General features: G+C 56.5%; 62 protein-coding genes and 1 tRNA gene (1 of these 63 running past the window's edge). 19 read left to right on the forward strand and 44 right to left on the reverse strand.

Going from position 1 to position 56153, the window contains the following annotated elements:
- Both RMS95_RS06630 and RMS95_RS06635 read left to right on the forward strand, forming a co-directional pair.
- A partial coding sequence (locus tag RMS95_RS06630; RefSeq protein ID WP_310644697.1) for a methylmalonyl-CoA mutase family protein occupies positions 1-559 on the forward strand: 559 nt, incomplete at its 5' end.
- A gap of 55 nt (positions 560-614) precedes the next feature.
- On the forward strand, positions 615-2108 hold the full coding sequence (locus RMS95_RS06635) for an AMP nucleosidase (protein ID WP_310644699.1): 1494 nt from the start codon (positions 615-617) through the stop codon (positions 2106-2108).
- 3 nt (positions 2109-2111) lie between these two features.
- Here the strand turns inward: RMS95_RS06635 and asd are convergent, their stop codons facing one another.
- On the reverse strand, positions 2112-2975 hold the full coding sequence (asd, locus tag RMS95_RS06640; RefSeq protein ID WP_310644700.1) for an archaetidylserine decarboxylase: 864 nt from the start codon (positions 2973-2975) through the stop codon (positions 2112-2114).
- A 31-nt stretch (positions 2976-3006) separates the two neighbouring features.
- Between asd and RMS95_RS06645 the strand changes: the two genes are divergently transcribed.
- The 5 genes from RMS95_RS06645 (at position 3007) to RMS95_RS06665 (ending at position 7902) form a co-directional block, all read left to right on the forward strand.
- Entirely contained in the window at positions 3007-3930 is a 924-nt protein-coding gene (locus RMS95_RS06645) for an ATP-binding cassette domain-containing protein (protein ID WP_310644702.1), read from the forward strand.
- A 5-nt stretch (positions 3931-3935) separates the two neighbouring features.
- Entirely contained in the window at positions 3936-4709 is a 774-nt protein-coding gene (locus RMS95_RS06650; protein WP_310644704.1) for an ABC transporter permease, read from the forward strand.
- A 120-nt stretch (positions 4710-4829) separates the two neighbouring features.
- Complete coding sequence (locus RMS95_RS06655; protein WP_310644706.1) at positions 4830-5678, forward strand: 3-hydroxybutyryl-CoA dehydrogenase; 849 nt, start codon at positions 4830-4832, stop codon at positions 5676-5678.
- 35 nt (positions 5679-5713) lie between these two features.
- Positions 5714-6478, forward strand: coding sequence for a metallophosphoesterase family protein (locus tag RMS95_RS06660; RefSeq protein WP_310644707.1), 765 nt, complete (start codon positions 5714-5716; stop codon positions 6476-6478).
- A complete protein-coding gene (locus tag RMS95_RS06665) occupies positions 6475-7902 on the forward strand; it encodes a bifunctional serine/threonine-protein kinase/universal stress protein (protein ID WP_310644708.1) in 1428 nt (475 codons plus the stop codon). Before RMS95_RS06660 ends, RMS95_RS06665 begins: the two co-directional genes overlap by 4 nt.
- Before the next feature lie 20 nt (positions 7903-7922).
- Here the strand turns inward: RMS95_RS06665 and RMS95_RS06670 are convergent, their stop codons facing one another.
- The 9 genes from RMS95_RS06670 to RMS95_RS06710 form a co-directional block, all read right to left on the reverse strand.
- Positions 7923-8933: a tripartite tricarboxylate transporter substrate binding protein gene (locus RMS95_RS06670; protein WP_310644710.1), complete on the reverse strand. Its 1011-nt coding sequence runs from the start codon at positions 8931-8933 to the stop codon at positions 7923-7925.
- Positions 8934-9058: 125 nt separating this feature from the next.
- On the reverse strand, positions 9059-10039 hold the full coding sequence (locus RMS95_RS06675; RefSeq protein WP_310644713.1) for a tripartite tricarboxylate transporter substrate-binding protein: 981 nt from the start codon (positions 10037-10039) through the stop codon (positions 9059-9061).
- A gap of 113 nt (positions 10040-10152) precedes the next feature.
- The gene (locus RMS95_RS06680) at positions 10153-11403 is read right to left on the reverse strand and encodes an AMP-binding protein (RefSeq protein WP_310644715.1); all 1251 of its coding nucleotides are present in this window, start codon (positions 11401-11403) and stop codon (positions 10153-10155) included.
- A 36-nt stretch (positions 11404-11439) separates the two neighbouring features.
- On the reverse strand, positions 11440-12249 hold the full coding sequence (locus RMS95_RS06685; RefSeq protein WP_104799685.1) for an ABC transporter ATP-binding protein: 810 nt from the start codon (positions 12247-12249) through the stop codon (positions 11440-11442).
- Positions 12250-12378: 129 nt separating this feature from the next.
- The gene (locus tag RMS95_RS06690; RefSeq protein ID WP_310644719.1) at positions 12379-13701 is read right to left on the reverse strand and encodes an ABC transporter substrate-binding protein; all 1323 of its coding nucleotides are present in this window, start codon (positions 13699-13701) and stop codon (positions 12379-12381) included.
- A 46-nt stretch (positions 13702-13747) separates the two neighbouring features.
- On the reverse strand, positions 13748-14824 hold the full coding sequence (locus tag RMS95_RS06695) for a branched-chain amino acid ABC transporter permease (protein WP_310644720.1): 1077 nt from the start codon (positions 14822-14824) through the stop codon (positions 13748-13750).
- Between the two features lie 11 nt (positions 14825-14835).
- Entirely contained in the window at positions 14836-15765 is a 930-nt protein-coding gene (locus tag RMS95_RS06700; RefSeq protein ID WP_104799688.1) for a branched-chain amino acid ABC transporter permease, read from the reverse strand.
- A 10-nt stretch (positions 15766-15775) separates the two neighbouring features.
- On the reverse strand, positions 15776-16558 hold the full coding sequence (locus RMS95_RS06705; RefSeq protein WP_310644722.1) for an ABC transporter ATP-binding protein: 783 nt from the start codon (positions 16556-16558) through the stop codon (positions 15776-15778).
- Entirely contained in the window at positions 16555-18501 is a 1947-nt protein-coding gene (locus RMS95_RS06710) for an AMP-binding protein (RefSeq protein ID WP_310644723.1), read from the reverse strand. The genes RMS95_RS06705 and RMS95_RS06710 overlap by 4 nt, the downstream gene beginning before the upstream one ends.
- Positions 18502-18694: 193 nt before the next feature.
- On the opposite strand from RMS95_RS06710, the gene RMS95_RS06715 reads away from it, so the two are divergent.
- The 4 genes from RMS95_RS06715 to RMS95_RS06730 all read left to right on the forward strand — a co-directional run bounded on the left by RMS95_RS06715 (position 18695) and on the right by RMS95_RS06730 (position 23040).
- Positions 18695-19408: a Crp/Fnr family transcriptional regulator gene (locus tag RMS95_RS06715; RefSeq protein WP_310644724.1), complete on the forward strand. Its 714-nt coding sequence runs from the start codon at positions 18695-18697 to the stop codon at positions 19406-19408.
- A gap of 54 nt (positions 19409-19462) precedes the next feature.
- A complete protein-coding gene (locus RMS95_RS06720) occupies positions 19463-20233 on the forward strand; it encodes a pseudouridine synthase (RefSeq protein WP_310644725.1) in 771 nt (256 codons plus the stop codon).
- A 94-nt stretch (positions 20234-20327) separates the two neighbouring features.
- A complete protein-coding gene (gene htpG, locus RMS95_RS06725; RefSeq protein ID WP_310644727.1) occupies positions 20328-22289 on the forward strand; it encodes a molecular chaperone HtpG in 1962 nt (653 codons plus the stop codon).
- A gap of 19 nt (positions 22290-22308) precedes the next feature.
- Positions 22309-23040, forward strand: a complete 732-nt coding sequence (locus RMS95_RS06730; protein ID WP_310644729.1) for a haloacid dehalogenase type II — start codon at positions 22309-22311, stop codon at positions 23038-23040.
- Here the strand turns inward: RMS95_RS06730 and RMS95_RS06735 are convergent.
- From RMS95_RS06735 to rplN, 21 genes are all read right to left on the reverse strand, one after another.
- The gene (locus tag RMS95_RS06735) at positions 23037-24023 is read right to left on the reverse strand and encodes a serine/threonine protein kinase (protein ID WP_310644730.1); all 987 of its coding nucleotides are present in this window, start codon (positions 24021-24023) and stop codon (positions 23037-23039) included. The genes RMS95_RS06730 and RMS95_RS06735 overlap by 4 nt on opposite strands.
- A 10-nt stretch (positions 24024-24033) precedes the next feature.
- Positions 24034-24387, reverse strand: a complete 354-nt coding sequence (locus RMS95_RS06740; protein ID WP_310644731.1) for a DUF1840 domain-containing protein — start codon at positions 24385-24387, stop codon at positions 24034-24036.
- 30 nt (positions 24388-24417) lie between these two features.
- Positions 24418-25236, reverse strand: a complete 819-nt coding sequence (locus tag RMS95_RS06745; RefSeq protein WP_310644733.1) for an alpha/beta hydrolase — start codon at positions 25234-25236, stop codon at positions 24418-24420.
- 47 nt (positions 25237-25283) lie between these two features.
- Positions 25284-25360: transfer RNA gene (locus RMS95_RS06750), tRNA-Met, on the reverse strand.
- A 22-nt stretch (positions 25361-25382) separates the two neighbouring features.
- On the reverse strand, positions 25383-25778 hold the full coding sequence (gene rplQ, locus RMS95_RS06755) for a 50S ribosomal protein L17 (protein WP_104799697.1): 396 nt from the start codon (positions 25776-25778) through the stop codon (positions 25383-25385).
- Between the two features lie 78 nt (positions 25779-25856).
- Positions 25857-26849: a DNA-directed RNA polymerase subunit alpha gene (locus tag RMS95_RS06760; RefSeq protein ID WP_100133807.1), complete on the reverse strand. Its 993-nt coding sequence runs from the start codon at positions 26847-26849 to the stop codon at positions 25857-25859.
- Positions 26850-26961: 112 nt separating this feature from the next.
- Positions 26962-27585, reverse strand: coding sequence for a 30S ribosomal protein S4 (gene rpsD, locus RMS95_RS06765; RefSeq protein WP_310644735.1), 624 nt, complete (start codon positions 27583-27585; stop codon positions 26962-26964).
- Between the two features lie 100 nt (positions 27586-27685).
- A complete protein-coding gene (rpsK, locus tag RMS95_RS06770) occupies positions 27686-28087 on the reverse strand; it encodes a 30S ribosomal protein S11 (RefSeq protein ID WP_310644737.1) in 402 nt (133 codons plus the stop codon).
- A gap of 18 nt (positions 28088-28105) precedes the next feature.
- The gene (gene rpsM / locus RMS95_RS06775) at positions 28106-28471 is read right to left on the reverse strand and encodes a 30S ribosomal protein S13 (protein WP_100133810.1); all 366 of its coding nucleotides are present in this window, start codon (positions 28469-28471) and stop codon (positions 28106-28108) included.
- A 25-nt stretch (positions 28472-28496) separates the two neighbouring features.
- The gene (rpmJ, locus tag RMS95_RS06780) at positions 28497-28610 is read right to left on the reverse strand and encodes a 50S ribosomal protein L36 (RefSeq protein WP_011481465.1); all 114 of its coding nucleotides are present in this window, start codon (positions 28608-28610) and stop codon (positions 28497-28499) included.
- Positions 28611-28678: 68 nt separating this feature from the next.
- Positions 28679-29995 (reverse strand): preprotein translocase subunit SecY, encoded by a 1317-nt coding sequence (gene secY, locus RMS95_RS06785; RefSeq protein ID WP_310644739.1) that lies wholly within the window; start codon positions 29993-29995, stop codon positions 28679-28681.
- A 25-nt stretch (positions 29996-30020) separates the two neighbouring features.
- On the reverse strand, positions 30021-30452 hold the full coding sequence (gene rplO / locus RMS95_RS06790) for a 50S ribosomal protein L15 (protein WP_310644741.1): 432 nt from the start codon (positions 30450-30452) through the stop codon (positions 30021-30023).
- Positions 30453-30461: 9 nt separating this feature from the next.
- Entirely contained in the window at positions 30462-30644 is a 183-nt protein-coding gene (rpmD, locus tag RMS95_RS06795) for a 50S ribosomal protein L30 (RefSeq protein ID WP_104799701.1), read from the reverse strand.
- 14 nt (positions 30645-30658) lie between these two features.
- The gene (gene rpsE / locus RMS95_RS06800) at positions 30659-31177 is read right to left on the reverse strand and encodes a 30S ribosomal protein S5 (protein ID WP_100133814.1); all 519 of its coding nucleotides are present in this window, start codon (positions 31175-31177) and stop codon (positions 30659-30661) included.
- Positions 31178-31195: 18 nt separating this feature from the next.
- Positions 31196-31561 (reverse strand): 50S ribosomal protein L18, encoded by a 366-nt coding sequence (rplR, locus tag RMS95_RS06805; RefSeq protein WP_310644743.1) that lies wholly within the window; start codon positions 31559-31561, stop codon positions 31196-31198.
- An 11-nt stretch (positions 31562-31572) separates the two neighbouring features.
- Positions 31573-32106, reverse strand: a complete 534-nt coding sequence (rplF, locus tag RMS95_RS06810; RefSeq protein ID WP_310644745.1) for a 50S ribosomal protein L6 — start codon at positions 32104-32106, stop codon at positions 31573-31575.
- Positions 32107-32130: 24 nt separating this feature from the next.
- Positions 32131-32526 (reverse strand): 30S ribosomal protein S8, encoded by a 396-nt coding sequence (rpsH, locus tag RMS95_RS06815; RefSeq protein WP_100133817.1) that lies wholly within the window; start codon positions 32524-32526, stop codon positions 32131-32133.
- Between the two features lie 17 nt (positions 32527-32543).
- Complete coding sequence (gene rpsN, locus RMS95_RS06820; protein WP_100133818.1) at positions 32544-32849, reverse strand: 30S ribosomal protein S14; 306 nt, start codon at positions 32847-32849, stop codon at positions 32544-32546.
- 8 nt (positions 32850-32857) lie between these two features.
- Positions 32858-33397: a 50S ribosomal protein L5 gene (rplE, locus tag RMS95_RS06825; RefSeq protein ID WP_104799704.1), complete on the reverse strand. Its 540-nt coding sequence runs from the start codon at positions 33395-33397 to the stop codon at positions 32858-32860.
- Positions 33398-33399: 2 nt separating this feature from the next.
- Entirely contained in the window at positions 33400-33720 is a 321-nt protein-coding gene (gene rplX / locus RMS95_RS06830) for a 50S ribosomal protein L24 (RefSeq protein WP_104799705.1), read from the reverse strand.
- A gap of 9 nt (positions 33721-33729) precedes the next feature.
- On the reverse strand, positions 33730-34098 hold the full coding sequence (gene rplN / locus RMS95_RS06835) for a 50S ribosomal protein L14 (RefSeq protein ID WP_025596343.1): 369 nt from the start codon (positions 34096-34098) through the stop codon (positions 33730-33732).
- Between the two features lie 229 nt (positions 34099-34327).
- On the opposite strand from rplN, the gene proC reads away from it, so the two are divergent.
- The gene (gene proC / locus RMS95_RS06840) at positions 34328-35158 is read left to right on the forward strand and encodes a pyrroline-5-carboxylate reductase (RefSeq protein WP_310644748.1); all 831 of its coding nucleotides are present in this window, start codon (positions 34328-34330) and stop codon (positions 35156-35158) included.
- Between the two features lie 52 nt (positions 35159-35210).
- The gene (locus RMS95_RS06845) at positions 35211-35465 is read left to right on the forward strand and encodes a hypothetical protein (protein ID WP_310644749.1); all 255 of its coding nucleotides are present in this window, start codon (positions 35211-35213) and stop codon (positions 35463-35465) included.
- 67 nt (positions 35466-35532) lie between these two features.
- On the opposite strand, the gene RMS95_RS06850 is transcribed toward RMS95_RS06845, so the two are convergent.
- From RMS95_RS06850 to RMS95_RS06865, 4 genes are read right to left on the reverse strand one after another with little or no spacing between them, the layout of a single operon-like run.
- Positions 35533-36438: a UbiA family prenyltransferase gene (locus RMS95_RS06850; RefSeq protein ID WP_310644751.1), complete on the reverse strand. Its 906-nt coding sequence runs from the start codon at positions 36436-36438 to the stop codon at positions 35533-35535.
- 10 nt (positions 36439-36448) lie between these two features.
- Positions 36449-37411, reverse strand: coding sequence for a LysR substrate-binding domain-containing protein (locus tag RMS95_RS06855; protein WP_310644753.1), 963 nt, complete (start codon positions 37409-37411; stop codon positions 36449-36451).
- Positions 37412-37415: 4 nt separating this feature from the next.
- The gene (recG, locus tag RMS95_RS06860; protein WP_310644755.1) at positions 37416-39620 is read right to left on the reverse strand and encodes an ATP-dependent DNA helicase RecG; all 2205 of its coding nucleotides are present in this window, start codon (positions 39618-39620) and stop codon (positions 37416-37418) included.
- A 30-nt stretch (positions 39621-39650) separates the two neighbouring features.
- Positions 39651-40829: a hypothetical protein gene (locus RMS95_RS06865; RefSeq protein WP_310644757.1), complete on the reverse strand. Its 1179-nt coding sequence runs from the start codon at positions 40827-40829 to the stop codon at positions 39651-39653.
- A 171-nt stretch (positions 40830-41000) separates the two neighbouring features.
- Between RMS95_RS06865 and RMS95_RS06870 the strand changes: the two genes are divergently transcribed.
- A complete protein-coding gene (locus RMS95_RS06870; RefSeq protein WP_310644759.1) occupies positions 41001-41741 on the forward strand; it encodes a hypothetical protein in 741 nt (246 codons plus the stop codon).
- Positions 41742-41748: 7 nt separating this feature from the next.
- Here the strand turns inward: RMS95_RS06870 and RMS95_RS06875 are convergent, their stop codons facing one another.
- The gene (locus tag RMS95_RS06875) at positions 41749-41997 is read right to left on the reverse strand and encodes a helix-turn-helix transcriptional regulator (RefSeq protein ID WP_310644761.1); all 249 of its coding nucleotides are present in this window, start codon (positions 41995-41997) and stop codon (positions 41749-41751) included.
- A 98-nt stretch (positions 41998-42095) separates the two neighbouring features.
- Here RMS95_RS06875 and RMS95_RS06880 point away from each other — a divergent pair, with 98 nt between their 5' ends.
- The 4 genes from RMS95_RS06880 to RMS95_RS06895 all read left to right on the forward strand — a co-directional run bounded on the left by RMS95_RS06880 (position 42096) and on the right by RMS95_RS06895 (position 46591).
- Entirely contained in the window at positions 42096-42866 is a 771-nt protein-coding gene (locus RMS95_RS06880; RefSeq protein ID WP_310644762.1) for a hypothetical protein, read from the forward strand.
- Between the two features lie 87 nt (positions 42867-42953).
- Positions 42954-44036: a tRNA preQ1(34) S-adenosylmethionine ribosyltransferase-isomerase QueA gene (gene queA, locus RMS95_RS06885; RefSeq protein WP_310644763.1), complete on the forward strand. Its 1083-nt coding sequence runs from the start codon at positions 42954-42956 to the stop codon at positions 44034-44036.
- 10 nt (positions 44037-44046) lie between these two features.
- Positions 44047-45237 carry a tRNA guanosine(34) transglycosylase Tgt gene (tgt, locus tag RMS95_RS06890; protein ID WP_310644765.1) on the forward strand — a complete coding sequence of 397 codons (1191 nt, stop codon included), beginning with the start codon at positions 44047-44049 and terminating at the stop codon, positions 45235-45237.
- Between the two features lie 82 nt (positions 45238-45319).
- A complete protein-coding gene (locus tag RMS95_RS06895; RefSeq protein ID WP_310644767.1) occupies positions 45320-46591 on the forward strand; it encodes a dicarboxylate/amino acid:cation symporter in 1272 nt (423 codons plus the stop codon).
- Positions 46592-46657: 66 nt separating this feature from the next.
- On the opposite strand, the gene RMS95_RS06900 is transcribed toward RMS95_RS06895, so the two are convergent.
- The 8 genes from RMS95_RS06900 to RMS95_RS06935 all read right to left on the reverse strand — a co-directional run bounded on the left by RMS95_RS06900 (position 46658) and on the right by RMS95_RS06935 (position 54684).
- The gene (locus RMS95_RS06900; protein WP_310644769.1) at positions 46658-47950 is read right to left on the reverse strand and encodes an FIST N-terminal domain-containing protein; all 1293 of its coding nucleotides are present in this window, start codon (positions 47948-47950) and stop codon (positions 46658-46660) included.
- A complete protein-coding gene (locus tag RMS95_RS06905) occupies positions 47947-48588 on the reverse strand; it encodes a PhaM family polyhydroxyalkanoate granule multifunctional regulatory protein (RefSeq protein WP_310644771.1) in 642 nt (213 codons plus the stop codon). Before RMS95_RS06905 ends, RMS95_RS06900 begins: the two co-directional genes overlap by 4 nt.
- A gap of 49 nt (positions 48589-48637) precedes the next feature.
- Positions 48638-49147 carry a copper chaperone PCu(A)C gene (locus tag RMS95_RS06910; RefSeq protein ID WP_310644772.1) on the reverse strand — a complete coding sequence of 170 codons (510 nt, stop codon included), beginning with the start codon at positions 49145-49147 and terminating at the stop codon, positions 48638-48640.
- A 15-nt stretch (positions 49148-49162) separates the two neighbouring features.
- Positions 49163-49630 carry a YcnI family protein gene (locus RMS95_RS06915; RefSeq protein WP_310644773.1) on the reverse strand — a complete coding sequence of 156 codons (468 nt, stop codon included), beginning with the start codon at positions 49628-49630 and terminating at the stop codon, positions 49163-49165.
- A gap of 110 nt (positions 49631-49740) precedes the next feature.
- Positions 49741-52050, reverse strand: coding sequence for a TonB-dependent receptor (locus RMS95_RS06920; protein ID WP_310644775.1), 2310 nt, complete (start codon positions 52048-52050; stop codon positions 49741-49743).
- Positions 52051-52191: 141 nt separating this feature from the next.
- Entirely contained in the window at positions 52192-52557 is a 366-nt protein-coding gene (locus tag RMS95_RS06925; RefSeq protein WP_310644777.1) for a DUF2946 family protein, read from the reverse strand.
- 25 nt (positions 52558-52582) lie between these two features.
- Positions 52583-53941, reverse strand: coding sequence for a c-type cytochrome (locus tag RMS95_RS06930; RefSeq protein WP_310644779.1), 1359 nt, complete (start codon positions 53939-53941; stop codon positions 52583-52585).
- Positions 53938-54684 carry a c-type cytochrome gene (locus RMS95_RS06935; RefSeq protein ID WP_310644781.1) on the reverse strand — a complete coding sequence of 249 codons (747 nt, stop codon included), beginning with the start codon at positions 54682-54684 and terminating at the stop codon, positions 53938-53940. Before RMS95_RS06935 ends, RMS95_RS06930 begins: the two co-directional genes overlap by 4 nt.
- Positions 54685-54819: 135 nt before the next feature.
- Here RMS95_RS06935 and RMS95_RS06940 point away from each other — a divergent pair, with 135 nt between their 5' ends.
- Positions 54820-56153 carry the 5' portion of a TonB-dependent receptor domain-containing protein gene (locus tag RMS95_RS06940; RefSeq protein WP_310644783.1) on the forward strand. It continues 802 nt past the right edge of the window, so only the first 1334 of its 2136 coding nucleotides appear in the window; the start codon lies at positions 54820-54822; its stop codon lies off the right edge, out of view.

The following is a 56153-nucleotide window of genomic DNA, read 5'->3' on the forward strand; positions in this document are numbered from 1 at the left end:
CACGCCCACCGAAGACTCGGTGCGTCGCGCCATGGCGATTCAGCTCATCATCAACCGCGAGTGGGGCTTGGCCAAAAACGAAAACCCCAACCAAGGCGCGTTCATCATCGAAGAACTCACCGAGTTGGTGGAAGAAGCCGTATTGGCCGAGTTCGAACGCATTGCCGAGCGCGGTGGCGTGTTAGGCGCGATGGAAACCGGCTACCAACGCGGCAAGATTCAAGACGAATCGATGACCTACGAAATGCTCAAGCACACGGGCGAGCTGCCCATCATCGGCGTGAACACCTTCCGCAACCCGCACGGCGAGCAAGTGATGGACAAGCTGGAGTTGGCCCGCTCCACCGAAGAGGAAAAGCAAAGCCAGTTGAACCGCTTGAACGACTTCCACACCCGCCACAAAGAGGCGGCTACGGTGCAACTCAAACGCCTGCAACAAGCCGTCATCGACAACGCCAACGTGTTCGAGGTGTTGATGGATGCGGTGCGTGTGTGTTCGCTGGGGCAGATCACCAACGCCTTGTTTGAGGTGGGTGGTCAGTACCGCAGGAACATGTAAGGCCATGTGACGGGCGCTGTTAAAAAGTGACACAAAGCGCTCGTAACATCGGGGCATGAGTATTCGTCCACCTTTCATCGCCCCCACCCGTCACACCGACGCCGACAGCGCGCTTGCCCAAGTGCAGGCGCTGTACCAAACCAGTCTTGACCATTTGCGACTGGCCATGAAGCAATTTGTGGGAGGTGCTGCGTTTGAGCAACGGGTGCGCGCGTGTTACCCGTTTGTGCGCATTCACACCCAACAAGGGGCGCTGAAAAAGAACAGCGACAGCGCGCACCTGAGCTACGGCTTTGTGGCCGAGGCTGGCCGTTACGAAACCACCCTCACCCGGCCTGATTTGTTTGCCGCGTATTACCGCGAGCAATTCCGTTTGCTGCTGCAAAACCATGGCGGCACGCTGGAGGTGGGCGTCAGCCATCAACCGATTCCTGTGCATTTTTCGTTTGCCGAAAACGATCACATTGAAGGCGAGATGAGTGCAGAGCGCCGCCAGCTGATGCGCGAGGTGTTTGACTTGCCCGACCTCACGGCGATGGACGATGGCATTGCCAACGGCACGTTCCAACCGAAAGCGGGCGAGCCACTGCCTTTGTCGCTCTTCACAGCCGCGCGCATGGACTATTCGCTGCAACGCCTGCGCCACTACAGCGGCACCAGCCCCGAGCATTTTCAGAACTATGTGTTGTTCACCAACTACCAGTTCTACATTGACGAGTTTGTGCGCTTAGGACTTGAGGCCATGCAAGACCCCCACAGCGACTACATCGCGTTTGTGGAGCCCGGCAATGTGGTCACACGCCGCGTGGGCTTGCCCGCTGAAGCGAATGACGCACTCGGTAAAGTGCCGCCCCGTTTGCCGCAAATGCCCGGCTACCACTTGGTGCGCGCAGATCACACAGGCATCACGATGGTCAACATTGGCGTGGGCCCTGCCAACGCCAAAAACATCACCGACCACATCGCGGTGCTGCGCCCACACGCATGGCTCATGCTGGGCCACTGCGCAGGCCTACGCAACACGCAGCAGCTGGGCGACTACGTGCTGGCCCACGGCTATGTGCGCGAAGACCATGTGCTGGACGAAGAGTTGCCGCTGTGGGTGCCCATCCCCGCATTGGCCGAAATTCAAGTGGCGCTTGAACAAGCGGTGAAGGATGTGACGCAATGCGAAGGCGCAGAGCTCAAACGCATCTTGCGCACGGGCACGGTGGCCAGCACCGACAACCGCAACTGGGAGCTGTTGCCAGACAACACGCCACAACGCCGCTTCAGCCAGAGCCGCGCCGTGGCACTCGACATGGAAAGCGCCACGATTGCCGCCAATGGTTTTCGGTTCCGTGTGCCCTACGGCACGCTGCTGTGCGTGAGCGACAAACCGCTGCACGGCGAGATCAAACTGCCGGGCATGGCCAACCACTTTTACCGCGAACGCGTGGACCAACACTTGCGCATTGGCATGCGCGCGATTGAGTTGCTGCGCCAGCAAGGGCCAGCGCAACTGCACAGCCGGAAGTTGCGTAGCTTTGCCGAGGTGGCGTTTCAATAAGCCTTAAGCGGCGTCCCCCATCTTCTCGCCCAAGCGCACGCCTTGTGCGGCCTGCCAAGCAGGGTTGAGCGCGATGGTGTTCTTGGGCCACAGCAACACCACGGTAGAACCCAACAAGAAGCGGCCCATTTCGTCGCCTTGTTTCAAGCTCAAGTCTTGGTCGTCATAGGTCCACTCGCGCAGGGTGCCTGAGCGGGGTGGGTTGACCACGCCATGCCACGGTGTGGCCATGCTGCCCACGATGGTGGCACCGACCAGCACCAACACAAATTGCTGAAGCGTTTCCCCGGCAGCACAAGGCATGTCAAACACGCAGACCACACGTTCGTTGCGTGCAAATAAGCCGGGCACGCCACGCGCCGTGGCGGGGTTGACCGAGAACAAATCACCGGGCACATGAATCATGCGGCGCAAGCGGCCCGCGCTGGGCATGTGGATGCGGTGGTAGTCCTTGGGGCTGAGGTAAATCGTGGCGAACTCGCCGTCTTGGAACTGCGCCGCCAAGGTCGCATCGCCGCCCACCAGCGCTTGCGTGCTGTAACTGTGGCCTTTGGCTTGAAACACTTGGTCGCCATCGATGCGGCCCAGCTGGCTGATGGCACCGTCTACCGGACACACAAATGCCGCATCGGCCAAGGGGCGTGCGCCGGGCTTCAAGGCGCGGGTGAAGAAATCGTTAAAGCAGGCGTACTGCGTGATGTCAGGCTGCGCGGCTTCGTCCATGTTGACTTGGTATTTGCCAACGAACCATGTGATGAGGGCGTGCGTCCACTTGCCGCAACGCGCGCGCGCCACAGCACCCGCGAATTGCGTCAGCAACTGCTTGGGCAAGATATGTTGCAAGGCCACAAAGGTTTTTTCATTCATTTCGCAATTTTAGGCGGGCACAATGAAGCGCATGAGCACCCCACTTTTTGAATGCCAACACCTGGTCAAACGCTACGCCGACAACACCGTGGTGAACGATGTCTCATTCAGCATCGCCCCCGGCGAATGCTTGGGCGTCATTGGCCCCAACGGCGCAGGCAAAACCACCACCTTGCGCATGTGCCTCGGCTTGGCACAGCCCGACAGCGGCAGCATCCATGCGTTTGGCTTGTCGATGCCCAACGATGCGCTGGCCATCAAAGCACGCTTAGGCGTAGTGAGCCAGTTCGACACGCTCGACCCCGACTTCACCTGCGCCGAAAACCTCATGGTGTTTGGCCGTTACTTTGGGATGAAGAAGGCCGACATTCAAGCGCGCATTCCGCAGCTGTTGGAGTTTGCCGCGCTCACGCACAAAGCCAACGCCAAGCCTGGCGAGTTGTCGGGCGGCATGAAGCGTCGCCTCAGCTTGGCGCGCGCCCTCATCAACGATCCGGATGTGCTGCTGCTGGACGAGCCCACGACGGGCCTCGACCCACAAGCGCGTCACCTGATGTGGGAACGCTTGCAACAACTGCTGCAGCAAGGTAAATCGATTTTGCTGACCACGCATTTCATGGACGAGGCCGAGCGCTTGTGCCACCGCTTGTTGCTACTCGATCACGGCAAAAAGATTGCAGAAGGCACCCCGCGCGACTTGATCGCCCAACACCTAGAGCCCGACGTGGTGGAGGTGTATGGCAACGGCGCCTTGGCTTTGGTGAACAGCCCCATCGCCGCGTTGGCACAACGTGTGGAGACCAGCGGCGAGACCGTGTTTTTCTACACCCAAGACGCAGCGCCCTTGCTGCAAGGTTTGAGCGCACACCCAGGTCTGCGCACGCTGCACCGCCCTGCCAATTTGGAAGACTTGTTTTTGAAAATGACCGGACGCCAAATCCGTGAAGAAGGCTAAACGCGATGCACACCTATTTCCGTTTCTGGCCCGTCTTCTTGCGCAACCTCTTGGTGTGGCGCAAGCTCGCCATACCCAGCCTCGTGGCCAACATTGCCGAGCCCTTGATGTGGTTGGTCGCTTTTGGCTACGGCTTGGGCGCCTTGGTGGGCGACGTCACGTTGGGCGCCGACAAGGTGCCCTACATCTTGTTCTTGGCCAGCGGCTCCATCTGCATGAGTGCCATGAACGCCGCCACCTTTGAAGCGCTGTATTCCGCCTTCTCGCGCATGCATGTGCAAAAAACGTGGGACGGCATTCTGAACGCCCCCATGCGTTTGGACGATGTGCTGTTGGCCGAAATGCTGTGGGCGGCGTTTAAAGCCCTGTTCACCATCACCGCCATCTTGGGCGTCATGTTTGCACTGGGCATCACGCACAGCTGGAAGTTGCTGGCCGCTTGGCCGATTTTGTTGTTCGTCGGCATCACCTTCAGCTGCATCGCGTTGATCTTCAATGCCCTCGCCAAAGGCTATGACTTCTTCACGTATTACTTCACCTTGTTTTTGACGCCCATGATGTTTTTGAGTGGCGTGTTCTTTCCACGCGATCAACTGCCAGGCATCGTGCGCGACATCTCGGCCTGGTTACCGCTGACCCAAGCCATTGCCTTGGTTCGCCCACTGTTCATGGACCAGTGGCCCACCGATGTGGCACTGCATTTGGGCGTGCTCGCGGTGTACACGCTTGTCGCTTGGAAGATTGCGCTGCACTTGACGAAAAAACGCTTCAAAGCCTGATGACATGCCGCGATTCAGCGCCCCCATTTGGCCGTAGCGATCGCAACAAACGTCAGCCAATCGAAGGTCAAGCCTCGGTAACATGGAATCTTTGATTTAAACCGCTAAGGGAGTTTTCCAATGAGCATTCAAACTGTAGGCATCATAGGCGCCGGCACCATGGGCAACGGCATTGCACAGGCCTGCGCTGTGTCGGGCGTGAACGTGGTGATGGTGGACATTTCTGAGGCGGCCGTGGCCAAAGGCGTGGCCACCATTTCAGGCAGCTTAGACCGCTTGATCAAGAAAGAAAAAATCACCGAAGACGACAAAGCTGCGGCGCTGGCTCGCATCAAAGGCAGCACCCGCTACGACGACCTCAAAGACACGCAATTGGTCATCGAAGCCGCCACCGAAAACTTTGAACTCAAAGTCAAAATCTTGAAGCAAGTGGACGCCTTGCTCGATGCCAGCGTGCTGATTGCATCCAACACCTCGTCGATCTCGATCACCCAACTCGCCGCCGTGACCACACGCGCCGACCGTTTCATTGGCATGCATTTTTTCAACCCCGTGCCCATGATGGCGCTGGTTGAAATCATCCGTGGTTTGCAAACCTCTGACGCCACACACGCCGCGGTGCATGAGCTGTCGACGCGCTTGGGCAAGAGCCCCATCACGGTGAAAAACGCCCCAGGGTTTGTGGTGAACCGCATCTTGGTGCCCATGATCAACGAAGCTTTCTTTGTATTGGCAGAAGGCCTCGCCACCGCCAAAGACATCGATGCCGGCATGGTGCTGGGTTGCAACCAACCCATTGGCCCCTTGGCCTTGGCCGACATGATTGGCTTGGACGTGTGCTTGGCTGTGATGGAGGTTTACCTCAACGAATACGGCGACAGCAAATACCGTCCTTGCCCCTTGTTGAAAGAAATGGTGGCCGCCGGTCAATTGGGTCGCAAAACGGGCCGTGGCGTTTACGTCTACTGAACGAATTTTCAACGCCCTGACAAGCACCTCGCGCCATGAAACTGGCTCTGCTCTCCGATGTGCACAGCAATTTGCACGCACTTGATGCGTGCTTGCTGCATGCCCAAACACAAGGGGCAGACCGCATCGCGGTGCTGGGTGATTTGGTGGGCTACGGCGCTTTTCCGTCAGAGGTGGTGACGCGTTGCCAAGCATTGCAAGCGCAAGGCGCCATCGTGCTGCGTGGCAACCATGAGGAGTGGGTGCAACGCCACGCGGGCATGACGCCCAAGACCGATCAAACGCTGGGCGAGCAAACCGCGCAATGGACGCATGACCAGCTGTCCCCCGCTCAGCGCTTTTGGTTAGAAATCTTGCCGCTGACGGCGCACCTTGAGCAAACCTTGCTGGTGCATGCCAGCGCCGATGCGCCAGAAAAATGGCGTTACATCACCGATGAACGCATTGCCGCATTGAGCTTGGATGCCGCGTGCGCCAACCCCGAGGTGCGTTATGTGTTTGGTGGTCATGTGCACCACCCCTCGCTGTATTACCGTGGCACGGGGCGCCAGTTGATGGCGTTCAAGCCCACCGCAGGCGTGGCCATTCCGGTGCCCTCTCACCGCCGCTGGATCGCCACCGTGGGCTCGGTCGGGCAACCGCGCGATGGCAACCCACGCGCCATGTATGCGCTGTTTGACAGCACCGCGGGCAAGCTCACGTTTCACCGCGTCGCCTACGACCACATGGCGGCCGCACGCTGTGTACGCGAAGCAGGCTTGCCTGAGTTTTGTGCACGCCGCTTGGAGACGGGGCAATGAAACGCCTAGAAGTAGGCACCACCTTGGACGGCTTTTGCATTGGTGCCTGCCTGCATGCAGGCGGCATGGCGCACATTTATGAAGTGACCTACGCCGACCAACGCCCCGCTCCGTTTGCGATGGTGATGAAGGTGCCCCGCATGACGGCGGGTGACGGTGCCGAGAACATCGTGAGCTTTGAAGTCGAGCATCAAATCTTGCAGCTGTTGCAAGGCATGCATGTGCCCCGCTTTGTGGCAGCGGGCGACTTGGTGAATTTGCCTTATTTGGTGATGGAGCATGTGCCGGGCCAAACCTTGCAGCAGCGACTCGACCACTTCACGCAACAGCACACACGCCCCAGCGCCGCGGAGATCGCCCAAATTGGCGCCGCTGTCGCCCGTGCGCTGCACAGCCTGCACCAACAAAACACCTGCCACCTCGATCTCAAACCCGCCAACGTGTTGATGCATCCCGATGGCCATGCCGTGCTGCTTGACTTTGGCTTGTCTTGCCACGCGCACTACCCCGACTTGCTGGCCGAAGAGCTGCGCAAGGCCGTGGGTTCACCCGCATGGATTGCCCCCGAACAAGTGGTGGGCGTGCGGGGCGACCCACGCAGCGACATCTTTGCGCTGGGTGTCGTGCTGTATGAGTTGGCCACGGGCGAGTTGCCTTTTGGCAATCCTCAAACCGACGGTGGCATGCGCCAGCGCTTGTGGATGGACCCCAAACCGCCACGTCAGTGGCGCGCCGATGTGCCGGAGTGGCTGCAAGAAGTGGTACTGCGCTGCCTAGCCCCCGAAGCGGACCAGCGCTACCCCTCGGCAGCGCATGTGGCGTTTGATTTGGAAAACCCAGAAGCCATTCACGTGACGGCGCGTGGCCGTCAGCTGAAAGGCACGTCTTTTTGGACGCACCTCAAACGCTGGGTGAAAGCGGCAGGCATGCACTACCAACCCAGCGCCATGCCGACGCAACAGATTGACGAGGTGCCCATCGTCATGGTGGCCGTGCCACACCACGAAGCGAGTGACGCCACCCTCTATGCACTGCGCCAAGCGGTGGCACGGGTCTTGAAAAATCGTCCCGGCGCGCGGTTGACGGTGGTCACCGTGATTTCAACCAGCCAAACCAGTGCGACAGAGAGCGCCAAAAGCGAAACGTCCGTTCACCGCCAACACCTCGCCCAATTGCACCAATGGGCTCAACCGCTGGACATCGCACAGCACCCCACATCGTTCCATGTCCTAGAAGCCAACGACGTGGCCAACGCGCTGCTGCGCTACGCCGAAGGCAACCATGTGAGCATGATCGTCATGGGCGCGGCCACGCATGGTTTGCAGATGCAACGGTTTGTGACAACCGTACCGATCAAGGTAGCGATGGACGCCCCTTGCACGGTGATGTTGGTGAAACAGACGCTGCCTTTTGAGAGGCTCTGAGCGCCCGTCTCAACCCCGCATCAATCGACTTTGGCGCCCGAGGCCTTCACCACTTGCGCCCACTTCTTGTGCTCGGCATCGATGAACTTGGCAAACTCGGCGGGGGTGTTGCCGCCAGGAATCGCACCTTGAGACAACAGTTTTTCTTTGACGGCAGGCGAGTTCAGGGCCTTCGCCACTTCTTGCTGAATGCGAGACACCACCTCGGATGAAGTGCCTGCAGGGGCCAACAAACCAAACCACGAACTGGCTTCGTAGCCCTTCATGCTGGGGCCGCCAGCCTCCTCCACCGTGGGCACATCAGGCACTGCCGCGGAACGCTGGCTGCTGGTGACGGCCAAGGCTTTGAGCTTGCCAGATTTGATGTGCGGAATGGACGATGGGAGGTTGTCGTACATCACGTCCATGGAGCCCCCCAAGAGGTCGAGCAACGCGGGACCTGAACCTTTGTAGGGGAAGTGAACCATGAAGGTGCCACTCATGCTCTTGAACAACTCACCCGCCAAATGGATGGAGGTACCGTTACCGCTGGACGCCATATTGAGTTTGGCGGGGTTGGCTTTGGCATACGCGATGAAGTCGGCCACGGTGTTGATGTTGCGCGCTTTCGCGGTCTCGGCGTTGACCACCATCACGTTAGGCACACCGGCCACCACGGTGATGGGCGCGAAGTCTTTGATGGGGTCAAACGGCAACTTGTTGTAAAGCGCGCGGTTGATGCCGTGCGTGCCGACCGTGCCCATGAGCAAGGTGTAACCATCGTTGGCAGATTTGGCCACGATGTCGGCGCCGAGGTTGCCACCTGCGCCCGCCTTGTTATCCACAAAGAAAGTTTGACCAAATGCTTTGGACAACTCCGGTGCCATGGCGCGGGCCAAGATGTCCGTGGTGCCGCCTGGGGCAAAAGGCACCACGATGCGCACAGGCTTGGCGGGCCAAGCTTGCGCTTGGGCGTGCACACCTGTCAACGCAGCCGCACTCAACACAGCCGCTTGAAGGCTCAATTGCAATAAATTTCGGCGTAAAAACATACGGTCTCCTGATTTGATTTTCTGGGGTGATGATGCCACCGCATGCATGCGGATTCGGTCACCTATGTGAAAGCGGGTGAAGTGATTACCCCTAATAAAAAAGCCACCCGTAGGTGGCTTCTTTATCAGTCTGCGTAAACGCCAGCAGCCTGAATGACGGGCCCCCATTTGGCGATTTCTGAAGCCACAAATTTCTTGTGCTCCGCAGGATCGGTGCGCTTGTCGGTCACGACAACTGCGCCCAAACCTTGTTGCTTTTTGATGAACTCAGGGTCCTTCAACGCAGCTTTCAATGCGGTGTTCAGCTTGGCCGTCACATCGGCCGGTGTGCCTTTGGGTGCATACAAACCGTGCCAAATGCTGACTTCAAAGCCTTTGAGGCCTGACTCATCCAACGTGGGCAAATGCTTCAGAGCGGGCGTACTCAAGCGCTTGAGCGACGTGACCGCAAACGCCTTGACCGTCTTGCCTTCGATTTGGCTGGTGGTGTTGGTGGTTTGGTCGCACAACAAGTCAATCTGGCCACCCATCAAGTCGTTCATGGCGGGTGCTGTGCCTTTGTAGGGCACGGTGGTCATGTCGATTTTGAGGGCGCTTTGGAACAACAAACCGCACAGGTGCGATGCAGCCCCCAAACCGGCATTGCCCAAATTGACCGAGCTTTTGTTTTTCTCAATCCAAGCGGCCAACTCTTTGTACGTGTTGGCGGGCAAGGTGGGACGACCAATCAGGGTCATGGGCACGTCGTTGACCATGCCCAAGTACTCAAAGTCTTCCAAGGTGTTGTAAGGCATCTTGCGGTACAGCGCAGGCGATGTCGCCATGCCGATGTGGTGCAAAAAGATGGTGTGCCCGTCTTGCGGCGCCTTGGCCACTTTGTTGGCACCGATGGTGCCGCCAGCGCCCGCCACGTTTTCAACGACCACGTTAGCGCCCAAAGGCTTGCGCATGGCTTCGGCCAAATCGCGTGCCACGCGATCCGTAGGACCTCCGGCAGTGAAAGGCACCACGATGGTGACCGGCTTGTCTTTGATCGGGAAATCTGCGGCTTGTGTGCCAGTGATTGCGGCAAAAGCCAGCAGGCTCAGGGTAAACAGTTTTTTCATGGAAGCCTCTTCTGATTGAAGCCCCATACTAAAGCACTATTGACAGTTTTGAGATTTCGGTAATTACGTAGGGACTTGCATTGATCAACATCAATTAAAATCCTCTGCGTTTTTTATTGATACGTTCGCGCGTCTTCAATGACCTTGCCGTCATTGGGCAAACTACCGACGGCCACCAAAGTGACCTCCGCGCGCAGCTTGGTGATGTCGCGCACGGCATCTCCAATTTTTTGCACCAAGCCCTCGGTCTCTGCGGCTTCGACATTCAAACGCATTTGATCGTTGGCCATCTCGCCGGTGACAACGAGTCGGGCACGCGCGATTTCAGGGAAACGCTTGACCACCTCAGCCACTTGGCCGGGGTGCACAAACATGCCACGCACTTTGGTGGTTTGATCGGCGCGGCCCATCCAACCTTTGATGCGCACGTTCGTGCGGCCTGTGGGACATGGGCCTGGCAACACGGCTGACAAATCGCCTGTGCCAAAGCGGATCAGCGGGTAATCGGGGTTGAGCGATGTCACCACCAACTCGCCGACTTCACCTTCCGGCACCGGATCGCCCGTGCCGGGGCGCACGATCTCTACAATCACGCCCTCATCCAACACCAAGCCTTCGCGCGCCTCGGTTTCGTACGCAATCAAGCCGAGGTCTGCCGTGGCATAGCACTGATAACCAGCAATGCCACGCGCCGCCAACCAGTCGCGCAAGCTAGGTGGAAAAGCTTCGCCAGACACCAGTGCCTTTTTAACGCTCGGCAAAGCCACGCCCATCTCGGCCGCTTTTTCCACAATGATTTTCAAGAAGCTGGGCGTGCCGATGTAGCCCGCTGGCTTCAATTCGGCCATCGCGCCCACCTGCTGCTCGGTTTGGCCGGTGCCTCCCGCAAAGACCGTACAGCCCATGGCATGCGCCCCCGTTTCCATCATCGAGCCCGCGGGCGTGAAGTGGTAACTGAAGCAGTTGTGAATCAGCTCATTGGGGCGAAAGCCTGCCGCGTGAATGGCACGGGCCATGCGCCAGTAATCAGGACGTGCGCCTTCAGGCTCGTAAATGGTGCCGGGGCTGGCAAACACGCGCGGCATGGCTTTGCCAAAACCAATCGCAGCGAAGCCTCCAAACACGTTGGTGGCGCGCTGGGCCTGCTGTTGCGCCAGCAGTTCGTATTTTCGAATAACAGGCAGCTTGGCCAAGGCGGATCGGCTATTGACACTGGCCGCATCAATGCCCGCCAAAGAGGCCGTGAAAGCCGGTGAGTTTTTTTGCGCATGCGCCACCTGCTGAGGCAAGGCGGCCATCAGGGCGGCTTCGCGTTCAGCGGGGTTGCGGGTTTCGAGGGTGTCGTAGTGTGAAGGGGTCGTCATGACTTGCATTCAAGGTGTGTGAATTGACGTATGACGTTAAGCCAACCAACGCTTGCGGCGCTTGTAGCTCTTGGCATCTTTGAAGCTCTTGCGTTCGCCGCCGCCCATGCCGAGGTAGAACTCTTTCACGTCTTCGTTGTTGGCCAAGTCAGACGCGGCACCGTCCATCACGATGCGGCCCGACTCCATGATGTAGCCGTAGTCGGCGTACTTCAAAGCCATGTTGGTGTTTTGCTCAGCAATGAGGAAGGTGACTTTTTCTTTGTCGTTCAAGTCTTTGACGATGTTGAACACCTCTTCCACGATCTGCGGTGCCAAGCCCATCGAGGGCTCATCCAGCAACACCATGTTGGGGTTGGCCATGATGGCGCGACCAATCGCGCACATTTGCTGCTCGCCGCCCGAGGTGTAGGCAGCCTGAGACGTGCGACGTGTTTTCAAACGCGGGAAGTAGTTGTAGACCTTCTCCAAGTTGGCGGCGATTTCGCCTTTGTCGCTGCGGGTGTAGCTGCCCGTGAGCAAGTTTTCTTCGATGGTCAAGTGGGCAAAACAGTGACGCCCTTCCATCACCTGCACCACCCCGCGCTGCACCAAATCAGCAGGCGTGAGGTTTTCAATGCGCTCGCCGCGAAACTCGATGCTGCCTTTGGTCACCGCACCGCGCTCGCCTTGCAGCAAGTTAGAAATGGCGCGCAAGGTGGTGGTCTTGCCCGCACCGTTACCGCCCAACAAAGAGACGATGCTGCCTTCTGGCACTTGCAGCGAAACGCCTTTCAAAACCAAGATCACATGGTTGTAAATGACCTCGATGCCGTTGACGTTGAGAACGATGTTGTTGGCGCTCATAACTTACCTTGCTAAAAAAACGTTGCTGGTTGAACCAAACCTCAAACCCAACCTTGGCGGGTGAACCTGAGGTTTAGCGGCTCGTAAGAGCCACCAAACGATCAGCCACACGGGCTGATCTGCGTCAGATTAAGACTGGCAGTCTGCAGGTGTGCGACGTGTCAGTTTTTTCTCTGCGGCGTACTTGTCAGCGAACTGCTTGACCAAAGGCTTGATGATGGACTCATCGGCCTCCACCCAATCAGAGCTGTAGACCCACTTCTTGCCGTCCCATGTGTGCAGACGCGCAGAGCGTGAACCTTCGTGGTCCAAGCAAGAGGTGCTGATTGGCTTCATCACGGTGCCTAAGCCCAATTTATCGAGGGCCTTTTGGTCCAGGGCCAAGTTCTCCAAGCCCCAACGAATTTGCTCGCCGTTCATGACTTTGCCTTTGCCAAAACGCTCTTGCGCACGACGAACACCTTCCACAGCCAAAGCGGCGCTGACCAAGCCACGGTTGTAAAGCGTGGTACCGACTTCCTCAACAGGGCCAGTGCCTTGCTTTTTGCCGTGAACAATGTTTTTGATATCGTTCATGACTTTGCCGCCTTCGCCTGTGGCGACCAAGCCGTTGTAGCCCTTGGCAGCTTCACCCACGTCTTTGACGTCGGGTTCAGCAGCGGACCACCACACGCCATACATTTTTTCGCGCGGGTAGCCGGTGGCCACAGCTTCTTTCAAAGCGGCAGAGTTCATGACGCCCCAGCCCCACAACAACACGTAGTCGGGACGGGCTTGACGCACTTGCAACCAGGTGGCTTTTTGCTCCACGCCAGGCGCGGTCACGGGCAAGAGTTGCAAGTCGAAACCTTGCATCTTGGCGCGCTCTTGCAACAGAGGAATAGGCTCTTTGCCGAACGGGCTGTCGTGATACACCAAGGCAATCTTCTTGCCCTTGATGTTGCCGCCTTCTTTTTTGGTGATCAGCTGCATGATGATGTCAGCACCCGACCAATACGTGCCTTGCAAGGGAAAATTCCACTTGAACACTTGACCATCGCTGGACTCTGAACGGCCATAGCCGCCAGTAATCAGTGGGTTTTTGTCTGACGGTGCTTTCTCGGTCAAGGCGAAGGTAATGCCGGTGGACAAGGGCTGGAACACCGCGCCTTGTGATTTGCCTTTCAGTCGCTCGTAACACTCCACACCACGGTCTGTGGCGTAAGCGGTGTCGCACTCTTCATACGTGATCTTGACGCCGTTGATGCCGCCATCGCGCGCGTTGATCAACTTCAAGTAGTCCACATAGGCGTTACCCCATGGCACACCGTTGGGTGCATAGGCGCCTGTGCGGTAAGGCAGCACCGGGAAGAACTGCTCTTTGGCTTGCGCCTGAGCGGATGTGGTGACCAAGGCGCTGGTCATGCCTGTGGCAGCCACGGCAACAGCCAACATGAGGGAACGAATTTTCATTTTGAAGTCTCCTTAGAAAAATTTATGCAAACACCAGAAAAACAAATCAGTGTGGGAAAGGCCACAAGCGCAGTTTTTGCTTGCCCATGCTCCACAACTTGGCCAAGCCGTGCGGCTCGACGATCAAGAACCAAACAATCAAGGCACCGAAGATCATTTGCTCAGCATGTGTGAGCGCGGCGGTGCTGACGGGGATGCCGACCAAGTCACCCAACCAAGGCAAGGCGTGGTTGATGATGACGGGAAGAATCACGATGAAGCCCGCGCCAAAGAAGCTGCCCATGATGGAGCCCATGCCGCCCAAGATGACCATGAACAACAGCTGGAACGAACGGTCCACCGAGAACGCCGCAGGCTCCCAAGAACCGAGGTAAACAAAAGCCCACAAAGCGCCAGCCACCCCCACGATGAACGAGCTCACCGCAAAGGCGCTGAGCTTGGCGTACATGGGGCGAATGCCGATCACAGCAGCGGCCACGTCCATGTCGCGAATGGCCATCCACTCGCGGCCAATGGCGCCACGCACCAAGTTTTTGGCCAATAAACCAAACACCACCAAGAAGCTCAAGCAGAAGATGTACTTCTCAAACGGCGTGTTGATGGAGAAACCAAACACCTGCAAGTCAGACACCGAAGCCGTGCCCGATGCCGAGTCGTTGGTGAACCACTTGATACGCAAGAACGCCCAGTCGCAAAAGAACTGCGCCGCCAGCGTGGCCACGGCCAAATACAAGCCCTTCACCCGCAAACTGGGAATGCCAAAGAACATACCGACCAAGGTGGCAAAAAAGCCGCCCATCAGCACCGCCACGATAAGCGGCATGCCGTCGATGCGCACAAAGAAGTTGTAGGCCGCGTAGGCACCCACCGCCATGAAGGCCCCTGAGCCCAGAGAGATCTGGCCGCAATAGCCCACCAAAATGTTCACGCCCAAAGCGGCAAGCGACAAGATGAGGAAGGGAATCAAAATCGCACGCAGCATGTATTCGTCTGCGAGCATGGGCACGCCAATGAAGGCGAAGGCGATGAGCAGCAACACGCCAATGCGGTCTTGCGTGATCGGGAAGATCTGTTGATCTGCCTTGTACGTCGTTTTGAATTGACCGTTTTCTCTGTAAAACATGATTCTTTTCCTTACACGCGGTCGATGATTTTTTCGCCAAACAAGCCTTGCGGACGCACCAACAAGAAGCCCAAGGCCAAGACGTAGGCGAACCAAATTTCAATCCCGCCGCCCACATAGGGGCCGAGGAACACTTCAGACAATTTCTCGCCCACGCCAATGATCAAGCCGCCGATGATGGCGCCGGGCACCGAAGTCAAGCCGCCCAAAATCACCACAGGCAACGCACGCAAAGCCACCGTGGAGAGCGAAAACTGCACGCCAAGTTTGGAGCCCCAAATCATGCCGGCCACCAACGCCACCACACCGGCCACGCACCAAACGATGACCCAAATGCGGTTGAGTGGAATGCCAATGGATTGGGCCGCTTGGTGGTCATCCGCCACCGCACGCAGTGCACGACCGGTGGTTGTTTTTTGGAAAAACACACTGAGCAAAGCCACCAAACCAGCGGCAATGAAAGCCGCCACCAAGTCTTCTTGGTTGATCATGATGCCGCCATCAAAGGTGGACTCCATCAGCATCCAAGGTTCTTTGGGCATGCCCACATCGATCTTGTAAATGTCGCTGCCGAAGATGGACTGGCCCAAGCCATCGAGGAAGTAGGTGATGCCCAAGGTGGCCATCAACAAAGTGGTGCCTTCTTGGTTGACCAAGTGACGCAAAACCAAGAACTCAATCACCCAAGCCACGACAAACATCACCGCCGCGGCGCCAGCAAAAGCCAACAGGTTGACGAGTACAAAGTTGTCGATCCCCGTCAGCGCTGGAATCCATTCGCCAAAGCGGGCCATGGCCAACGCAGCAAACAGCACCATCGCGCCTTGGGCGAAGTTAAAGACACCCGAGGCCTTGTAAATCAGCACAAAGCCGAGGGCCACCAACGAATACAACATGCCAGCCATCAGGCCGCCAAAGAGGGTTTCAAGAAAAAATGCCATGTTCTTGTCCTTAGTGAGAAGTGCCGAGGTAGGCGCTGATGACCTCCTCGTTATTGCGCACCTCATCGGGGGTGCCGTCGCCGATCTTCTTGCCGTAGTCGAGCACGACGACGCGATCAGAAATATCCATCACCACGCCCATGTCGTGTTCGATCAACACGATGGTGGTGCCGAACTCGTCGTTCACGTCCAAGATGAAGCGACACATGTCTTGCTTCTCTTCCACGTTCATACCGGCCATGGGCTCGTCGAGCAACAACACTTGCGGCTCGAGTGCCAACGCACGCCCCAAGTCGACACGTTTTTGCAAGCCATAAGGCAGTTGACCCACGGGTGTTTTGCGGAAGGCTTGAATTTCCAAGAAGTCGATGATGCGCTCGACCTTTTCGCGGTGCGCCATTTCTTCTTGTTCAGCAGGACCGATGCGCAAGGCTTGCATGAAGATGTTGCTCTTCATCCGCAGGTTGCGACCGGTCATGATGTTGTCGAGCACGCTCATGCCTTTGAACAAGGCCAAGTTTTGAAAGGTGCGTGCAATGCCCATGGTCGCCACTTGGTGGCTGTCCATGTGGCCGAAGGTTTCACCACGGAAGGTGATGGAGCCCTCTTGCGGCGCATACACACCGTTGATGCAGTTGAGCATGGAGCTCTTGCCCGCCCCGTTGGGGCCAATGATGGCGCGCACTTCGTGCTCTTTGACGTTGAACGAAATGTCGGTCAAGGCTTTCACGCCACCGAAGCGCAGGCTGATGTTTTTGACGTCGAGGATGACGTCGCCGATTTTTTTGCTCATGCTGCTTTCCCCACAGGCGCGAAGGTTTTGGCGTCAGACAACTTGAGCGTGGCGCTCACGCTGCCGGTGCGGCCGTCTTCAAACTTCACCACGGTTTCAATGAATTGCTCGGTCGCACCGTTGTACAGGGCGCCGACCAAGGCGTCGTATTTTTCGGCGATGAAGCCGCGACGCACTTTGTTGGTACGGGTGAGTTCACCATCGTCCGCATCGAGTTCTTTGTGCAACACGAGGAAGCGGCTCACTTGGCTACCGGCCAACAGTTCGTCAGCGGCCAAATCAGCGTTGACCTTTTCGACACACTCTTTGATCAGACCGTACACCTCGGGCTTTTGCGCCAAATCGGTGTAGCCCGCGTAGGGCAAGTTGCGGCGCTCCGCCCAGTTGCCCACGGCATCAAAGTCGATGTTGATCATCACGCACACTTTTTCGCGTTGGTCGCCATAGGCCACCACTTCTTTGATGTGCGGGAAGAACTTGAGTTTGTTCTCGACGTACTTAGGTGCAAACATGGCGCCGTCGTTGGCACCGCCTTTGATGCGGCCCACGTCTTTAACGCGGTCAATGATCTTCAAATGGCCATGGGCATCCAAGAAGCCGGCATCGCTGGTGTGGTACCAGCCGTCTGCGGTCAGCACTTCGGCGGTGGCGGCGTCGTTCTTGTAATAGCCTTTGAGCAAGCCAGGCGACTTGACCAAGATTTCACCGTTGTCGGCGACCTTGATTTCCACGCCAGCGCAAGGCACACCCACAGTGTCAGCACGCGCTTCGTGGTCGGGCTGCAAGCAGACGAACACGGCGGTTTCGGTGGAGCCATACAGCTGCTTCAAGTTCACGCCGATGGAGCGGTAGAAGCTGAACAAATCTGGACCAATCGCTTCACCCGCGGTGTAGGCCACGCGCACGCGGCTCATGCCAAGGTTGTTGCGCAGCGGCCCGTACACAAAGAAGTTGCCCAAGGTGTAGAGCAAACCACCCAGCAAGCCAATCGATTGGCCAGCCATTTTGGTGGGGCCATATTTGCGAGCCACATCCATGAAGTAATGGAACATGCCGCGCTTGATGGCTCCGGCGTCTTCCATGCGAATCATCACGCTGGTGAGCAAGCCTTCAAACACGCGGGGTGGCGCGAAGTAATAAGTGGGGCCGACTTCTTTCAAGTCGATGGTGACGGTGGCGGCAGATTCGGGGCAATTCACCACATAGCCGCAATACAACCACTGCGCGTAGCTGAAGATGTTTTGACCAATCCATGCGGGTGGCAAATAGGCCAACACGTCTTCTTCAGACGTGAGCTTGTCAAACTTCGCACCGGCTTCGGCACGGTTGATCAATGAGTCATGCGTGTGAACCACGCCTTTGGGATTTCCCGTGGTGCCAGAGGTAAAGAACATGGCGCCCACATCCTTCGCGTTGGCCTTCTCCACCTCGGCACGGAAGAACGCGGGATGTTGCTTGGCATACACCTCACCTGCGGCCAACAATTCATCGAGCGACGCCAAGCCAGGCTCGTCGTACTTGCGCAGACCACGCGGATCATCAAAAAAGACATGTGCAATTTGTGGGCATTGCTCGCGAATCTCGAGCAACTTGTCGACCTGCTCTTGGTCTTCCACCACGCAGAAACGCACTTCGGCATTGTTGAGGGGGAACACGCATTCGGGGCCTGCTGCGTCTTGGTACAAAGGAATGGGAATCGCGCCCAAAGACTGGGCAGCCAACATGGTGGCGTACAAGCGAGGGCGGTTAGAGCCCACCACCACCAAGTGCTCACCACGGGTCAACCCCGCTTGGTGCAAGCCGCACGCCATGTGCTCCACCAAATGCGCCATGTCAGCCCACGTGGTGGTTTGCCAAATGCCGTATTCCTTTTCGCGCATGGCGGGCGCCTCAGGGCGCTCGCTGGCATGCTGGAGTAACAGTCGGGGGAACGTGGTCTGCATTCCGAGTCCTTGTTCAAGTGTTCTATGTCGACGAATGTGGCTGTCTCGTTTGAGACGAGATCATCCTGTTGGGCGCGATCGTAGGACTATGTTTGACGCCAAGTTGTCGTTTCGACGACAATTTAGGGTAGACACCTACAAGGACTTACCCGAGTCTTACCTCTCAAAAAGACATTAATTACTTAGGACTGCTATGGCGACAGAATCCAGTGTTTTTCAGCGACGTCGCGCGCCCAGCGTGGCTGAAACCAACCAAATTCCTTGGCTGGCTTTGCTCACGTCGGACGAACGTGCGCGCATCACACCTCAGTTGGTGGTGAGTGACCCGATGCCTGGTGATTACGTGTGCCGCATGGGCCGCTCAGCGACGTTCTGGTTTGGCGTGATCGAAGGTTTGCTGAAGATGAGCACCGACAGCGCGAGCGGTCGCACCATCACGTACACCGGCGTGCCGCCGGGCGGATGGTTTGGCGAAGGCACGGCCATCAAACGTGAGCCCTACCGTTACAACATCATGGCACTGCGCCGCAGCGTGGTGGCAGGGCTGCCCATCGACACCTTCCATTGGCTGCTCGACAACTCGATTGGCTTTAACCGTTTTGTGATGAACCAACTCAACGAACGCTTGGCGCAGTTCATCGAAGCGCGTGAGATTGACCGCTCGAACAGCCCCGATGTGCGCGTGGCGCGTAACTTGGCAGCGCTGTTTAACCCGACCTTGTTCCCTGGCGTGGGCGAGATGTTGCGCATCACCCAACAAGAGCTGGCGTATTTGGTGGGACTGTCACGCCAGCGCGTGAATGTGGCGCTCAACACACTGCAAGAGCAAGGCGCGATTCGCATTGAGTACGGCGGCATGCGCGTGCTTGACTTGACCGCCCTACGCGCCTACGGCACAACGACCTGAGCGGCAAATGCTGGGCCGCCACTCGTTAAACTCATCGCCTTACTTGCACCGCTTATGTCAGACACATCTCAAGACCTCACACGACTCAACAAACGCATGGCCGAACTTGGGCTTTGCTCACGCCGCGAGGCCGACGCGTGGATTGAGCAAGGCTGGGTCTTGGTCAATGGCCGCCCTGCTGAAATGGGCGTGAAAGTTGGCCCGAATGATCGCGTGGAAATTGACCCACGCGCCAAAGGCCATCAAGAAACGCAAGTGACCATCCTGCTGCACAAGCCCATGGGCTATGTGAGCGGCCAAGCCGAGGACGGCCACGAACCCGCCATCACACTGATCCATGGCCGCAGCCACTGGCGCGAAGACACCTCGAAAAACCGCATTCAACCCTCGCAACTGCGCGGCTTGGCCCCTGCCGGTCGCTTGGACATCGACTCGGTGGGCTTGCTGGTGTTGACGCAAGACGGCCGCGTGGCCCGCCAGTTGATTGGCGAAGACAGCCACATGGAAAAAGAATACTTGGTACGCGTGACCTACCAAGGCGAAGCCCTGAATGTGCAAAAAGTATTTCCACGCGAGCAACTGGCCAGCCTGCGCCATGGCCTGAGCCTAGACGGCAAGCCCTTGAAGCCGGCCCAAGTGGAATGGCAAAACCCCGAGCAACTGCGCTTTGTATTGACCGAAGGCAAGAAGCGCCAAATTCGCCGCATGTGCGAGCAAGTGGGCTTGCTGGTGGTGGGGCTCAAGCGCATCCGCATGGGGCGCGTGGTACTGGGGAATTTGCCTGTGGGACAGTGGCGCTATTTAGGCGCCCACGAACGGTTCTGAGCGAGGCGAAGCGCTCTCTTTTGCGGACTCTTGAAATTTTGGCCAATGCCCCACATCTCGGGGCGTTGTTTTTTGTAATTTAGTTTTTGAAACCATGACCAAACAAACCCATTCCTTCCAAGCCGAAGTCTCGCAGCTGCTGCACCTTGTCACGCACTCGCTGTATTCCAACAAAGAAATCTTCTTGCGCGAATTGGTGTCTAACGCCTCTGACGCCTGCGACAAGTTGCGCTACGAAGGCCTTAACAACGATGCGTTGTTTGAAGGCAACGCCGACCTCGAAGTGCGTGTGAGCTTTGACAAAGATGCCCGTACCCTGACCATTGCCGATAACGGCATTGGCATGAGCCAAGAAGAAGCCATTGCCCACCTCGGCACGATCGCCAAGAGCGGCACGCGCGAGTTCATGGGCAAGCTCAGCGGCGATCAAAAAACCGATGCCAAAGACCAAGGCGCGTTGATTGGCCAGTTTGGTGTGGGCTTTTACTCGGGCTACATCGTGGCGGACAGCATCACGGTCGAGTCACGCCGTGCAGGCTTGAAGGCCGAGGAAGGCGTGCGCTGGAGCAGCACGGGCACGGGCGACTTTGAGGTGGAGACCATCACCCAAGCCGAGCGCGGCACCAAGATCATCTTGCACCTGCGTGACGATGCCGAGGAATACCTGAGCGCATGGAAGCTCAAGTCGGTCATCAACAAATACTCAGACCACATCTCTTTGCCCATCCGCATGCGCAAGGAAGAGTGGAAAGAGGGCGAGAACGACCAACCCGGCGAAATGGTGCTGACCGATGAGTGGGAAACCGTCAACCAAGCCAACGCCCTGTGGGCACGCCCCAAGAAAGACGTGACCGCCGAGCAACACGCCGAGTTTTACAAACACATCAGCCACGATTTTGAGCCACCTTTGGCTTGGAGCCACAACCGCGTAGAAGGCAGTACCGAGTACACCCAGTTGCTGTACATCCCTGGTAAAGCGCCGATGGACTTGTTCAACCGCGACAAAAAAGCGGGCTTGAAGCTGTATGTCAAACGCGTGTTCATCATGGACGATGCCGAAGCCTTGATGCCCTCTTATCTGCGTTTCATCAAAGGCGTGGTGGATTCGGCCGATTTGCCACTGAACGTGAGCCGCGAGTTGCTGCAAGAAAGCCGTGACGTCAAAGCCATTCGCGAAGGCAACACACGCCGTGTGTTGGCCGTGCTGGAGGACTTGGCCAAGTACGACAAAGCCCCCGTCGCAGGCGATGACGGTGTTACTGATGTACTCAGCGACGAAGACAAAGCCAAGCAAGGCAAATACAGCCAGTTCTACGCCGAGTTTGGTGCAGTGCTGAAAGAAGGTTTGGGCGAAGACTTTGCCAACAAAGACAAACTGGCCAAACTGCTGCGCTTTGCCAGTACCAGCTCGGACAGCGTGAGCGTGTCATTCGCCGACTACAAGGCGCGCATGAAAGAAGGCCAAGAGGCCATCTACTACATCACCGCTGACACCTTGGCGGCGGCCAAGAACAGCCCTCAACTGGAAGTGTTCCGTAAAAAGGGCATCGAAGTGTTGTTGATGACCGACCGCGTGGACGAATGGGCTCTGAACTTCTTGCAAGAGTTCGATGGCACACCGCTGCAGTCTGTCGCCAAAGGTGCCGTGGACTTGGGCTCACTCCAAGACGAAGCGGAGAAGAAGGCGGCAGAGGATGCGGCAGAAGCATTCAAGCCCGTCTTGGCCAAGCTCAAAGAAGCGCTGAAAGACAAAGCCGACGACGTGCGCGTGACCACCCGCTTGGTGGATTCGCCCGCTTGTTTGGTGGTGAAAGACCACGGCATGTCCATGCAACTGGCACGCATGCTCAAGCAAGCGGGTCAACAAGCGCCTGAGATGAAGCCCGTGCTGGAAGTCAATGCGGACCATGCCTTGGTGAAAAAACTCAGCGCAGATGCCAACCCCAACTTCAACGATTTGGCCCACATCTTGTTTGACCAAGCGCTGTTGGCTGAAGGCGGCTTGCCTGAAGACCCTGCCGCCTATGTGAAACGGGTGAACGCACTCTTGGTGTAAAACATAGTCCATGGCACACATGGACCTCCCTCACCCCGCGTCAGTTGACGCAGTCAAGGCCAACACACGCGTGTTGGCCTTTGACATTTTTGGCACGGTTGTCGATTGGCACGGCAGCATTGTTCGGGAGGTGCAAGCGCTCTACCCGTCTGTCGATGCCAACGCATTTGCGTTGGCTTGGCGTGCTGGCTACCAACCCGCCATGGCACGCGTGCGCTCGGGCGAGCTGGGCTGGACCCGCATTGACGAGCTACACCGCTTGATTCTGGAGACCTTGCTCCCGCAGTTTGGTTTGACACATTTGAGCGAGGCGCAACGTGTGCACCTCAACCGCGTCTGGCATCGCTTAGAGGCATGGCCCGACAGCGTGGCGGGACTTCAACGACTCAAAACCAAATTCACCCTTTGCACACTGTCTAACGGCAACCTTGGGCTTCTGACCAACATGGCCAAACGCGCGGGACTGCCTTGGGACTGTGTGCTGTCAGCGGAAGTCTTTAGGGCTTACAAGCCAGACCCAGCCACGTACCTTGGCGTCGCCCAAGTGTTCGACCTGCAGGCGCATGAAGTCATGCTGTGCGCCGCGCACCATGATGATTTAGCGGCGGCGCGTGCATGCGGCTTGCTCTCGGCCTACATTGAACGGCCCCTCGAGTTTGGTGCCACGCAGCCCAAGGACGTTTCACCGCAGCGCGGCAACGATCTGCATGCACGCGACATGCATGCACTGGCCGATTTACTGGGTTGCTAAACGTAGAGCGGCTCTTCTTGCATGGCTTCACACTGCTCAACCAGCATGTGCGTTTGCCCCGCCCAATAGTCGCTGCTGCCAAACCATGAGAAGTGCTGTACGAATGCCGGATCGTCTTTGCGACGCGCGAGCCACGCGCTGTAATGGATCAAACGCAAGGTACGCAGGGGCTCAATCAACGCCAATTCATGGCGATTGAGTTCACGCATTTGCTCGTATCCATCGAGCAGCATAGACAACTGCAACGTACGCTCCTTGCGTTCGCCGCTGAGCAGCATCCAGAGGTCTTGTATGGCAGGCCCCATGCGCGCATCGTCTAAGTCCACAAAGTGCGGACCGCCATTCGGCAAATCTGTGGGGGTCCACAAGATGTTGCCGGGGTGGCAGTCACCATGCAAACGGATGTGATGTGCAGGGTGTTGGGCAAATTTTTGTGTCGCGATGTCGATGGCTTGGTTGCATGCCGCCAACCATTCTGTTTGCTGGTCCATCGGAATGGTCTGTTGCGCGATCAACCAATCGCGTGATTCCACGGCAAATGCGTGCACGTTCAATGTAGGCCGCGTTGCGAAGTTGCGCTGCGCGCCCACGTTGTGAATGCGTGCGATAAAGCGCCCAATCCACTCCAACACCTCGGCATCGTCGAGCTCGGGCATGCGCCCCCCGCGACGCGGACTCACGCTATAGGCAAAGCCGCGGGTGTGATGCAAAGTTTTACCTTGCAACGTCAGCGGTCCCACCAAAGGCACTTCTTCGGCCATCAACTCTGCGGCAAAACTGTGCTCTTCCAAGATCTGCGCATCGGTCCAGCGCTCAGGCCGATAAAACTTGGCGACAACCGCGCTGTTGTCGTCCAACATGACTTGGTAGACGCGGTTTTCATACGAGCTCAAAGCGGTCAATCGCCCGTCCACGGCAAGTCCAAGATCAGAAAGCGCATCCAGCACGACGTCTGGTGTCAGGGCGTCATAGGCATGCGGCATCCGCACCTCATCAAACACCCCAAACCACCTCTACGTGAGCGGCTTGGGCACGCTTGAGCATGTCGATGAAGGGCGTTGCACGCTGCCTTAACGACACATGGCGAGCCGGTTCATCCTTAGAGTTGCTGGCATCTGTGGCGTCTTCGCTCTTGGCGTGTTCTGCGGCCAACCTTTTGGCCTCTGCTTTGGCTAACTCTTCGGCTTGAATGGCGTCATGCAGCCGTTGGATCGCCATTGCCATCTCATCGGGTAACACAATGCCTTGGGCACCAGACTCTTTACCAATCAGGGACAAGATTTGTCGCGCATGTGGCTCGAGCATGATCAAGTCACTGGTTTCTTTGGATTTAAATTTGTACAGCATCGTTGCATTGTGCGCTGTTGAATCTAACGATCACCGTGTTTTTTCGAGCGCTGCATGAAAGGCGCTTGGATTTTCAAACTGCACCCAGTGCCCCGCATCTGGGATGACTTGGAACGTCGTGAGGGTATGCAACACGTCTGGCACACGCGCGAGCGTGTTCACGTACAAAGCATCTTCTGCGCCCCAAATGCCATGAACAGGACACATCCACTGTGTTTGGACTTTGGCCAACACATCGGTACGTGCAATACGTCGACGGCGCATGCGGTCTCGATCCACATTGTGCATCTGTAAATCGATGAGGTCTTCGGTCACACACTTAGGACTGGCTAACATCATCGCGTTTAAGTTGTGCCGATGCACTGCGCGACGCTGTGCATCCGTCATAGAGTCCAACATGCCGCGCATTGGCAAGTTCTCAACCATCAACCCTAAGCCCGGCACACCCACCAAAACCAAATTAGACACCAAGTCGGGATATTGCGCCGCCATTAATCCCGCCGTCATGCCCCCAAAAGAGAAGCCGACAACATCAACGGCTTTTTGGTGAAATGTTTCCGACAATATTTGAGCCACATAGGGCACCAAATCATCGGCATCTTTCACATGACTTGGCAATGCAGAGTCTCCAAAGCCTGGCATATCTAATGCCCAGACTTCACGATCTTGTGAAAGAGTCAACACATTATTGACCCAATGTGTCCAGCTGCCAGAGCCGCCATGCAAGAGCACGCATGGCTTGGTTTTGGCCCCGTGCGTTGGTCGCCACACATGCCAGACCAGAAGCCCCCACGGCATGGTCATCTCAATGCGCTGGGCATGGGCAAGTACGGTTTGAACAAGTGACATACGTTCAGACAAAGAAAAACGCCCACTGTGAAGTGGGCGTTTTAAAGTGGTTGCGCGAGTAGGATTTGAACCTACGACCTTTGGGTTATGAGCCCAACGAGCTACCAGGCTGCTCCATCGCGCGTCAAGAGGATTAGTATAACCTATTAAGCTGCTGTATCAGTAGAAACTTCAGAATCATTTTCTGAACGCTCCACCAATTCAACGAAAGCCATGGGCGCATTGTCACCAACGCGGAAACCCATTTTCAAAATACGTGTGTAGCCACCTGGACGTGCGTTGAAGCGTGGGCCCAACACATCGAACAATTTGACAACGCTGTCGCGATCGCGCAAACGGTCAAATGCCAAACGACGGTTAGCCACTGTTGGCACTTTGGCCAAAGTGATCATGGGCTCGATGACGCGACGCAGTTCTTTTGCTTTTGGCAATGTGGTTTTGATGGCCTCGTGCTCAATGAGCGAGTTCATCATGTTACGCAACATAGCCAAGCGGTGTGAGCTGGTGCGGTTGAGTTTGCGAAGTCCGTGTCCGTGACGCATTTTAAATTTCCTTAAGTTATTTTACCGGCCGCCGTATCAGGTACGGCCAGGGGACGTGATGTCAATGAATATTTTAAATCAACGGCGCTCTAAGCCTGCAGGTGGCCAGCTCTCGAGCTTCATGCCCAAGGTTAAACCACGTGAAGCCAGAACTTCTTTGATTTCGTTGAGAGATTTACGACCCAAGTTAGGCGTCTTCAACAGCTCATTTTCGCTACGTTGGATCAAATCGCCAATGTAGTAAATGTTTTCTGCTTTGAGGCAGTTGGCAGAACGAACGGTGAGCTCGAGCTCGTCAACTGGACGCAACAAGATGGGATCGAAGTTTTGTGTATTGCCCGAACCTGAAGAGGCTGATGTACCGGCCACTTCTTCGTCGCTCAATTGTGCGAACACTTTGAGTTGCTCAACCAAAATCTTTGACGATGCACGCACGGCATCTTCAGCAGAAATCGCACCGTTGGTTTCGATTTCCATGACCAAACGGTCCAAATCCGTACGTTGTTCAACGCGGGCGTTTTCAACGCTGTAGCTCACGCGGCTAACAGGCGAGAACGAGGCGTCCAACACGATACGACCGATGGACTTGCTTGGCTCTTCGCCGTAGCGACGCACGGTACCGGGCACATAGCCACGACCTGTTTCAACTTTGAGCTGAATGTCGATCTTGCCGCCTTGCGACAAATTAGCAATCACGTGCTCAGGGTTGATGATTTCAACATCGTGCGGTGTTTGGATGTCTGCCGCAGTGATCGGGCCTTCGCCGTCTTTGCGCAAGCTCAAAGTGACTTCGTCACGGTTGTGCAACTTGAACACAACACCTTTGAGGTTCAACAAAATGTTGACCACATCTTCTTGCACGCCATCGATCGATGAGTACTCGTGCACAACGCCAGCAATGGTGACTTCAGTTACAGCATAGCCAACCATCGACGACAACAAAACGCGACGCAGTGCGTTGCCCAATGTGTGTCCATAGCCACGCTCAAACGGCTCCAAGGTAACCTTGGCGCGGTTGTGACCCAGTTGCTCGACGTGGATGTTTTTAGGTTTCAGCAAATTTGTTTGCATTCAGATTTCCTCTCAATACCCCCGGCTCGTTACACCGGTAAGGCAGGGTGTCTGGACCACGCTGCGCGAGCAGGCAGCGTGGGGTGCGTTAGGTTGAAAACTTCAACCAGAATTAACGCGAGTACAGTTCGACGATCAGCGATTCGTTGATGTCGGCTGCAAATTCATCACGGTCAGGTGACTGCTTGAAAGTACCTTCAGCTTTTTCAGCATTGACTTCCACCCAAGCAGGCATACCCACTTGTTTGGCTAACTCGAGAGCTTCCAAAACACGGCCTTGCTTCTTGGATTTTTCGCGCACAGCGATCACGTCACCGGCTTTGACCAAGTACGAAGGAATGTTCACTTGGTTACCGTTGACCGTAATGGCCTTGTGGGACACCAATTGACGTGCTTCAGCGCGTGTTGAGCCAAAGCCCATACGGTACACAACGTTGTCCAAACGTGACTCAAGGATGAACAACAAGCTAGCGCCTGTGTTGCCCTTCTGGCGGTCAGCTTGTGCAAAGTAGCGGCGGAACTGACGCTCCAAAACACCGTACATGCGCTTGACTTTTTGTTTTTCGCGCAATTGCAGACCGTAATCAGACGTACGCTGACCCGATGTGCGGCCGTGTTGGCCTGGCTTGGTGTCGAATTTTGACTTGTCAGCGATAGAGCGACGTGCGCTCTTCAAAAACAGGTCGGTGCCTTCACGGCGTGAGAGTTTGGCCTTGGGGCCGAGGTAACGTGCCACTTGAAATTCCTTCTTTAATCATCTGCTCACAAAAAGTGAGGAGCCGCTGGTAGTGATACCAGCGGCGGTGGGCTTGTGGTTAACAATAAAAGCGAAAAGCTTAGATGCGACGACGCTTCTGTGGACGGCAACCGTTGTGCGGCACAGGTGTCACGTCAGCAATCGAATTGATGCGAATGCCCAATGCGGCCAAAGCACGCACTGAAGATTCACGACCAGGACCTGGACCTTTGATTTCAACATCGAGGTTCTTGATACCTTGGTCAACAGCCGCACGGCCAGCAACTTCAGATGCTACTTGAGCAGCAAATGGTGTCGACTTGCGTGAGCCTTTGAAACCTTGACCACCCGACGATGCCCGCGACAAAGCATTGCCTTGGCGGTCAGTGATCGTGATGATGGTGTTATTGAACGAAGCATGCACGTGTGCGATGCCATCGGCAATATTTTTACGAACTTTTTTACGGACGCGCGATGCTGCGCCGCTAGGTGATTTAGCCATTGTTCTGCCTCAATCCTGTTATTTCTTCAGCGCCTGGGCTGCTTTACGCGGGCCCTTGCGTGTACGAGCGTTGGTACGCGTACGCTGACCACGCATTGGCAGACCACGGCGGTGACGGAAACCACGGTAGCAACCGATGTCCATCAAACGCTTGATGTTCATGGTCGTTTCACGACGCAAGTCGCCTTCGATCGTGAACTCAGCGATCTGGTCACGGATCTTTTCGAGGTCCGAGTCAGTCAGATCTTTGATCTTTTTTGCGTAATCAATGCCACATGCTTCGCAAATTTTGCGAGCGCGTGTACGACCAATACCGAAAATCGATGTCAAACCGATTTCAGCGTGTTTGTGCGGCGGAATGTTAATGCCAGCGATACGTGCCATGTGCGTCCTCTTTAAACCAGTTCAATCAGCCTTGACGCTGTTTGTGGCGTGGATCTGTACAGATCACACGAACCACGCCCTTGCGGCGGATGATTTTGCAGTTGCGGCAAATTTTCTTGACCGAAGCCGAAACTCTCATTTCATTCTCCTAAAACCCAATTTTACCTCACCCCCATCAAAGGGATGAGACACCTGTTATCCGGTTCTTCAACCGAGCGTTGTTTTGAAACTGGCCTTTTTAAGCAGTGAGTCGTACTGCTGGCTCATCATGTAGTTTTGCACCTGAGCCATAAAGTCCATAGTGACAACCACAATGATCAACAACGAAGTTCCACCGAAGTAAAACGGGACGTTGTATTTCAAAATCAAAAACTCGGGCAACAAGCATACAAAAGTGATGTACACGGCACCAGCTAAGGTGAGTCGAACCAAAATCTTATCGATGTACTTGGCGGTGTGCTCACCTGGACGAATACCAGGAACAAACGCACCACTTTTCTTCAAGTTATCTGCTGTTTCACGGCTGTTGAAAACCAACGCAGTGTAGAAAAAGCAGAAGAAAACAATAGCTGCGGCATACAACATCACGTAGACAGGTTGTCCGGGAGCCAATGCAGCAGAAATATCTTTGAGCCAAACCATGCTGTCACCGGAACTGAACCAGCTGACAACTGTTGCAGGCAACAGAATGATCGACGAAGCGAAAATGGGAGGAATAACACCGGCCATGTTCAACTTCAGTGGCAAGTGCGATGACTGACCACCATAAACTTTATTGCCCACTTGGCGACGTGCATAGTTCACCAAGATCTTGCGCTGACCGCGTTCAACGAACACGACAAAGTAAGTGACCATCGCCACAACGACAACGATCAACAACGCAACCAAAATACTCATGGCACCAGTGCGAACCAATTCCAGCAAACCACCCACAGAATTTGGCAATCCAGCGGCGATGCCTGCAAAAATCAGAATCGAAATACCGTTACCCAAACCACGCTCCGTGATTTGTTCGCCCAACCACATCAGGAACATGGTTCCGGCAGTCAAACTCACCATCGCGGTCATACGGAAACCAAAACCAGGCACATTCACCAGACCTGCTGAAGCTTCCAAAGCCAAAGCAATACCCATGGACTGGAACAATGCCAAGCCTAAGGTGCCATAACGTGTGAACTGCGTGATCTTGCGACGACCTGCTTCGCCTTCTTTTTTGAGCTGCTCCAGAGAGGGCAACACATAAGTCAGCAACTGCATGATGATCGATGCAGAGATGTAAGGCATGATGCCCAATGCGAACACGGTAAAGCGCGACAAAGCGCCACCCGAGAACATATTGAACAAACTCAAAATGCCGCCCTGCTGACCCTTGAACAACTGCTGGAGTTGGTTAGGGTCGATGCCGGGCACAGGAATGTGCGCACCCACGCGGTAAACGACCAAGGCGAGCAGCAAAAAGATCAGTCGACGACGCAAATCGCCGAACTTATCTGAATTACCGACCGATGAAGGATTCGTTGCCACGGAGTGCTATTCCTAATTAGTTTGCTTAAGCGACAGAGCCGCCAGCGGCTTCAATCGCAGCTTTAGCACCTGCAGTGGCGCCAATGCCGTTCAACTTCACTGCTTTGGTCAGTTCGCCAGTTTTGACGACCTTCACAACGCGTGCAATGTGAGCCACCAAGCCAGCTTCTTTCAAGCTGTTCATGTCCACCTCAGTGGCACCCAACTGCTCCAAAGCAGCCAAGGTCACTTCAGCGTTGTACTTCAAACTCGTTGACTTGAAACCACGCTTAGGCAGACGACGTTGCAAAGGCATTTGACCGCCTTCGAAACCAACTTTGTGGTAGCCGCCTGAACGCGACTTTTGGCCTTTGTGACCACGGCCGGCAGTTTTGCCGAGACCGGAGCCAATACCGCGACCGACACGACGCTTGGCGTGTTTAGCGCCAGGTGCGTGTTTGATGTTATTGAGTTCCATCTTCAACCTTTACAGCACTTTGACCAGATAGCTGATCTTGTTGATCATGCCGCGCACTTCGGGCGTGTCTTGCAACTCGCTCACAGAATTGAGCTTACGCAGACCCAAGCCACGGACAGTGGCACGGTGCGATTCTTTGGTACCAATCGGGCTACGAACCAGTTGGATTTTCACAGTTTGTGGGGTAGTCATCGAATGCTCCGGGATTAGGCGAAGATGTCTTCGACGGTCTTGCCACGCTTGGCTGCGACTTCCGAAGCAGTTGTTGCGTTGTTCAAGGCATCCAAAGTCGCACGAACCATGTTGTAAGGGTTCGACGTACCATGGCTCTTCGCCACGATGTCGGTGATGCCCATGACTTCAAACACAGCGCGCATTGGACCGCCGGCGATGATGCCTGTACCCTTAGGTGCAGGGATCATCATGACGTTTGCAGCACCGTGGTGGCCATGCACTTTGTGGTGGATGGTGCCGTTTTTCAACGACACTTTGGTCATGTTGCGGCGCGCTTCTTCCATCGCCTTTTGAACAGCTGCTGGCACTTCTTTCGACTTGCCTTTGCCCATGCCCACGCGGCCATCGCCATCACCAACGACGGTCAAGGCTGCGAAACCGAGAATACGGCCACCCTTCACCACTTTGGTCACGCGGTTGACCGCGATCATTTTTTCACGCAGACCGTCTTCTGGACCATCACCCTGCGTTTTAGCTTGAAATTTAGCCATTTGTAATTTCCAATTCGATTAGAACTGCAAGCCAGCTTCGCGGGCTGCGTCGGCCAAAGCCTTAACGCGACCGTGATAAGCGAAACCGGAGCGATCAAACGCAACCTTCTCAACGCCAGCAGCTTTTGCTTTTTCAGCAATCAACTTGCCGATCACTTGGGCAGCATTGACGTTGCCGCCTTTGCCAGTTGCGCCAAGCGCTTTGCGCACATCGACTTCTGCGGTAGATGCAGATGCGAGCACTTTGGTGCCGCAACCAGAAATCACGCTGGCGTAAATGTGCAAATTGGTACGGTTCACCATCAAACGCGCCACGCCTTGGTTGGCGATACGAATGCGAGTTTGACGTGCCCGGCGAAGACGCTGCTCTTTTTTGGTCAACATGGTGCAGCTCCTTATTTCTTCTTGGTCTCTTTGATCGTGATCTTCTCATCCGAATAACGGATGCCCTTGCCTTTGTAAGGCTCTGGGGGACGAATTGCACGAATCTCAGCGGCCACTTGGCCCACACGTTGACGGTCAGCACCTTTGATGATGATTTCCGTAGCAGCAGGCGTTTCAACCTTGATGCCTTCAGGCATGTCTTTGTTCACGGGGTGAGAAAAACCCACCGCCAAGTTGAGCTTGGTACCTTGTGCAGCGGCTTTGTAGCCCACGCCGACCAACAACAACTTCTTTTCAAAGCCCTTAGTCACACCGGTCACCATATTGTTGACCAATTGGCGCAGAGTGCCACTCATGGCATTGGCTTCACGTGACTCATCCACTGGTGTGAATGTCACTTGACCAGCTTCGTTCACAACCTTCACCAAAGCGTGAGAAGCAACCGACAGCGAACCGCCGGTACCTTTGACACTGATGAGTTGGCTGTTGATTGACACGTCCACGCCTTGGGGGACGGTCACAGGCATTTTTCCTACTCGGGACATTTCAGTCTTTCCTTTAGGCTGCGGTTAAGCGACGTAGCACAGCACTTCACCACCGACACCGGTAGCGCGCGCTTTGCGATCTGTCATCACGCCTTGGGGCGTCGTAACGATAGCCACACCCAAGCCGTTCATGACTTGAGGAATAGCATCGCAGCCTTTGTAAACGCGCAAACCAGGACGGCTCACACGCTCAATACGTTCAATCACTGGACGACCTGCGTAGTACTTGAGAGTAATCTCAAGCTCAGTCTTACCAGCGTCTTTTTTAATTTGAAAACCGTCGATGTAGCCTTCGTCTTTCAGCACTTGCGCGATAGCGATCTTCACTTTGGAAGAAGGCACCATCACAGTGGGCTTAGCCACCATTTGCGCATTGCGAATACGAGTCAGCAAGTCGGCGATTGGATCACTCATGCTCATGTTGAATCTCCTGCCTATTACCAGCTGGCTTTGGTGATACCGGGAATGTTGCCTTGGAAGGCTAATTCACGAATCTTGGCTCGGCCGAGGCCAAATTGGCGGAATGTCCCGCGGGGACGTCCGGTGATGGCGCAACGGTTACGTTGACGTGTTGGGTTCGCGTTGCGAGGCAACTTTTGCAAACCCAAACGGGCAGCTGCGCGCTCTTCGTCGCTACGCTTAAAGTCGTTGGCAATCGCCTTCAACTCTGCGTGCTTAGCAGCGAACTTGGCAACCAGACGGTCTCGCTTGAGCTCGCGCTCGATCAATGCTTGTTTAGCCATGTTCGACCTCAGTTCTTGAACGGAAAACGGAAACCAGCGAGGAGAGCCTTGCACTCTTCGTCAGTCTTAGCCGTTGTCGTGATGCTGATGTTGAGGCCGCGCAGTGCGTCGACTTTGTCGTACTCAATCTCAGGGAAAATGATCTGCTCTTTAACGCCGATGTTGTAGTTACCACGACCATCGAATGCGCGACCAGAGATACCACGGAAGTCACGAACGCGAGGCAGAGCCACGGTCACGAAACGGTCCAGGAATTCATACATTTGCACGCCGCGCAATGTAACCATACAACCGATAGGCTGCTGCTCACGGATCTTGAAACCCGCAATAGCTTTCTTAGCCTTGGTCACCACAGGCTTTTGGCCTGCGATTTTGGTCAAATCGCTCACAGCGTTGTCCATGACTTTCTTGTCAGCGACAGCTTCGCTCACACCCATGTTCAGCGTGATTTTTGTCAAACGCGGAACTTGCATGGGCGATGTGTAACCGAACTTAGCGGTCAACTCAGGAGCCACTTTTTCGCGATAGTGTTGTTGCAGTCGTGCCATGCTTATGCCGCCTTGATTTCTTCGCCGCTGGACTTGTAGACGCGCACTTTATTGCCGTCAGCCAGAACCTTGATACCAACCCGATCAGCCTTACCTGTTGCAGCGTTGTAAATTGCCACGTTGGACTGATGAATTGGCATTGTTTTTTCAACGATGCCGCCTTGCGTGCCAGCCATTGGGTTTGGCTTGGTGTGTTTTTTCACCAAGTTAATGCCATCGACCACCAAGTGGCTGTCATCACTGCGCAGCGACACAACGCCACGCTTGCCTTTGTCACGCCCAGCGAGGACGATGACTTGGTCGCCTTTGCGAATCTTGTTCATGATGTGCCCTTACAGAACTTCAGGAGCCAAGGACACGATCTTCATGAACTTCTCAGTACGCAACTCGCGCGTCACTGGGCCAAAGATACGGGTGCCGATAGGCTCCAATTTGGCATTGAGCAAAACTGCTGCATTGCCGTCGAATTTAACGAGCGAACCGTCACCGCGGCGAATGCCTTTGGCAGTACGAACCACCACAGCACTGTAAACCTCGCCTTTTTTGACGCGGCCACGTGGCGCAGCTTCTTTGATGCTCACTTTGATGATGTCGCCCACGCTTGCGTAGCGACGCTTAGAACCGCCGAGCACCTTGATGCACAAAACGGACTTTGCGCCGGTGTTGTCAGCGACATCTAACCGAGATTCAGTCTGGATCATTTATATATTCCCAACTTGCATCAGTGAACGTCTGGCTTACACCACACACTCAACCGATCAGTCTTGGGCCCGTCATCCACGCCACGAACCACTCGCAACGCTTCTACTTGGGCAGATAACTCCGCTTTTTGAGCGGAGCCGCAGATTATGGCACAACTATTTAGGCTGCGTCAATTTATTTCACAAAATTTTTCTGTGCGCTCTGGTCGTGTGCTTCACAATCTCTTCCATGCTTGATACACACACCCCCTTATCGACACTCGCCTTCATTGGAGGCGGCAACATGGCCAGCGCCATCATTGGCGGCCTCATCAAACAAGGCACCCCAGCTGACAGCATCTTGGTGATAGAGCCCTTTGATGAAGCACGCCAGCGGCTCGAAAGCCAATTCAAGGTCAAAACATCCCCCACAGCAGGCGCCGCGTTGAAAGAAGCAGGCTTGGTGATTTGGGCCGTCAAACCACAAGTGTTCAAAGATGCCGCCCATCAGACGGGTGCTTTTTGCAAACATGCTCTTCACTTGAGCGTGGCCGCCGGCATTCGCAGCGACAGCATTGCCGAATGGCTGGACACAGAACGCGTGGTACGCGCCATGCCCAACACCCCAGCCTTGGTCGGCCTAGGTCAAACGGGTCTGTTTGCACGACCTTCAGTGACCGTGAAAGACAAAAAATGGATTGAGCAGGTCGTGGCAACCACCGGGCAGCACCTGTGGGTCGATGACGAAGCATTGCTAGATGCCGTCACGGCCATTTCTGGCTCAGGCCCTGCCTATGTGTTCTTTTTCATCGAAGCCATGGTGGATGCTGGCGTCAAAATGGGGTTGACCGAAGCGCAAGCCCACCAACTAGCGGTCGGCACCTTTGTCGGCGCGTCTGAACTAGCGCGCAGCGCCAGCGAATCCCCCGCCATCTTGCGCGAACGCGTAACGTCGAAAGGCGGCACCACCTACGCGGCCATCACAGCCATGCAAGAAGCGGGAATGGCCGCGCATTTCCAAGCTGCCTTGGTGGCTGCGCAGCAGCGGGCCGCCGAAATGGGCGAAGCGTTTGGACGTTAAGGCGCTCTAACCAATGCGACAATCAGTTCACAAGTATTTGAAACCCTCCATCATGAACAAATTCATCACATCGATCATCTCTGCTGCCGCCTTGGCATTGCCCTTGGTGGCTTCGGCTCAAGCCGTTGCCCCTGCAACCATGCCAGTCGCACCCGCCCCCCAAGCGGCACCGGCCGCGCAAGCCCCACAGGCAGCACCAGCCCCAACTTACAAAGCTGAGCCTTATGTAGCCCCTAAGGCAGACAAAAAAGCCAAGAAAAAGAAGCACAAAAAAGCCAAGAAGGCGAAGAAAGCCAAAGCACATTAATTTGCTGCTGACAACATCAAAAAGCGCTTGTCCTCAAGCGCTTTTTTCATGTCCCGTTGACCTTCAATCAAGGGCGTAAAGCGAACCCGATGGCGATGCCGGCAAATACCGTCGCCCCCAGCCAATGGTTTTGACGAAACGCGCGAAAGCACCCCTCACGCGTACGCCCGCGAATGAGCACAAAGTGCCACAACGCTTGCATTGCAGCCGCAAGCAAAGCCAAAGTCCAAGGCCAGCCCAAGCGCTGATCGGCCAACACCAAGGCCCAGCCCATGAGGTACACGGTGTAGAAGCCCATGATGGCCGCGACATCGAATCGACCCAGCGTGATCGCAGAGGTCTTCATGCCAATGCGTAAATCATCATCGCGATCGACCATGGCGTATTCCGTGTCGTAAGCCAGCACCCAAAACAAATTGAATGCCAAAAGTGCCCACGCTTGCCAAGGCACCACGTCACACCACATTTGCAAGGTCAAGGCTTGCCATGCCAATCCCTCGCCATGCATCACCGCAAACGCCATGGGAATGCCAAAGCTGAACGCCACGCCCAACACGGCTTGAGGCATCGACACATGGCGTTTGGCATAGGGATACACCAACGTCACAGCCAACGCCGCAAAAGACCAACCGACGGCGGCCGCATTCGTGGTCAGCACCAACACAAATGCCAGCAAGGCCAACACAGCGCCCACCGCCAACGCTTCACGCACAGACACCGCACCACGCGTCACGGGCCGCTGAGCGGTGCGCTTGACATGGCGGTCAAACTCGCGGTCCGCTACGTCGTTGATACAACATCCTGCGCTGCGCATCAGAATCGTCCCGAGCACGAAGACAGCCAGCGCGTGCCAACCGGGCCAGCCACCTGCCGCCAACCACAACGCCGAGAGCGATGGCCACAGCAGCAGCATCCAACCAGCCGGTCGGTTCCAACGGATCAAATCCAAATACAAGGCCCAGCGTTCGCGCATCCTCATCCCCTCACGACAAACGGTTCACGCCTGGTAATTCGCAGGCGTAAATGGCATTGCGCAAGGCAGCAATGGCCTCGTAACGGGTAAAGCTACGTCGCCAAGCCAACACCACGCGTCGCGTCGGAGGTGCGACGCCCTCAGCCTCAATGATGGGCAAATAACGCACATACGTTTCTTCGCTCTTTTTACGCTTTTGAGGCTCAAGCGCCTCCTTGGGCACACTCAAACGCGGCACCAAGGTCACGCCCATGCCTGCAGCCACCATGTGCTTGATGGTTTCCAAGGACGAGCCCTCAAAGCTTTTGCGAATCCCTTCCGCATGGCTTGAAAACCGAGCGAATTCAGGACAGACCTCCAACACGTGGTCTCGAAAGCAATGCCCATTGCCTAACAGCAACATGGTTTCGTTCTTCAGTTCTTCAGCGTTGATCTGCTGCAATGCGGCAAAAGGATGGTTGCTGGGCACGGCCGCCATGAACGGCTCGTCATACAGAGGCGCCGTGGCCAAGCCTGTATCTGGGAACGGTTCGGCCATGATGGCGCAATCGATCTCGCCGGTGCGCAACATTTCCAGCAATTTGACGGTGAAGTTTTCTTGCAACATCAACGGCATTTGTGGCGTTTTTTTGATGTTTTGACGCACCAAGGCTGGCAACAAATACGGCGCGATGGTGTAGATCACCCCAAGGCGCAAAGGCCCCGCTAACGGGTCTTTGCCTCGCTTCGCAATCTCTTTGATGCTGGCTGCTTGCTCCAGCACGCTTTGGGCTTGTCGCACAATTTCTTCACCCAAACTGGTGACGGCGACCTCGTTGGCGCTGCGCTCAAAGAGCTTGACCTCCAGCTCTTCTTCCAGCTTTTTGATCGCCACCGACAACGTGGGCTGCGACACGAAGCACGCATCAGCTGCGCGTCCAAAGTGTTTTTCACGGGCCACGGCCACGATGTATTTGAGTTCAGTCAGGGTCATGCGTTCAAGCTTTCAAGAAGTCCGATTTTCCACCCAACCAACGCGCCACATGCTGCTCGGCTTGACGCGGGTATTGATCCAGCATCTTCGGCGCCAGCTCGCGGGCCCATTCCAACAGTTCAACATCTTCTGCCAAGTCGGCGAATCGCAGCAGCGCAGCCCCTGACTGGCGCGCACCCAGAAACTCGCCAGGCCCTCGAATTTCCAAATCGCGGCGGGCGATCTCAAAACCATCGGTGGTCTCGACCATCGCTTTGAGGCGCTCACGGGCGGTCTCACTCAAGCGGCCACTGTCGCCGGTGGCGTACATCAACACGCACGCGGAAGCCGCCGCGCCGCGTCCCACGCGGCCACGCAGTTGATGGAGTTGCGACAGACCAAAACGCTCGGCATGCTCAATCACCATCAACGAGGCATTGGGCACATCCACCCCAACTTCGATCACCGTGGTACTGACCAACACCGCCATCTGCCCACTTTCGAACTTTGCCATTTCGGCCTTTTTATCAGCAGCCGGCATGCGCGAATGCAGCAAGCCCACCAACACGGGCGCACGGCCGGGCGGGTTCAGGGCCTCGGTGAGCAAGGCATGCGTTTCTGTGGCGTTGGTCAAGTCGATGGCTTCGCTTTCCTCAATGAGTGGGCAGACCCAATACACCTGTCGGCCTTGGTCGATTTGGTGGCGAATGCGCTCAATCAACTCATCACGGCGGCTCTCGGACACCAAGCGTGTCACGATTGGCGTGCGGCCAGGCGGCAGTTCATCCAAGGTGGACACATCGAGGTCCGCGTAATAGCTCATGGCCAAGGTGCGAGGAATGGGGGTGGCGCTCATCATCAGCATGTGCGGTTCTTGTTGAGGCGCAGAGACAGCGGCATCTCGACCATCCGCGTCTGATGCTTCAGTGGATTTCATCTTGTCGCGCAACGCCAAACGCTGCGCCACCCCAAAGCGATGCTGCTCGTCAATGATGGCCAAAGCCAAGTTTTTGAACTTCACTTGCTCTTGAATCACCGCGTGCGTGCCCACCACCAACGCCGCTTCACCGCTGGCGATGAAGCCCAGCATCTCCGTGCGCTCTTTCTTTTTTTGACTGCCCGTGAGCCACGCCACACGCTTGCCCAAGGGGGACAACAAAGGCTCAAGCCAGCCAATGAGTTTGCGAAAGTGCTGCTCCGCCAAAATTTCGGTCGGCGCCATCAACGCACACTGCCAGCCCCCATCCATGGCCACCGCAGCAGCCAGCGCAGCCACGACGGTCTTGCCCGAGCCCACATCGCCTTGCAACAACCGGTGCATGGGCACTTGGCGCATCAAATCTTGCGCCAGCTCTTCACCCACGCGACGCTGCGCGCCCGTCAAGGCAAACGGCAGCACGGCCAACAACTGTTCATGCAAGCCGCCTGCGCGCAACCTCAAAGCAGGTGCGCGCAGCAAATCGCGCGCGCGTTTGGACTGCAATTGCGACAGTTGCTGCGCGAGCAACTCTTCCGCTTTTAGGCGTTGCCAAGCGGGGTGTGTGCGGTCTTCCAACTGCGCCAACGACACATCGGGCGTCGGGTGATGCAAAAAATGCAACGACTGCGCCAGCCCCCACGCATCCACACTGCCGCTGTTGGCGTCACGCCCCTTGCCATAACGCAGCGTCGAGGGCGGCATGGACTCTTGCGGAATGGTCTCCGTGAACGCGCCGTGCCGAGCCGCGTGCACCAAACCCCCGTGCACCGCCTTGCGCAAATACACCTGCGGCAAGCCAGCGGAGGTGGGGTACACGGGCGTCAGCGCTTGCGGCAACTCGCCACCTGCGGCATGAAAACTGGGGTGCATCATCGTGCGCCCCATGAAACCGCCTTTGATCTCGCCACGCAAACGCAAACGGTTTCCCACCGCCAACGCTTTTTGCTGCGATGGATAAAAGCTAAAAAACCTCAAGGTACACGTGTCAGAACCATCGTCCACCTCGACCAACAATTGGCGGCGCGGTTTGTAGGTGATGTCGCAAGACACCACCGTGGCTTCGATTTGCACCATATCACCCTCTCGGGTGTCTGCCAATCGAACAATGCGGGTTTCGTCCTCGTAACGCAGCGGCAGGTGCAGCGCCAAATCAATGTCACGGTCGAGCCCCAGCTTGCGCAACGCCTTTTGTGGCGCAGAAAGCGGCTTGTTGTCTGTTTTGACGGTGACGGTGGGCTTGGCGGCAGGCATGGGCTGTGATTGTGCCCCGCCGCTTGAGAACTAGAACTGGTAGCCCAAACGCAGGCCTAGGCCGTGGCCGCCTGCATCGCGGTTCGGGGCGTCCGTGATGAGACGGTTGTGGATGTCTAAGCTGTTGTAGCTCCACTGCACCGCTGTGAAGACGCCCTTCGCCCAGTCATGACGCCAGCTGGCAGACAGGTTTTTGTTTTTGTAGATGAAGTAATTCCGGTCTGTGAAATAACCGGGAAATGGGTAGGAAGTCACGGTGTAAGAACTGTCGTAAACGTAGCGAGACACCGCGAAGGCAAACACATCTTGCGTCGAATGCCAATAATTCACCTCCAACACATCAGAACGACGCATTAAGTCGACACCCCCCAAATAACTGGGTCTGACGCTGCCAGGCACAGACCGGTTGTTTGACGCCATGTCATGCCACAGCGTTTGCACGCGAACTTGCACTTGGGGTGCCACGTAAAAAGCGCCCCCTAGAAATACCATGTTGTAGCTTTGATGAACGCGAAAAGACTCTGTATTCAAGCTACCAAACACATACTCCGACTGATCCGCATTGAGCAACCCCAAACGAACTTCAGAAGCCGTTTCTAAATTTTGGATGCTGACGGAAAACCCTTTTTTGTTATTGCGGTCAATGTGCGCATTGTCATAAGGCGCATTCGAAAACTCGGTCGTGTTGTAGTTCAACAGCAAGGGTCGATAGATGCCAGCCAATCCCTGGACACGATAGATTCCCAGAGGCGCGTTGACATACACCTGCAAGCCCGGCGCACCACCACTGGCATCACTCGTGGTCTTGACCATGCAAAACGGGTCGTTTTCACGCACCCAAGGTGAATCGATGTCGTAAGTTCGGCACCAACTGGTTTTGTAACTCACCACCCCTGCTTTGAACCCCAGACTGGGAGACACCGACCAATCCAAGCTCGCCTCGTCCACGTGCGTGCCCATGGCCTGATCGGCGCGCACTTTCAAGCTCAGCACCGCATGGCGATGCACCGTTATCTGTCCATCAAACGTGAGCCACGGTGACACCGATTTGTAATGCCACTCTGAATTCGTCGGCAGCATCAACAAAGCTTCTGGTCTTTTAGGGCTTAAGCGCCATGCATCCACCCCCACTTGTGCAACGTGCGAGGAAAAAATATCCGAGTCGTCGTCCAACGACTTTGCAGACACGCTCACGGCAAGTGTCAACAAGCACAAACACATCAACCACTGGGCACACACCAACCCGAGAGACCTTTGACAGGCGTGCCGCCCCCCGCAAGCGACGAGTAATTGATAGTTCGACATGGGCAATTAGTACTAAGTAAACTTTATTAAAACAATTGTTACCTATATTTAATCCTAAAAAGCTACATTAATGTCATGAAATGCAAAATTTGGACCTTCACTTTATCGGCGCTACTCACTCTTAGTGGCTGTGGCAGCAGTGGCGAAGACTGGGCCAGTAAAGACCCTAGTGCGCTCGCCACCTCAACCAACAGTTTTGATATTGCTGCGGCATGGACACAGTTGAACCTCACGCCCAACACAAAACAAATGAGCACCAGCGGCACGTGTTCAGGTACGTTCATCATCTCCAACACAGCCGCCACCTATGTGTCGAGCACCGACCTCTACAACTTCACCACAATCAACGGGCTTTATCAGCGGTGCAGCCCAGAATTTGCAAACTGGCAAGGGTTGCAGTACTACAACTCCGTGCACTACTTCAAATATCAAAATTTCAAGCTCTCAAATTTTCTATACAACTATCAAGGAGCACCCAATATCTGGCGAGCTCCAGCGAACTTCCCGTTTTCCGCAAAAGTTGGTGACTCAGGCTTAATTGGCGTACTCGACAACTACACGAATGCCAACCAAACAACAAAAGCAGGCGTCGAAGAGTGGCGTTATGTGATCGAACAAAACACGGCAACCACCGTTGTCTTCAATTTGATAGTCAACGCTTACGACACAACCACATCCAGCACGGCGACTGACTATTTATCGGCCCCCATCATTCAAACCGAGCAGTACCGATACGTTGTCACCGCTAACAACACCATGACACTTCGCTCTTACGACGTTGAACGACCAGACGGCTTCAAAGTCACGGCCAAGTAAGGACCGCTCAACCCGAAGTCGGTTGAATCTGCGAAACATCGCGCACCCGCTCAAACAACTCAAACACCGTCAACCCCAAACCCACCGCGATGACCTCCATCGCGTTGAGCGTGGGATTCGCTTGGCCGTTCTCAATGCGGCTGAGGTAGGTCTGATAGAAACCGCACTTTTCACTGAACTCGACTTGCGTCAACCCCTGCGCCTGACGCAGCGCACGCACGCATTGACCGAAGATTTTTTGGAGCGAAGGTTTCACCCTTAGGAATGTCCCAATTTATTCCTAATTCACATACACACTAATTCACATATAAAATCAATACGACAAACATCTGTCCACTTCATAGAAAGAACGCCATGCGCATTCCGAACCTTTTAGTTCTCGTCCTGTCTATCACTCTTACTGCTTGCGGGGGCGGAGGTGGCGGTGGCGACAACCAAGCAACGCAACAGTCTGCCGAAGGCGTCTGGGTCGGATCAACAACATCCAGCTCAGGGGCAAACACACCTGCGATTGGATTGATCCTCGATTCCGGTGAGTATTTTTTCGGCACAGGATCTGATTACTCAGGCGTGTCCTTTGGCAAGGCTTCCGTGACCGGCTCAACAATCACATCATCAAATATGCGGGACTACTACCCCTCTTTGAACGCTCTGGTAACCGGCACATTTACTGGGTCGGTCAGTACGGGGGCAAATATGAGCGTGAATGTTTCAGAAACATACAACGGCACGACTTACACAGGAACCGGTAGTTTTACGTTTGACACGACTTACAACGAGCCATCTGCTTTATCAACGATTGCTGGCACATACGTTAGCCCGAACGCATTTAGCAATTCATACACGTACACCGTTGACGCAAATGGTGTCCTCACTGGCTCATCCACAAATTGCACATTCGCGGGACAACTCACTGTGCGAAATAGCGCGAAAAACATTTACAACCTATCGCTCACCACAGGAAATGCCGCTGGGCATACTTGCGCAGCCGGTGCAAGAACATTGCAAGGTGCTGCAACATACATCGTGATGCCAGGTCGCACACGTCGTGCGTTAGTCCTAATTAGCTTGCTAAACGAAAACAGCTATTACTACTGGGTCACCGCAGCGGGTGAAAAACAGTAAAGTTTAAAAACTAAAAAACCTAAAAAACAGCCGTGCGAAAATCACGGCTGTTTTTACTTGGAACGGGCCCGTCCGGCCCTCAAGCGCATGTCACACACTTACACGCTCAGCGATTTCGATTTTGAACTGCCTGAGTCTCTGATTGCCCAGCACCCCGCGTCTGAACGCAGCGCATCGCGCCTGCTCGATGGCCGCCATGCTGAGTTTGCCAATCGCACCTTCAAAGATCTTCCCTCATTGCTGAAAGCCGGCGACTTGCTGGTGTTCAACGACACCCAAGTGGTGAAAGCCCGTTTGTTTGGCGAGAAGCCCACGGGCGGCAAGCTAGAACTCTTGGTAGAGCGCGTGCTGACCAACCACGAAGTGGTGGCTCACATGAAAGTGAGCAAAAAGCCGCCTGCGGGCACTGAGCTATTGATGGTCGGTGGGTACACAGCGACGCTCTTGGGCCGCTGGCCCAACGAAGACGGGCAACTGTTTCGCTTCCAGTTCAGCGACGAGCCGCACACGCTGATGCAGCAGCACGGCCACATGCCGCTGCCGCCCTACATCGAGCGCCACCAAAACACTGCTGATGCGCAACACGAAACCGAGGAAGGCAAAGCCGAAGACGAGCGCCGTTACCAAACCGTGTTTGCCAAACACCCGGGCGCTGCCGCGGCGCCCACTGCCGCACTGCACTTTGACGAAGGTGTGCTGCAAGGGCTAGAAGCACAAGGCGTGTCACGCGCCAGCGTCACGCTGCATGTGGGTGCGGGCACGTTTCAGCCAGTGAAGACCGAAAACTTGGCCGAGCACCGCATGCACAGCGAGTGGTACAACATCCCGCCCGAAACCATCCAAGCCATTGCCAACTGCCGCGCGCGCGGTGGCCGTGTGGTGGCGGTGGGCACGACCAGCGTGCGCACGCTGGAGAGCTGGGCACAAAGCGGGCTGACGAGTGGCGACACGCAAATCTTCATCACGCCCGGCTTTGCGTTCCAAGTGGTCAATGTGTTGATCACCAACTTCCATTTGCCCAAGAGCACCTTGCTCATGCTGGTCAGCGCGTTTGCGGGCTTCGAGCACATGCACGCGCTGTACCGACACGCCATTGCCAACCAATACCGATTCTTCAGCTACGGCGACGCCATGCTGCTCGAGAAGACCCCCGCATCAAGAACCGCTTGAAAGACCGACCATGTTGAAGTTTGACGTTCTCAAAAAAGACACCCCTGCCGCCGACGGCAGCTACGCAGGCAGCCACGCCCGCCGCGGCACGCTCACGCTCAACCACGGCGTGGTGCAAACCCCCATCTTCATGCCCGTGGGCACCTACGGCACGGTCAAAGGCGTGATGCCGCGCAGCCTCGAAGAAATGGGTGCACAAATCATCTTGGGCAACACCTTCCACCTGTGGATGCGCCCCGGCCTTGATGTGATGCAAAGCTTCGGCGGCTTACACGACTTTGAGCGTTGGAACAAACCCATCCTCACCGACAGCGGTGGTTTTCAGGTGTGGTCGCTCGGCGCGATGCGCAAGATCACCGAAGAAGGCGTGACATTTGCCTCGCCCGTGAACGGCGATAAGTTGTTCATGTCGCCCGAGGTGAGCATGCAAATTCAAACCACGCTCAACAGCGACATCGTGATGCAGCTCGACGAGTGCACACCGTATGAGACCAAAGGCCACCTCACCACCGAGGCGGAAGCCCGCAAGTCCATGGAGATGAGCCGACGCTGGGCCGTGCGCAGCAAAGATGAATTTGCGCGCTTAGAAAACCCCAACGCGTTGTTTGGCATCGTGCAAGGCGGTATGTTCACCAACCTGCGTCAAGAGTCGCTCGACGCATTGGTGGAGATGGACTTCCCCGGCTACGCCGTGGGCGGTGTGAGCGTGGGCGAGCCCAAAGACCAAATGCTCGAAATCATGGCGCACACGCCCCACCGTTTGCCAAAACACAAACCGCGCTACCTCATGGGCGTGGGCACCCCTGAAGACTTGGTGCAAGGCGTGGCCGATGGCGTAGACATGTTTGACTGCGTCATGCCCACGCGCAATGCACGCAACGGCACCTTGTTCACCCGCTTTGGTGATTTGAAAATTCGCAACGCCCGCCACAAGTCTGACCACGGCCCCTTGGACAGCACATGCAGCTGTTACACCTGCGCAGGCCACACACGCCCAGACGGCACCACCAGCGGCGGCTTTAGCCGTGCCTATTTGCACCACCTTGACCGCTGCGGCGAAATGCTAGGCCCCATGCTGACCACCGTCCACAACCTGCACTACTACCTGAACCTCATGCGCGAAGTGCGTGAGTCGTTAGACGTGGGCCAGTTTGGTGCATTCCGCAAAAAATTTGCCGAGGACCGTGCCCGCGGGGTTTGACGCGCACCCCCATGTGGAAAGCCACATGAAAAAAGAAGAGGTGGACGGTTAGATTCCTATGGTTAACCCTTAAGAATTTCATATGTCTAACACCCATCCCCCAAAACCCATTTACAAATCGCTTTACGTCCAAGTGCTGTTCGCTGTGGTCGTTGGCGTTTTGCTCGGTCATTTGTACCCACAAGTCGGCACAGACATGAAGCCCTTGGGCGATGGGTTCATCAAACTCATCAAGATGATCATCGCGCCCATCATCTTCTGCACCGTGGTGGTGGGCATTGCGGGCATGGAAGACATGAAAAAGGTGGGCAAGACCGGAGGCCTCGCGCTGCTGTACTTTGAAGTGGTCAGCACCTTGGCCCTCATTGTGGGTCTGATCATCGTCAACTTTGTGCAGCCTGGCGTGGGCATGAACGTGGACGCGGCCACCCTCGACACCAAGAGCATCGTGGCTTACACCGCCCCCGGCAAGATGCAAGGCACCGTGGACTTCTTGCTCAACGTCATCCCCACGTCGGTGGTGGATGCGTTTGCCAAGGGTGAAATCTTGCAAGTGCTGTTGTTCTCTGTCTTGTTTGGCTTTGCACTGCACAAGTTCGGAGGCCGCGGCACCATGGTGTTTGACTTCATCGAAAAGCTGTCACACGTGTTGTTTGACATCGTGGGCATCATCATGAAAGTGGCACCCATTGGCGCGTTTGGCGCAATGGCTTTCACCATTGGCAAGTACGGCGTGGCGTCCTTGTTCTCGCTGGGCAAGTTGATGGGCACGTTCTATCTGACTTGCTTGATCTTTGTCTTCGTGGTGTTGGGACTCATCAGCAAACTGCACGGGTTCAGCATTTGGAAGTTCGTGAAATACATCAAAGAAGAATTGCTCATCGTGTTGGGCACGTCCTCGTCTGAGTCGGTGTTGCCTCGCATCATGGAAAAACTGGAAAAAGCAGGCGCACGCAAATCGGTCGTCGGCTTGGTCATTCCGACCGGCTACTCGTTCAACTTGGACGGCACATCAATTTACTTGACCATGGCGGCCGTGTTCATCGCGCAAGCCACCGACACGCCGATGACACTGGTACAGCAACTCACATTGTTGGCCGTGTTGTTACTCACCTCCAAAGGTGCAGCCGGCATCACGGGCAGCGGTTTCATCGTGCTGGCCGCCACCTTGTCTGCCGTGGGCGGTGTGCCTGTGGCAGGCTTGGCGCTCATTTTGGGCATTGACCGCTTCATGTCTGAAGCACGCGCCTTGACCAACTTGGTCGGCAACGGCGTGGCCACGCTGGTGGTAGCCAAGTGGACCGGCGACTTGGACATGCAACAACTCCACGCAGCATTGGACGAAGAACAATAAACGGCGCACACCTTGCGCTGCCAGGCCTGAGTCACCGCAAGGGGCTCAGGCCTTTTGCTTTGGGCACTAAGCTTCGGTGGTGAACACCGTCAACACGCCGGTGTACCCGTGCAATTCTTGGTGAGCAATTTCGCCCCCCGCAAAGAAGCCCACCAGCGGCACATCGCCCAAGGCGCGACGCACGATGTGCATCTCGGCACTCGGCCCCCCAAAATGCGGGCCACCACGCCCTGCACAGCTGACATAAATGGCACCCGCCATGCGCCGCGCGGGGTGCGGACTGGCCGACGTGTCGGCACTCAAGGTACCGGCCAACTCCGCCGTCATTTCTTCTGGCTCTAAGGCTTCACGAATTTCAGCACCGATGCGCATCAAATCGGCACGTGCGGCCGTTGGGTTGCGCTGACAAAACGTCAATCGCATGCCCGCTTCCACAGGCTGCCCGATGGCCACCGCTTCTTTGCCGGGGTCGATGCCAATGATGTGACGCACCAACACCACCTCGTCAAACTCGCCTGTGCGCTTGATCGTGGGGTGCCCCTCGGTGTCTTGCGCCGCCGACAGCCCCACCAAAGTCGCACGCACTTTGGGAATGGCCGTCTGTTTGTCTGCGAGGCTAATTTGCAAATCGCGCTCTAAGACCGTCAAAGCAGACTCGTTGTCCAACGTGAGCACCACGTTGTTGTCTGCCCCCGTGATGGTGTGCACTTTGGCCACGGGCAAACAGCCTTGGGTCACATGCGAAATCATGGCCACGTCAGCGTCGAACGCCACGCCACTTAATCCGCCATGAAACACGCCCGTGGCCTTGCCCTGACCGGCCACATTGCCATCGCCATTCAACGCAAACTGAACCACCTCTGTGCGGCTCGAGGCCAGCCCTCCAAACACATACCCGCTGGCCGTGCGTTGGGCCAGCTCGGCAATCAACTCGGGCACATCGGGCGTCTGAGCGTCAGCATGCAAAAGCGCCGTGTGTGGCTCAAAGCGACGGCCGCGTGCAGCGCCCACACCGGCCTGTGCGAGCGGTGCCACGCCACTGAACACACGGTAATGTTCGGGCGCGATGTCGCACAGCATCACGCTCAAGGCGGGCTCGTCAAAGTACTCCACATTGTTCGCCGCAATACCAACCCCCACCGTGCCTGCCCAATCGGTCACCTCGGGCAACTCAGCGCTCAAGAACGACAAAATCTCGGTCGCCTCCGTCGCGTAATGGTCGGTGATGTAGAGCAGCCCCAAGTGCGGCGCGGCGGCGTAATCGGGCAAGGCCATGTGAGCACGCAATTGCGCCAGCACCAAGCCTGCGGCCATTTGCCATTGCGGGTGCGTGGCGTGACCGTAGGGAAATAGTTTCATCGGGCCGCAGGTTTGGTGGCACTGGCGCGCTTCGTGGCAGGTTTGCGCACACGCTTCGCGGCGGGTTTGGCCTTCGCTTTGGGTTGAGGGCGGGCCTTCGCAGGTGGCGTCGTTGCAGCGCTGGCATGTGCACTGGCGCGCTGAGCCATGTCGGTCATGGCGTGCTTGGCGATGGTTTGAAACTGGTCGGTCAACGCCCCCCACCAATGTGCAGGGTCAATACCCGCAGCGTTGGGTTCACCGGCTTGCGGTTTGACCTCCGGCTCGGGTGCCGCCGCTTGTGGTTCAGGCGCTGGTGTGAAGGCGAATGGCGAGGCAGCGGTCGCGGCCTGAGGCTTGACCTTGAGTGACTCCGCCAAGTCATTGAAACTCATGTTCATGCCCTTCAAGGTCGCGAGGGTCATGCGCTGCACTTCCAAGGCTTGAATGGTGGCGCCCACCGCTTTGGCGTTTTGCTCCAGCCAAAACTGCACGGTTTTCAATTCTTGAATGCGCTTCTCTAACTCCTCAGGATCCAACGTGGGAGCCACCCAGCCCGGCGCTGCCGTCGACGCCGCAGCGCCGCCCGGTGTGAGATTTTTCAAAAAATCAAAGCCGGGTACGAACTTGGTGAAATCGAAACCGCTGGGGTTGCTCATGGCTGTCTCCTGTTGTCATTCCGAAGGGAATAGATGGTTGAATTAAACCTCAGTGTTTGTGGTCCCCATGATTGTGATCGCCATGGCTGCTGTGGTCATGGTTCATCCCCTGCATCATGGGCGGTTGCGCACTGACCGGCACTTTTAATTCGAGTTTGGACTTGACACCTTTGGCATCTTGAAACGTCAAGGTCAGGGGCACGGTGCTGTCCTTGGCCAAAGGCGCCTTCAGATCCATCAACATGACGTGAAAGCTGCCCGGCTTCAACGCCACGGCCTTGCCTGCGGGCAAGTCGAGCCCGTTCGGCAAGGCGGCCATCTTCATCACGTCTTTGTCCATCTTCATTTCGTGAATTTCGGCCACGCCTGCAGCAGGGCTACTCACGCCCACCAGTTTGGCGTTGTCTTTGGCCTTCAGGGTCATGAACGCGCCCGTGGCTTTTTGGCCCGTGACTGTGGCTCGCGCCCATGCGTCGGTGACAGTCACGTTTTGCGCAAAGGCGCTGGCGGCACACACGGTCGTGAATGCAGCAGCGATGAGGTGTTTAGAAAAACGCATGCGAACTCCTTGGAATTAATGATGATGCTCGTGCGCAGGTGCGGGCTGCACCTCCAGCAAAGCGGCGGGCGATTTCAAACCACGCGTCGAGGTGCCACTGACTGGCATTTCTGACCAATCATTTTGACCAGTCTCACACGTCTGCAACATCTTGATCCACAAGGTCCCCGCCTGATCGGGCAAGCGGCCCATGAAGGCAAACTCATCGAACTGATCGTCTGGCAATGCGGCGTCTTTGCTGGCGGCCGTCCAGCGCAGCTCCACCACGTCTTCGGTCACGGTTTTGCCATGGCTGTTGTACGGCGTGGCGAGTTTAGATTTGCGCGTGGCGATCACCCAGCCCGCTTTCGGCTGAGGCTTGGCACCTTGAAAACCGGCGGGCACTTGCACGATGAGCGCGTGGGTGGCAGACCCATTGCAGCCGTGGCCCACGCGCAAGGTGGCTTTGTAGTAGCTACCGGAAATAGCTTTGGGCTCGGACAAAACAACGTGCGCTTGTACACATGGAACGCTCGCAACGATTCCAATACTCACAGCCAATCGGCGGAGCAAATTTTTCATAAAAGATTCTTTCATTCGTGATCAGACTCAGATTACCTCAAGTCGTATCGCAGTTCACCAAAGAAGGTGCGCATGGGGTAAAGGTGGTAGTTCCAGTATTTGTAGTTGTTCAAGTTGTCGATGCCGCCGGCCACCGTCCATTGCTTATCGACCTTGTAGACCGCGCGAATATCCGCCACAAAGAACTTGCTCACGCCAGTGTAGGAAAACCCGTTGGTGTCCGCATTGTTCAAGCTGCCAAACTGGTGGCCGCTGTAGCGGGCACCGATGGAGGTGCTGAGTTGGTCATCCCACCGGTAATTGGCCAACACATTGCCACGCCATGCGGGTACTCGAGGCTGATATTTGTTGATGGTGTCGCCTGCACTCAGGACATATCCATCATTTTCTTTGATGCGCGAATCTACATAGGTCACGCTGCCTGACAGGTCTAAGCCACGCGTGATAACGTCACTGCCAAAGTAAGCGACCTCTAAGCCCGTGCTCTCCATTCGCTTGATGTTTTGCACGAAGGTACGGCTAGTTCCGTCTGAAAAGGTGTTGGTTTGCGAATAGATGGCGTCGCGGGTATTTTCAAAAAAACCCGTCACGCGCACAACACCGTTGCCCACATCTTTTTCAGCTGTCAACTCACTCGTCCATGAGCGTTCTGGTCGCAAATTAGGATCATTCAAAAACGTGGTGATCGAGCCAGACAGAGAGGTGTTGCCATACATCTCTTGCGCTGTGGGCATGCGCAAAGATCGACCGGTCGACGCTTTCAGCAACAAATCGGGGGCCCATTGGTGGGAAACTGAGACCTTGGGCGAGAAGTGCGTTTCTTGACGCGTGGCAAAAGTGTTGGTATTTGACGTCGTGGTGGCCACATAGCCATTACTGGCTTTCCAGTCCTCGGCCCTCAGACCCAGCACGGTTTTCCAAAGTGGGGCAAAGCGCCACGCATCTTGCACATACAAGCTCTGCATCTCGGTGTTACCACCCGCCTTGCTCGCCAAGCTCGTGGGTGCAGCGGCTTGCCAGTCTGTGGCTGTGTTTTGGGTGATGGTCTTGAGCGTGTAGCGGTCTTGCTGATAGCCAAAATCAAGGATGTGGGCACCCTTCACGCCCTCGGGGCGCCAAGTGCCTTTGAGCGCTAGGTTGCTCCAACCCGTGCCGTTTTGGTCGGTGATTTTTCCAGCCGTTGAATAGGTCGTGGGACCACTCAACGTCCCAGAGGCGCGATTCAAGTCTGTTTGGTAGTCATACAGGCTGGCCTTCAACTCCCAGTCAAAAACGTCTTGCGTGTTGGTCTTCAAAGAGAGCCCATGCATGACATGTGTCAGCGCTTCTTGCGACGCCGTGAAGGCAGGGACGGAATAGTTGCTAACGCCGTTGTTGACATTACCGTTGTAAACAGCCGCGCCCGTTGCCGCATTGCTGAGGTAGGTCGAGGGGCTGCCATTGCTGTTGTTTTGCCAGTAGCCTAGGGTATACGAAGCACGCAGCGTGGGCGAAAAATCGTAAGCCAGCTTGAGCTTGGCATGGTCTTGCACGGTGTGGTACTGGGTGGTGGTTCCCAGCACGTCAGAACGTGTCCCTGTGGTGCTCAACGCGCTAACCACGCCGTTGACGCGTGTTCCGGTCAACGTGCCCGTCGTAGGCGTTGCCCGCACAAACACCATGGGTTGACCGCTGCTATCCAGTCGGCTCACATTGAACCAATAAGACCAATCGCCGACCTTGCTGCCCAAGCTTGCACTGGCATTAGCGCCCCCAAAATGGGTGTCGGTGTTGTAGGTGTCAAAGCGCTGATTGAAGGCGCTGACTTTCATGTGCGCTTCAAATGAGGTGGGCATACGTGTGACATAGTCGATCACGGCACCCACCGAGTTCCCTGGATAAGCCGCAGAAAACGGCCCATACATCACATCCACACGCTCAATTTCTTCAGGCGTCACCAAGCCCCAACGCGGCGCATTGGTGGCGGAGTTGCCCAAGTAGTTGGACAACAAAATGCCATCGGCATACACCGCACTGCGCGCGGGGTTGTTGGCCCCTGAAGCGCGGCTGGCCAATACCGCATGGTTGTAATCACCGATGTAGCGTTTGCGTACCGACAAACTGGGCAAATATTTCAGCGCATCCTCACTGTCGGTGGCATTGATCGTTTCAGCGATTTGTTTCGCCGTCACCGATTCGAGGGTGGTGGGGATTTGCGTCGGCAGCGAGGACGGCAGGCCCGACGTGATGACCACCATGCCCAATTCTTTCGACGGGGATGCGTCTTGGGCCTTCGCAGCGGCCGCGAACCCCAACACGATGGCCAGGGACAAAGGGGTTAAAACAAATTTCGTGTGTTCCATGAATGACTTTCAACATGAGCCCCACACACGGTCAACGTGGCGGCGACTCCTCAGATATTTCGGCCTATGCAAGCGCCCAACGCGCAGCACGAAGCCAACCAACCAGGGCAAGACTCAAAAGCCTTGCGCCCGCTTAAAACATCAGAGAGAAAGTGCAGGCGGCCCGCGCGAGGGCAGCGGCGGGGCTGTCACAGACGCGATGTGCGCTGCCGCCAAGGGCTCAAGCGCATGGGCCAGCGCTGAAGGCGCAGGCTGCGTGAGCGCGGTGTTCAGCGCAGGGGGCGGCGCTGAGAAAGAGGCACACAACGGGCAATCCAGCGTGTGGCTGGTGGCCGCGACACCGGCGTCATCGCCCTGCACCACCAGCTTCATGCTGCCGGTGCTGGTACAGACCAAGTCCATCGCTTGCGGATTGACCATGGGCGAGGCAATCGCGACACCGACAGACAACGCAAACCACACCAGCACAAAGCGGGTGAGGTTGAGAGCGTGGCGCAGGTGTTGCATAGGCCTAGATTCTAGAGTGCCCGCGTCAGTGCACTTGCAGCACCCGCACGCGCCCCACATCAAACTCGGTCACGGTCGAGCCCGTGTTGCCCCATTGCTGGCGGATGTGGGTCAACACATCGGCCATATCGCGGTCGCTGAGGGTGAGCACAAACGGCGGCATGCCAAAGGGTTGCGGTTGGGCATGGGTGACGGGCGAGAAACCGCCGTACGTGAGGTTTTGCACCAAGTTGCTGATCTGGGGCATCACCACGGCGCGGTTACCCGCCAACGGTGGATAGGCCATGCCGCGTGTGCCGTTGGCCAACACAACCGACTGGCCTTGGCCTTGATCGCCGTGGCACTGCGCACATTGGTCTTTGTAAATGGCCGCGCCGTTTTGGGCGCTGCGCAAACTGACTTTGCGCACTGGCGCAGGGGCGTCTTGTTCCGTGGGCTCGCGCAACGCCACTTGGGCGCGCGCTTGCAAGTAGGTGGCCATGGCCTGCAAATCAGCCTCGGTCAAATGCTGCGTGCCGTTTTGCACAACTTCCGCCATCGGCCCGTTCACCCACGCTTTCGGTGCGCTGCCGGTTTGCAACAGGCGCACGATGTCCGTCAACGGGGTGGTTGCCAACTGAGTTTCTTGGGCGCTCAACAACGACGGTGCGTACCAATTGGCACCGGGCATCAGGCCACCGCTCATGTCGTCCAAATCGCCACTGGCACCTAAGTTGTCGCGAGGGCTGTGGCAGGCCGCGCAATGCCCCAAGCCTTGCACCAAGTAGGCGCCGCGGTTCCATGCGGGCGATTGCTGGGCGTCCGCCGTGAATTGGGCGGGTTTGAAATACATGCTGCGCCACACCGCAAAAGCGGCTTGCGTGCCCAGCGGCCAGCGCAAGGTGTGCGCAGGCACCACATTGGCGACAGGCGCCAAACTTTGGAAATAGGCAAACAAGGCATCGGCATCAGCACGGGTCACCAAGCTGGTGTGGTTGTAGGGAAAGACAGGCGCCAGCAAGCGCCCGTCTTTGGAGCGTCCGTGGTGCAAAGCACGCCAAAAATGTTGCGCATTCCACGTGCCCAAACCGGTGTCAACATCGGGCGTCAAGTTGCTGGCGTAGACCTTGCCAAAGGGCGTGTCCAGCGCTCGGCCGCCGGCATAAGGCGCTTGGCCTGCGACGGTGTGACACGAGACGCAATTGCCAGCACGCGCGAGATACGCGCCTTGCGCCACGCGATCAGACACCGTATGCGTAGCGTCTGTGGCCGCAGAGGTTTGGCCTCGGGCAAGCTCGGCCGCCGCCTCGTCGCGTGTGTCCACGCCATCGGCGAAGTTGTCCCACACCACCCACGCAGCGAGCGCCACGCACACCGCCAGAATCAGTGCAAATACGCGCTTCATGGCTGGGCTCCCTGCAAAGGTGCGCTGCCACAGCTCCAGCTGGCTTGGGTGACTAATTCGCCTGAGACGGGGCGCTGAGTCCAACTCGCACGCAAGGTGCTCAAGCTCACAGGCGAGGTGTCCGCGGGCAAGGGCTGGCGGGCCAAATATTGCGCCACGGCCATCAGATCATCAGCGTTCAAACGCTTCACCACCTGCGCCATGCAGTCGGGCGCGTGGGCACGGCGTTGGCCCGATTGCCACGCGCCGAGTTGGCCGTTCAAATAATCCAGCGGTAGGCCCAACAGGCCCGGCACGTTGGGCATCACGCCCGTGAGTTGCGCGCCATGGCACGACACACAGGCGGGCACGCCACGTGCTGCATCGCCCGCCAACGTCAGTGCGCGTCCACGCGCCAACAACGCAGCGGGCACGCTGGCCGCACTCAACGCAGGCGCGGGGTACGGCACTTTGAGGCTGGAAAAATACTGCGCCATGTCGCGCAAATAGGCATCCGGCAAAGGCTCAATCAACCGCGCCATCAGGTCGTACTGGCGGCGGCCTTGCTGGAAGTTTTGCAATTGGTTGAACAAATAGCCCGCAGGTTTGCCCGCCAAGCGCGGGTAATAACCGTCAGGCCCCGCCTTGCCCTGCTCGCCGTGGCAGTAGGTGCAAGCCCGTGTGCGCTCGGCCATGCTGGTGTCAAACGCCTGCGCGGCGGTGCTGAAAATGCCACACAAGGCAGCGAACCAAATCAATTTCATAGCCCCCATTCTTTCAGATGGCGTCACGCACGCCATGAATACCCCAAACACGGCATAGGTTTTGCAAACTCAGCCACACACCATCCCACGCCCTGTTTTGAAACACACACCTGCCAGCGCGCACCAAACCAACACATGATTGCCCCAAGACGCAACGCGCCACGCTTGCGATTGCACATGTTTGGTGCAATCGCTTGCATCCATCGCCATGCTGCGATTGGCGCAGCTGTCTGTGCCTGCGTCGCGCTGAGCGCCAACGCCGATGGCCTGCATGCCACATCGCTGACGCACACGGTGCTGCCGGAGGTCGACGTGGTGGGACAGGACGAGGGCACCCCACTGGGCAGCAGCGACGCCGCATCGCAAGGTGTCATCGGTGCGCAGCAACTGGGCAACCGCCCCCTGCCACGCCCCGCCGAGGTGTTGGAGCACATCCCGGGCATGGTGGTCACCCAGCATTCAGGGGACGGCAAGGCCAACCAATATTTCTTGCGCGGCATCAACCTCGACCACGGCAGCGATTTCGCCACCACCGTCAACGGCGTGCCCGTGAACTTGCCCACTCACGCCCACGGACAAGGCTACAGCGACCTGAATTTTTTGATCCCCGAATTGGTCCAGCGCGTGGACTACCGCAAAGGCCCTTACGCGGCGGGCGATGGCGACTTTGCATCGGCGGGTGCCGCGAATGTGGTGTACCGCACACGCCTCGCACAACCCTTTGCCGACCTCACGCTGGGCCCGCACGGCTACCAGCGTGGTGTAGCCGCAGGCTCCGCTGACATCGGCGAAGCCCTGCACCTGCTGGCCGCCGTGGAAGGACTGAACAACAACGGGCCGTGGCACACGCCCCAAGGCCTGCGCCAACGTAACGCGCTGCTCACGCTCAGCAGCGGGACGGCGGCCCAAGGCAGCGCCATCAGCCTGTCGGCCTACAGCGCACACTGGACGGCCACCGACCAAGTGCCACAACGTTTGCTTGATGCGGGCAGTTTGCAAGGCCAAGCCTTTGGCCGCTTTGACACGCTGGACCCCAGCGACGGCGCCAGCACCTCCCGCACCAGCGTGTCGGGCGAGTGGCACCAACGCGATGACCGCGCCGCCACACAACTGCGTTGGTACGCGGTGCAATACGACCTGGCCCTGTATTCCAACTTCACCTACCAAACCGCCTCCAACGGCACCGGCAACAGCGATCAATTTGCCCAGCGCGACCAACGCCAAGTGCTGGGCGGCACACTGTTTCACTCATGGGTGGTGGACGGTTTGGGCCACGGCGCAGCAGTCAACACCGTGGGCTTGCAGCTGCGGCAAGACCGCATCCGTGCGGGTCTGTTCAACACCACGCAACGCATGGTCACCGCCGCCGTGCGTGATGACGAGGTGACACAAACCCTGGCCGGTCTCTACGCCCAAAACGACACACCGTGGACGCCATGGCTGCGCACGGTCACGGGCTTGCGCATCGA

Origin of the sequence: Limnohabitans sp. (genome assembly GCF_031539175.1) — a bacterium.
Taxonomy (GTDB): Bacteria; Pseudomonadota; Gammaproteobacteria; order Burkholderiales; family Burkholderiaceae_C; genus Limnohabitans.

Coding starts and splice junctions, on each gene's coding strand:
- rpsN (WP_100133818.1), bottom strand. CDS start 32,849: ATGGCTAAACAAGCATTGATCGAGCGCGAGCTCAAGCGAGACCGTCTG.
- RMS95_RS06670 (WP_310644710.1), bottom strand. CDS start 8,933: ATGTTTTTACGCCGAAATTTATTGCAATTGAGCCTTCAAGCGGCTGTG.
- rplF (WP_310644745.1), bottom strand. CDS start 32,106: ATGTCCCGAGTAGGAAAAATGCCTGTGACCGTCCCCCAAGGCGTGGAC.
- RMS95_RS06660 (WP_310644707.1), top strand. CDS start 5,714: ATGAAACTGGCTCTGCTCTCCGATGTGCACAGCAATTTGCACGCACTT.
- recG (WP_310644755.1), bottom strand. CDS start 39,620: ATGCCTGCCGCCAAGCCCACCGTCACCGTCAAAACAGACAACAAGCCG.
- rpmD (WP_104799701.1), bottom strand. CDS start 30,644: ATGACTACCCCACAAACTGTGAAAATCCAACTGGTTCGTAGCCCGATT.
- RMS95_RS06740 (WP_310644731.1), bottom strand. CDS start 24,387: ATGCTGTACAAATTTAAATCCAAAGAAACCAGTGACTTGATCATGCTC.
- RMS95_RS06685 (WP_104799685.1), bottom strand. CDS start 12,249: ATGAGCGCCAACAACATCGTTCTCAACGTCAACGGCATCGAGGTCATT.
- rplR (WP_310644743.1), bottom strand. CDS start 31,561: ATGTTGACCAAAAAAGAGCAGCGTCTTCGCCGGGCACGTCAAACTCGC.
- RMS95_RS06650 (WP_310644704.1), top strand. CDS start 3,936: ATGCACACCTATTTCCGTTTCTGGCCCGTCTTCTTGCGCAACCTCTTG.
- RMS95_RS06930 (WP_310644779.1), bottom strand. CDS start 53,941: ATGAAGCGCGTATTTGCACTGATTCTGGCGGTGTGCGTGGCGCTCGCT.
- rplN (WP_025596343.1), bottom strand. CDS start 34,098: ATGATCCAGACTGAATCTCGGTTAGATGTCGCTGACAACACCGGCGCA.
- RMS95_RS06665 (WP_310644708.1), top strand. CDS start 6,475: ATGAAACGCCTAGAAGTAGGCACCACCTTGGACGGCTTTTGCATTGGT.
- RMS95_RS06645 (WP_310644702.1), top strand. CDS start 3,007: ATGAGCACCCCACTTTTTGAATGCCAACACCTGGTCAAACGCTACGCC.
- RMS95_RS06880 (WP_310644762.1), top strand. CDS start 42,096: ATGCGCATTCCGAACCTTTTAGTTCTCGTCCTGTCTATCACTCTTACT.
- rplX (WP_104799705.1), bottom strand. CDS start 33,720: ATGAACAAGATTCGCAAAGGCGACCAAGTCATCGTCCTCGCTGGGCGT.
- RMS95_RS06715 (WP_310644724.1), top strand. CDS start 18,695: ATGGCGACAGAATCCAGTGTTTTTCAGCGACGTCGCGCGCCCAGCGTG.
- RMS95_RS06850 (WP_310644751.1), bottom strand. CDS start 36,438: ATGCGCGAACGCTGGGCCTTGTATTTGGATTTGATCCGTTGGAACCGA.
- queA (WP_310644763.1), top strand. CDS start 42,954: ATGTCACACACTTACACGCTCAGCGATTTCGATTTTGAACTGCCTGAG.
- rpsH (WP_100133817.1), bottom strand. CDS start 32,526: ATGAGCATGAGTGATCCAATCGCCGACTTGCTGACTCGTATTCGCAAT.
- RMS95_RS06870 (WP_310644759.1), top strand. CDS start 41,001: ATGAAATGCAAAATTTGGACCTTCACTTTATCGGCGCTACTCACTCTT.
- RMS95_RS06675 (WP_310644713.1), bottom strand. CDS start 10,039: ATGAAAAAACTGTTTACCCTGAGCCTGCTGGCTTTTGCCGCAATCACT.
- RMS95_RS06935 (WP_310644781.1), bottom strand. CDS start 54,684: ATGAAATTGATTTGGTTCGCTGCCTTGTGTGGCATTTTCAGCACCGCC.
- RMS95_RS06745 (WP_310644733.1), bottom strand. CDS start 25,236: ATGTCACTTGTTCAAACCGTACTTGCCCATGCCCAGCGCATTGAGATG.
- proC (WP_310644748.1), top strand. CDS start 34,328: ATGCTTGATACACACACCCCCTTATCGACACTCGCCTTCATTGGAGGC.
- asd (WP_310644700.1), bottom strand. CDS start 2,975: ATGAATGAAAAAACCTTTGTGGCCTTGCAACATATCTTGCCCAAGCAG.
- RMS95_RS06920 (WP_310644775.1), bottom strand. CDS start 52,050: ATGGAACACACGAAATTTGTTTTAACCCCTTTGTCCCTGGCCATCGTG.
- rplO (WP_310644741.1), bottom strand. CDS start 30,452: ATGGAACTCAATAACATCAAACACGCACCTGGCGCTAAACACGCCAAG.
- RMS95_RS06710 (WP_310644723.1), bottom strand. CDS start 18,501: ATGCAGACCACGTTCCCCCGACTGTTACTCCAGCATGCCAGCGAGCGC.
- RMS95_RS06690 (WP_310644719.1), bottom strand. CDS start 13,701: ATGAAAATTCGTTCCCTCATGTTGGCTGTTGCCGTGGCTGCCACAGGC.
- RMS95_RS06895 (WP_310644767.1), top strand. CDS start 45,320: ATGTCTAACACCCATCCCCCAAAACCCATTTACAAATCGCTTTACGTC.
- RMS95_RS06730 (WP_310644729.1), top strand. CDS start 22,309: ATGGACCTCCCTCACCCCGCGTCAGTTGACGCAGTCAAGGCCAACACA.
- RMS95_RS06905 (WP_310644771.1), bottom strand. CDS start 48,588: ATGAGCAACCCCAGCGGTTTCGATTTCACCAAGTTCGTACCCGGCTTT.
- RMS95_RS06900 (WP_310644769.1), bottom strand. CDS start 47,950: ATGAAACTATTTCCCTACGGTCACGCCACGCACCCGCAATGGCAAATG.
- rplE (WP_104799704.1), bottom strand. CDS start 33,397: ATGGCACGACTGCAACAACACTATCGCGAAAAAGTGGCTCCTGAGTTG.
- RMS95_RS06910 (WP_310644772.1), bottom strand. CDS start 49,147: ATGCGTTTTTCTAAACACCTCATCGCTGCTGCATTCACGACCGTGTGT.
- RMS95_RS06635 (WP_310644699.1), top strand. CDS start 615: ATGAGTATTCGTCCACCTTTCATCGCCCCCACCCGTCACACCGACGCC.
- RMS95_RS06760 (WP_100133807.1), bottom strand. CDS start 26,849: ATGCAAACAAATTTGCTGAAACCTAAAAACATCCACGTCGAGCAACTG.
- tgt (WP_310644765.1), top strand. CDS start 44,047: ATGTTGAAGTTTGACGTTCTCAAAAAAGACACCCCTGCCGCCGACGGC.
- RMS95_RS06695 (WP_310644720.1), bottom strand. CDS start 14,824: ATGTTTTACAGAGAAAACGGTCAATTCAAAACGACGTACAAGGCAGAT.
- RMS95_RS06720 (WP_310644725.1), top strand. CDS start 19,463: ATGTCAGACACATCTCAAGACCTCACACGACTCAACAAACGCATGGCC.
- RMS95_RS06845 (WP_310644749.1), top strand. CDS start 35,211: ATGAACAAATTCATCACATCGATCATCTCTGCTGCCGCCTTGGCATTG.
- RMS95_RS06705 (WP_310644722.1), bottom strand. CDS start 16,558: ATGAGCAAAAAAATCGGCGACGTCATCCTCGACGTCAAAAACATCAGC.
- RMS95_RS06655 (WP_310644706.1), top strand. CDS start 4,830: ATGAGCATTCAAACTGTAGGCATCATAGGCGCCGGCACCATGGGCAAC.
- rpmJ (WP_011481465.1), bottom strand. CDS start 28,610: ATGAGAGTTTCGGCTTCGGTCAAGAAAATTTGCCGCAACTGCAAAATC.
- RMS95_RS06855 (WP_310644753.1), bottom strand. CDS start 37,411: ATGACCCTGACTGAACTCAAATACATCGTGGCCGTGGCCCGTGAAAAA.
- rpsM (WP_100133810.1), bottom strand. CDS start 28,471: ATGGCACGTATCGCTGGCATTAACATTCCGCCGCACAAACACGCTGAA.
- RMS95_RS06925 (WP_310644777.1), bottom strand. CDS start 52,557: ATGCAACACCTGCGCCACGCTCTCAACCTCACCCGCTTTGTGCTGGTG.
- rplQ (WP_104799697.1), bottom strand. CDS start 25,778: ATGCGTCACGGACACGGACTTCGCAAACTCAACCGCACCAGCTCACAC.
- RMS95_RS06680 (WP_310644715.1), bottom strand. CDS start 11,403: ATGACGACCCCTTCACACTACGACACCCTCGAAACCCGCAACCCCGCT.
- RMS95_RS06700 (WP_104799688.1), bottom strand. CDS start 15,765: ATGGCATTTTTTCTTGAAACCCTCTTTGGCGGCCTGATGGCTGGCATG.
- rpsE (WP_100133814.1), bottom strand. CDS start 31,177: ATGGCTAAATTTCAAGCTAAAACGCAGGGTGATGGTCCAGAAGACGGT.
- htpG (WP_310644727.1), top strand. CDS start 20,328: ATGACCAAACAAACCCATTCCTTCCAAGCCGAAGTCTCGCAGCTGCTG.
- rpsK (WP_310644737.1), bottom strand. CDS start 28,087: ATGGCTAAATCACCTAGCGGCGCAGCATCGCGCGTCCGTAAAAAAGTT.
- RMS95_RS06735 (WP_310644730.1), bottom strand. CDS start 24,023: ATGCCGCATGCCTATGACGCCCTGACACCAGACGTCGTGCTGGATGCG.